Source organism: Providencia sp. UF-224 (assembly GCF_058245955.1).
Window position 1 is genome coordinate 1 of record NZ_JBSICC010000025.1, and the last position, 57,671, is coordinate 57,671.

Annotated in this window: 54 protein-coding genes and 1 tRNA gene; 13 read left to right on the plus strand and 42 right to left on the minus strand. The window is 42.8% G+C overall.

Annotated elements, in window-relative coordinates; translation table 11 throughout:
* Positions 1-129: 129 nt before the first annotated feature.
* Positions 130-206 (plus strand) — tRNA-Asp (locus tag AC4IFO_RS18110).
* A gap of 478 nt (positions 207-684) precedes the next feature.
* On the opposite strand, the gene AC4IFO_RS18115 is transcribed toward AC4IFO_RS18110, so the two are convergent.
* The 7 genes from AC4IFO_RS18115 to AC4IFO_RS18145 form a co-directional block, all read right to left on the minus strand.
* A complete protein-coding gene (locus AC4IFO_RS18115; protein ID WP_490736495.1) occupies positions 685-1,395 on the minus strand; it encodes an ArsR/SmtB family transcription factor in 711 nt (236 codons plus the stop codon).
* Positions 1,376-1,780 (minus strand): amino acid-binding protein, encoded by a 405-nt coding sequence (locus AC4IFO_RS18120; protein ID WP_490736497.1) that lies wholly within the window; start codon positions 1,778-1,780, stop codon positions 1,376-1,378. The genes AC4IFO_RS18115 and AC4IFO_RS18120 overlap by 20 nt, the downstream gene beginning before the upstream one ends.
* Positions 1,773-2,096 (minus strand): antibiotic biosynthesis monooxygenase family protein, encoded by a 324-nt coding sequence (locus tag AC4IFO_RS18125; RefSeq protein WP_273804633.1) that lies wholly within the window; start codon positions 2,094-2,096, stop codon positions 1,773-1,775. The genes AC4IFO_RS18120 and AC4IFO_RS18125 overlap by 8 nt, the downstream gene beginning before the upstream one ends.
* Positions 2,097-2,199: 103 nt before the next feature.
* Entirely contained in the window at positions 2,200-2,544 is a 345-nt protein-coding gene (locus tag AC4IFO_RS18130) for a YfiM family lipoprotein (RefSeq protein ID WP_490736560.1), read from the minus strand.
* Between the two features lie 55 nt (positions 2,545-2,599).
* Positions 2,600-3,955 (minus strand): CDP-diacylglycerol--serine O-phosphatidyltransferase, encoded by a 1,356-nt coding sequence (gene pssA, locus AC4IFO_RS18135; RefSeq protein ID WP_490736562.1) that lies wholly within the window; start codon positions 3,953-3,955, stop codon positions 2,600-2,602.
* A gap of 159 nt (positions 3,956-4,114) precedes the next feature.
* Entirely contained in the window at positions 4,115-6,760 is a 2,646-nt protein-coding gene (locus AC4IFO_RS18140) for a bifunctional acetate--CoA ligase family protein/GNAT family N-acetyltransferase (protein WP_490736499.1), read from the minus strand.
* A 226-nt stretch (positions 6,761-6,986) separates the two neighbouring features.
* Entirely contained in the window at positions 6,987-7,688 is a 702-nt protein-coding gene (locus AC4IFO_RS18145; protein ID WP_490736501.1) for a tRNA-uridine aminocarboxypropyltransferase, read from the minus strand.
* Between the two features lie 170 nt (positions 7,689-7,858).
* Between AC4IFO_RS18145 and AC4IFO_RS18150 the strand changes: the two genes are divergently transcribed.
* Positions 7,859-8,965 carry a tRNA/rRNA methyltransferase gene (locus AC4IFO_RS18150; protein WP_490736503.1) on the plus strand — a complete coding sequence of 369 codons (1,107 nt, stop codon included), beginning with the start codon at positions 7,859-7,861 and terminating at the stop codon, positions 8,963-8,965.
* 68 nt (positions 8,966-9,033) lie between these two features.
* Here the strand turns inward: AC4IFO_RS18150 and AC4IFO_RS18155 are convergent, their stop codons facing one another.
* From AC4IFO_RS18155 to nrdH, 12 genes are all read right to left on the minus strand, one after another.
* Positions 9,034-9,456 carry a hypothetical protein gene (locus AC4IFO_RS18155; RefSeq protein ID WP_490736505.1) on the minus strand — a complete coding sequence of 141 codons (423 nt, stop codon included), beginning with the start codon at positions 9,454-9,456 and terminating at the stop codon, positions 9,034-9,036.
* A gap of 100 nt (positions 9,457-9,556) precedes the next feature.
* Positions 9,557-11,092 (minus strand): multidrug efflux MFS transporter permease subunit EmrB, encoded by a 1,536-nt coding sequence (emrB, locus tag AC4IFO_RS18160; RefSeq protein WP_273827655.1) that lies wholly within the window; start codon positions 11,090-11,092, stop codon positions 9,557-9,559.
* A gap of 17 nt (positions 11,093-11,109) precedes the next feature.
* Positions 11,110-12,291 carry a multidrug efflux MFS transporter periplasmic adaptor subunit EmrA gene (gene emrA, locus AC4IFO_RS18165; RefSeq protein ID WP_490736508.1) on the minus strand — a complete coding sequence of 394 codons (1,182 nt, stop codon included), beginning with the start codon at positions 12,289-12,291 and terminating at the stop codon, positions 11,110-11,112.
* Positions 12,292-12,508: 217 nt separating this feature from the next.
* Positions 12,509-13,024 carry a transcriptional repressor MprA gene (mprA, locus tag AC4IFO_RS18170; RefSeq protein WP_273804625.1) on the minus strand — a complete coding sequence of 172 codons (516 nt, stop codon included), beginning with the start codon at positions 13,022-13,024 and terminating at the stop codon, positions 12,509-12,511.
* Between the two features lie 662 nt (positions 13,025-13,686).
* Positions 13,687-14,886: an MFS transporter gene (locus tag AC4IFO_RS18175; RefSeq protein ID WP_490736510.1), complete on the minus strand. Its 1,200-nt coding sequence runs from the start codon at positions 14,884-14,886 to the stop codon at positions 13,687-13,689.
* A 134-nt stretch (positions 14,887-15,020) separates the two neighbouring features.
* Complete coding sequence (proX, locus tag AC4IFO_RS18180) at positions 15,021-16,016, minus strand: glycine betaine/L-proline ABC transporter substrate-binding protein ProX (protein WP_490736512.1); 996 nt, start codon at positions 16,014-16,016, stop codon at positions 15,021-15,023.
* A 104-nt stretch (positions 16,017-16,120) separates the two neighbouring features.
* Complete coding sequence (gene proW, locus AC4IFO_RS18185; RefSeq protein WP_490736514.1) at positions 16,121-17,293, minus strand: glycine betaine/L-proline ABC transporter permease ProW; 1,173 nt, start codon at positions 17,291-17,293, stop codon at positions 16,121-16,123.
* Positions 17,286-18,485, minus strand: coding sequence for a glycine betaine/L-proline ABC transporter ATP-binding protein ProV (proV, locus tag AC4IFO_RS18190; protein ID WP_490736516.1), 1,200 nt, complete (start codon positions 18,483-18,485; stop codon positions 17,286-17,288). The genes proW and proV overlap by 8 nt, the downstream gene beginning before the upstream one ends.
* A gap of 729 nt (positions 18,486-19,214) precedes the next feature.
* Complete coding sequence (nrdF, locus tag AC4IFO_RS18195; RefSeq protein ID WP_490736517.1) at positions 19,215-20,186, minus strand: class 1b ribonucleoside-diphosphate reductase subunit beta; 972 nt, start codon at positions 20,184-20,186, stop codon at positions 19,215-19,217.
* Between the two features lie 13 nt (positions 20,187-20,199).
* The gene (nrdE, locus tag AC4IFO_RS18200) at positions 20,200-22,332 is read right to left on the minus strand and encodes a class 1b ribonucleoside-diphosphate reductase subunit alpha (RefSeq protein ID WP_490736519.1); all 2,133 of its coding nucleotides are present in this window, start codon (positions 22,330-22,332) and stop codon (positions 20,200-20,202) included.
* Positions 22,332-22,757: a class Ib ribonucleoside-diphosphate reductase assembly flavoprotein NrdI gene (nrdI, locus tag AC4IFO_RS18205; protein WP_490736521.1), complete on the minus strand. Its 426-nt coding sequence runs from the start codon at positions 22,755-22,757 to the stop codon at positions 22,332-22,334. Before nrdI ends, nrdE begins: the two co-directional genes overlap by 1 nt.
* A gap of 8 nt (positions 22,758-22,765) precedes the next feature.
* The gene (nrdH, locus tag AC4IFO_RS18210) at positions 22,766-22,993 is read right to left on the minus strand and encodes a glutaredoxin-like protein NrdH (protein WP_490736523.1); all 228 of its coding nucleotides are present in this window, start codon (positions 22,991-22,993) and stop codon (positions 22,766-22,768) included.
* A gap of 287 nt (positions 22,994-23,280) precedes the next feature.
* On the opposite strand from nrdH, the gene AC4IFO_RS18215 reads away from it, so the two are divergent.
* On the plus strand, positions 23,281-23,739 hold the full coding sequence (locus tag AC4IFO_RS18215; protein ID WP_490736525.1) for a methylated-DNA--[protein]-cysteine S-methyltransferase: 459 nt from the start codon (positions 23,281-23,283) through the stop codon (positions 23,737-23,739).
* Between the two features lie 217 nt (positions 23,740-23,956).
* The gene (gene cspE, locus AC4IFO_RS18220; protein ID WP_014657708.1) at positions 23,957-24,166 is read left to right on the plus strand and encodes a transcription antiterminator/RNA stability regulator CspE; all 210 of its coding nucleotides are present in this window, start codon (positions 23,957-23,959) and stop codon (positions 24,164-24,166) included.
* Between the two features lie 159 nt (positions 24,167-24,325).
* Here the strand turns inward: cspE and lipA are convergent, their stop codons facing one another.
* The 9 genes from lipA to rsfS all read right to left on the minus strand — a co-directional run bounded on the left by lipA (position 24,326) and on the right by rsfS (position 32,840).
* Positions 24,326-25,291, minus strand: coding sequence for a lipoyl synthase (lipA, locus tag AC4IFO_RS18225; protein WP_206085254.1), 966 nt, complete (start codon positions 25,289-25,291; stop codon positions 24,326-24,328).
* A gap of 123 nt (positions 25,292-25,414) precedes the next feature.
* The gene (gene lipB, locus AC4IFO_RS18230) at positions 25,415-25,978 is read right to left on the minus strand and encodes a lipoyl(octanoyl) transferase LipB (protein WP_490736564.1); all 564 of its coding nucleotides are present in this window, start codon (positions 25,976-25,978) and stop codon (positions 25,415-25,417) included.
* Positions 25,979-26,196: 218 nt separating this feature from the next.
* Positions 26,197-26,460 (minus strand): DUF493 family protein YbeD, encoded by a 264-nt coding sequence (gene ybeD, locus AC4IFO_RS18235; protein ID WP_047756149.1) that lies wholly within the window; start codon positions 26,458-26,460, stop codon positions 26,197-26,199.
* A gap of 136 nt (positions 26,461-26,596) precedes the next feature.
* Positions 26,597-27,808, minus strand: coding sequence for a D-alanyl-D-alanine carboxypeptidase DacA (dacA, locus tag AC4IFO_RS18240; RefSeq protein WP_206085256.1), 1,212 nt, complete (start codon positions 27,806-27,808; stop codon positions 26,597-26,599).
* Positions 27,809-27,975: 167 nt separating this feature from the next.
* Positions 27,976-28,953 carry an endolytic peptidoglycan transglycosylase RlpA gene (gene rlpA / locus AC4IFO_RS18245; RefSeq protein ID WP_490736527.1) on the minus strand — a complete coding sequence of 326 codons (978 nt, stop codon included), beginning with the start codon at positions 28,951-28,953 and terminating at the stop codon, positions 27,976-27,978.
* A gap of 13 nt (positions 28,954-28,966) precedes the next feature.
* Entirely contained in the window at positions 28,967-30,079 is a 1,113-nt protein-coding gene (mrdB, locus tag AC4IFO_RS18250; protein ID WP_490736528.1) for a peptidoglycan glycosyltransferase MrdB, read from the minus strand.
* A 39-nt stretch (positions 30,080-30,118) separates the two neighbouring features.
* A complete protein-coding gene (gene mrdA, locus AC4IFO_RS18255) occupies positions 30,119-32,008 on the minus strand; it encodes a peptidoglycan DD-transpeptidase MrdA (protein ID WP_490736529.1) in 1,890 nt (629 codons plus the stop codon).
* Between the two features lie 32 nt (positions 32,009-32,040).
* Complete coding sequence (gene rlmH / locus AC4IFO_RS18260) at positions 32,041-32,511, minus strand: 23S rRNA (pseudouridine(1915)-N(3))-methyltransferase RlmH (protein WP_206085260.1); 471 nt, start codon at positions 32,509-32,511, stop codon at positions 32,041-32,043.
* A gap of 2 nt (positions 32,512-32,513) precedes the next feature.
* On the minus strand, positions 32,514-32,840 hold the full coding sequence (gene rsfS / locus AC4IFO_RS18265; RefSeq protein ID WP_490736530.1) for a ribosome silencing factor: 327 nt from the start codon (positions 32,838-32,840) through the stop codon (positions 32,514-32,516).
* A gap of 267 nt (positions 32,841-33,107) precedes the next feature.
* Between rsfS and AC4IFO_RS18270 the strand changes: the two genes are divergently transcribed.
* Positions 33,108-33,833 (plus strand): DUF1722 domain-containing protein, encoded by a 726-nt coding sequence (locus tag AC4IFO_RS18270; RefSeq protein ID WP_490736531.1) that lies wholly within the window; start codon positions 33,108-33,110, stop codon positions 33,831-33,833.
* On the opposite strand, the gene nadD is transcribed toward AC4IFO_RS18270, so the two are convergent.
* From nadD to AC4IFO_RS18310, 8 genes are all read right to left on the minus strand, one after another.
* Positions 33,821-34,495 (minus strand): nicotinate-nucleotide adenylyltransferase, encoded by a 675-nt coding sequence (nadD, locus tag AC4IFO_RS18275; RefSeq protein ID WP_490736532.1) that lies wholly within the window; start codon positions 34,493-34,495, stop codon positions 33,821-33,823. The two genes, AC4IFO_RS18270 and nadD, sit on opposite strands and share 13 nt — an antisense overlap.
* Positions 34,488-35,519 (minus strand): DNA polymerase III subunit delta, encoded by a 1,032-nt coding sequence (gene holA, locus AC4IFO_RS18280; protein ID WP_490736533.1) that lies wholly within the window; start codon positions 35,517-35,519, stop codon positions 34,488-34,490. Before holA ends, nadD begins: the two co-directional genes overlap by 8 nt.
* Positions 35,519-36,058: an LPS assembly lipoprotein LptE gene (lptE, locus tag AC4IFO_RS18285; protein WP_490736534.1), complete on the minus strand. Its 540-nt coding sequence runs from the start codon at positions 36,056-36,058 to the stop codon at positions 35,519-35,521. The genes holA and lptE overlap by 1 nt, the downstream gene beginning before the upstream one ends.
* Positions 36,059-36,088: 30 nt before the next feature.
* Positions 36,089-38,671 (minus strand): leucine--tRNA ligase, encoded by a 2,583-nt coding sequence (gene leuS, locus AC4IFO_RS18290; protein ID WP_490736566.1) that lies wholly within the window; start codon positions 38,669-38,671, stop codon positions 36,089-36,091.
* A 348-nt stretch (positions 38,672-39,019) separates the two neighbouring features.
* Complete coding sequence (locus AC4IFO_RS18295) at positions 39,020-39,745, minus strand: amino acid ABC transporter ATP-binding protein (RefSeq protein ID WP_490736535.1); 726 nt, start codon at positions 39,743-39,745, stop codon at positions 39,020-39,022.
* On the minus strand, positions 39,742-40,419 hold the full coding sequence (gene gltK / locus AC4IFO_RS18300; protein WP_206085472.1) for a glutamate/aspartate ABC transporter permease GltK: 678 nt from the start codon (positions 40,417-40,419) through the stop codon (positions 39,742-39,744). The genes AC4IFO_RS18295 and gltK overlap by 4 nt, the downstream gene beginning before the upstream one ends.
* A 4-nt stretch (positions 40,420-40,423) precedes the next feature.
* Positions 40,424-41,164 carry an amino acid ABC transporter permease gene (locus tag AC4IFO_RS18305; protein ID WP_219244330.1) on the minus strand — a complete coding sequence of 247 codons (741 nt, stop codon included), beginning with the start codon at positions 41,162-41,164 and terminating at the stop codon, positions 40,424-40,426.
* 115 nt (positions 41,165-41,279) lie between these two features.
* Positions 41,280-42,173 carry an amino acid ABC transporter substrate-binding protein gene (locus tag AC4IFO_RS18310; RefSeq protein WP_353243848.1) on the minus strand — a complete coding sequence of 298 codons (894 nt, stop codon included), beginning with the start codon at positions 42,171-42,173 and terminating at the stop codon, positions 41,280-41,282.
* 654 nt (positions 42,174-42,827) lie between these two features.
* Between AC4IFO_RS18310 and AC4IFO_RS18315 the strand changes: the two genes are divergently transcribed.
* From AC4IFO_RS18315 to AC4IFO_RS18335, 5 genes are all read left to right on the plus strand, one after another.
* Positions 42,828-43,169 (plus strand): metal resistance protein, encoded by a 342-nt coding sequence (locus AC4IFO_RS18315; RefSeq protein ID WP_490736537.1) that lies wholly within the window; start codon positions 42,828-42,830, stop codon positions 43,167-43,169.
* 48 nt (positions 43,170-43,217) lie between these two features.
* Positions 43,218-45,299 (plus strand): protein-disulfide reductase DsbD family protein, encoded by a 2,082-nt coding sequence (locus AC4IFO_RS18320; protein ID WP_490736539.1) that lies wholly within the window; start codon positions 43,218-43,220, stop codon positions 45,297-45,299.
* Positions 45,296-46,027 carry a DsbA family protein gene (locus AC4IFO_RS18325; RefSeq protein ID WP_490736541.1) on the plus strand — a complete coding sequence of 244 codons (732 nt, stop codon included), beginning with the start codon at positions 45,296-45,298 and terminating at the stop codon, positions 46,025-46,027. Before AC4IFO_RS18320 ends, AC4IFO_RS18325 begins: the two co-directional genes overlap by 4 nt.
* A gap of 265 nt (positions 46,028-46,292) precedes the next feature.
* A complete protein-coding gene (locus AC4IFO_RS18330) occupies positions 46,293-46,793 on the plus strand; it encodes a protein disulfide oxidoreductase (protein WP_490736543.1) in 501 nt (166 codons plus the stop codon).
* A 111-nt stretch (positions 46,794-46,904) separates the two neighbouring features.
* Entirely contained in the window at positions 46,905-47,435 is a 531-nt protein-coding gene (locus AC4IFO_RS18335) for a protein K (protein WP_490736545.1), read from the plus strand.
* A gap of 46 nt (positions 47,436-47,481) precedes the next feature.
* Here the strand turns inward: AC4IFO_RS18335 and AC4IFO_RS18340 are convergent, their stop codons facing one another.
* Entirely contained in the window at positions 47,482-48,195 is a 714-nt protein-coding gene (locus AC4IFO_RS18340) for an NUDIX hydrolase (protein WP_490736547.1), read from the minus strand.
* Positions 48,196-48,346: 151 nt separating this feature from the next.
* Here AC4IFO_RS18340 and AC4IFO_RS18345 point away from each other — a divergent pair, with 151 nt between their 5' ends.
* Together AC4IFO_RS18345 and AC4IFO_RS18350 are read left to right on the plus strand one after the other, a co-directional pair.
* Complete coding sequence (locus tag AC4IFO_RS18345; RefSeq protein WP_273827577.1) at positions 48,347-49,366, plus strand: SPFH domain-containing protein; 1,020 nt, start codon at positions 48,347-48,349, stop codon at positions 49,364-49,366.
* Entirely contained in the window at positions 49,366-50,289 is a 924-nt protein-coding gene (locus AC4IFO_RS18350) for a diacylglycerol kinase catalytic domain-containing protein (protein ID WP_490736568.1), read from the plus strand. Before AC4IFO_RS18345 ends, AC4IFO_RS18350 begins: the two co-directional genes overlap by 1 nt.
* A 55-nt stretch (positions 50,290-50,344) precedes the next feature.
* Here the strand turns inward: AC4IFO_RS18350 and lnt are convergent, their stop codons facing one another.
* The 5 genes from lnt to miaB form a co-directional block, all read right to left on the minus strand.
* Positions 50,345-51,877 carry an apolipoprotein N-acyltransferase gene (lnt, locus tag AC4IFO_RS18355; RefSeq protein ID WP_490736550.1) on the minus strand — a complete coding sequence of 511 codons (1,533 nt, stop codon included), beginning with the start codon at positions 51,875-51,877 and terminating at the stop codon, positions 50,345-50,347.
* Positions 51,877-52,761, minus strand: a complete 885-nt coding sequence (corC, locus tag AC4IFO_RS18360; protein WP_219249496.1) for a CNNM family magnesium/cobalt transport protein CorC — start codon at positions 52,759-52,761, stop codon at positions 51,877-51,879. Before corC ends, lnt begins: the two co-directional genes overlap by 1 nt.
* Before the next feature lie 383 nt (positions 52,762-53,144).
* Positions 53,145-53,612, minus strand: a complete 468-nt coding sequence (ybeY, locus tag AC4IFO_RS18365; RefSeq protein WP_490736552.1) for an rRNA maturation RNase YbeY — start codon at positions 53,610-53,612, stop codon at positions 53,145-53,147.
* Entirely contained in the window at positions 53,613-54,611 is a 999-nt protein-coding gene (locus AC4IFO_RS18370; RefSeq protein ID WP_490736570.1) for a PhoH family protein, read from the minus strand.
* A gap of 93 nt (positions 54,612-54,704) precedes the next feature.
* Positions 54,705-56,135 (minus strand): tRNA (N6-isopentenyl adenosine(37)-C2)-methylthiotransferase MiaB, encoded by a 1,431-nt coding sequence (gene miaB, locus AC4IFO_RS18375; RefSeq protein ID WP_490736554.1) that lies wholly within the window; start codon positions 56,133-56,135, stop codon positions 54,705-54,707.
* 322 nt (positions 56,136-56,457) lie between these two features.
* Here miaB and ubiF point away from each other — a divergent pair, with 322 nt between their 5' ends.
* Positions 56,458-57,645, plus strand: a complete 1,188-nt coding sequence (ubiF, locus tag AC4IFO_RS18380; protein ID WP_490736556.1) for a 3-demethoxyubiquinol 3-hydroxylase — start codon at positions 56,458-56,460, stop codon at positions 57,643-57,645.
* The last annotated feature ends 26 nt before the right edge of the window (positions 57,646-57,671 follow it).

The window sequence follows — 57,671 nt, forward strand, 5'->3', positions numbered from 1 at the left end:
GCAGTGAAACGCCGTAGCGCCGATGGTAGTGTGGGGTCTCCCCATGTGAGAGTAGGGAACTGCCAGACATTAAATTAAAGTCTTATTGTGAGCTTTCATGATAAGCAGCCGAAAGGCGAAAGAATAAGTGGAGCGGTAGTTCAGTTGGTTAGAATACCTGCCTGTCACGCAGGGGGTCGCGGGTTCGAGTCCCGTCCGTTCCGCCACTTATCGAAGCCCCGTGATGAAAATCACGGGGTTTTTGTTTTTATGCCTATCTAAAAACCCACTCTTAAATAGTTTTATGTTAGTCATCCTATATTACCTATCGGGCTTTTTTCAACGGACTAGTTGAATATATAAATATTCACTACTAATTTGAAATAATGAGAATAGCTCACGCATTTAACTATTTAAACGCTTTATTTGATCTCCATGACTATCGAAGTTATTACTTTGGTGAATGTAATTGTGAGGTATAAAATAAAGAGTGGAAGCTTGAGTGTTTATTGAATAGATGTCATGAGAATTTGTTTGCTAAGAATGGCTTATTAACTTTTAAGTGAATGAGGTTGTAGTGAGTATCGTGTACAGAGTTATAGTATTTATCCACTGCGCATATGACTGCGAGTAATCACTCACTACTTGGCGTATTAGAGGGATATGGCAAAACGAAGAAAATTATACACGTCTCCAGTGATGAGTTTATGCGATATCAATGTTAAAAATTCGTTTTAGGGCTTTTTTGCCGTTAGTAGTAAATATAACTTCACGGTAGCCTGCTGTCTTTAGTATCCATTCATTTTGTTCAAAAGCGTGCAATAACGCAGCTCCAGCGCTTCCGCCTAAGTGCATACGCCTTTCGCTCCAATCTAAACAAGCACACGCCATTTTTCGTTTAGTGTGCATTGAAATATTGATATTGAGGCTGTTAAATTGCTCAATGCCAATAATGGATAATTTATTTTCTTTAGATGTAAACCAACCATTTTTATCCATAAACTCATAAATCTGAACTGCAATTTCTCCTGCTAAGTGATCATAGCAGGTGCGTGCTTTTCTCAGATGAACAGGGGTTGATACTGGAGCTTTATATTCCAATTTCATGGATACACTCATTAGTGTTTCCAACAATTCTGCAATGTCTGAGCCCGCGAGCCGGTAATAACGGTGCCGGCCTTGTGATAAGCAGCTAATTAGGTGGTTTTTTAACAATTTAGTTAAGTGAGCACTGGTTGTTGAAGGCGCAATATTTGCCGCAGCACTTAACTCTGTGGCTGTCCATGCCCTGCCATCCATTAGTGCGCAGAGAATACTGACCCTAGAGGGGTCAGCAATCGCAGAGGCAACCTTTGAAATAGATTTTTCTAAATGCTCATTTTCATCAATGGGTTGGCTAATTTTGTTTTTTATCATTAGGGGTATCCCATTTTTTAGTTACTTCTGAGGCGAGCTCATTGTTATCAGTTATGAGTATTAACCTATTATGATGATCACTATATTGAATCAGGATATTAATTTGGTGGTCTGCTAGGCACTGTGCTATAGCACCAAGTTCACCTGGTTGCTCTTGTTTTAATTTACGAATTACGGGCAGTGAAATGCTTTCCACTGGTATACCTGCTTTAGTCAGTGCCTTTTTAGCTTCTTCAGGCTGTGTGATTAAAAAGTGAGCATGGCTTTTTCCATCGATAGAAAAGACACCTCCACCTTCTAAGCCGACACCATGTTGGCCTAAAGTTGTCGCGAGTAATGCTAATGTACCTGCTTGGTTTTCAAGAATAACATGAATATCATACATTATGGTTATTCTCCTTATCGAAGGAATAATCCCTTATGGTTTCTGCAACTCGGATATGGTAATGAGAGAAAACGGAATTTTTCCCTTCACTTTGCGCACTTTGGTGCATAAAATGACGTTTCCACTCCATAATAGCGGCTTCATTTTCCCACCAAGAAAGCGATAAAATTTTTCCTTCGGTGGTGATACTTTGAAAACGCTCAACCGAAATAAAACCCTCAATATTCATTAGTTCAGATTTCAGCTTTGCGGCAAGTTCAAAATAACGCGCTTTTTGTTCGGGAATTGGAATAGCTTCAAAGATCACGGCAATCATAGAATTCTCCTTAATGTAGAAAGCACAACTATAAGCTTTTCATTAAGCAATACTTCGATGATGGGCGAAGTATTAAGGAAGATAATAATAGAGTAGGGAAGGGTTACTTAAGAGATTGGTATAAACTGTAGCCAGCAGCGGCACCTGCAACGTCGTAAGCAAAGTCGTGCCAGCTCCAGCCTGTTCCTTCAGGGCGACTATCATAAAGCTCTTTCGCAGCACCAAGCGAAATAGAAAATAATAGGCCAAATTGAGCTGCATGACGATGGGACATATTCTGCCTGTCCGCATAAGCATTGCCTGCTGCTGCCATGGCAGCGGAAAATGCAAAGTGCTGTGCTTTGTCTTTTCCTTTCCAATTGTCATTCGACCAATGAAAACCAGCACACCCTGTTGTTAATAACATCAATGAGCTAATAATTACTATTTTTACCGTATTGGCCTTCATTAATTGGTTACCAAAATTGAAAAGCGCCACTTTAAAGTGACGCTTTTGTGTAAACTTATAAGATCCGACTGATCAGCCGATCAACACGTATGCGTCTCAGCCTACGAATTAACTTTTTCACTTTAACAGGGTAAGTTTGAATGCTGTCTAACTCCCTGTAGTGATTAACGACTTTAGTATGAGTGCGAATGCATTCCAATTCATGATGACGTTGGTCTTGAAGCTGTTGTTTAGGATCATGAATTAAAACTGCGTTTTCCAGATCTAAGCCCCATGCGCGTGGATTTAAGTTATTACCCGTGATCAGTTGCCACTGGTTATCGACCCACATACCTTTCAAGTGATAAGTATTATCACCATCTTTCCAAAGCCTAACCGTCAACTGTTTACTGTCGATAAAGCGCTGTAAGCGACTAACAAATCGGCGTAAGTTGATTTCATATAGATAAGGAAGTGCGCCAATAATTTTGAAAGGCTCTTCTGGTGGAATATAAAAATCGTTAGCGGTTTTATCACCAATAATAATTTCAACCTGTTTGCCATCACGTAGTAATCGGCTGATGATCCGCACTAATACCGCTGGAAGGTTAAAGTATGGCGTACAAATAGTTAGTTTATCACTGGTTGAACCCATTAAATGGGTGATCACTCGGTTAAGATCGTTTTTCTTACCTAAGCCAACAAAGGGTGTTACCGATAATTCATCATTAGATGCATTACCAGTAAACTGGTAAGAAGACCCTCTAAGTCCTAAACGGAACTGTTTTATTAGGTGCTTAAATTCAGCCGTTTTAGGGCGCGTTTCTGTATTTAGACGATGAATAGCATCAGTAGGTAATAGTGAATCATCAATGAATTTTCGCATTGATGCTGCTAGCTGGCTATTTTTAATAAGGTGATATCGGTCATAACGATATTTTTCATGTCGTTGTAAATACACATCATTGATGCTTGCTCCGCTATACAGCAGGGTATCATCAAACAGAAAGCCTTTTAGATGTAAGACACCTAAAGCTTCCCGAGTATTGACGGGAATACCATAGATTGGAATGTCAACATCTGGATACTGTTGCGAGACATCGTAATACCAATCCGCGTTGGTGGCATTTGCAGCAGCACCAATACGCCCTCGTTGAGCCCGATGCCAGTCGACGAGAATTTTGATATCTAATGATGTATTAGCTTGTTTTGCCGCATACAGCGCATGAAGAATGTCTTTACCTGCGTCATCTTTCTCTAAATACAAGGCCGTAATGTAGATAGTATTTTGAGCGAGAGATATTTGCTTAAGCAGTTCATCACGAAAATCTTCTGTCTTATATAGCGTTTTGACATCAGCAACATCTTGAGACAGTTTAGGTAAACTTACCAAATATTGTTGATGTTTTGCTTGTTTTAGTTTTGACAACATCACAGTGCGAATTTTCTCTTATTAGTCTAATAGCAAATCGCTTTGCACACATTTTTAAGCGAATGATCAGTGAATGATAGCATATTTAGTCAAAGCATTTAGAATAAATTGCATATCTGTTTAATTCCCATACAGGTTATGCCACGCTCCATCATGTTTTTAAAGGTGAAGAGTGAGGTTCACAACACCATCTTCAAATTGCACTTCAACCTCAAACCCTAATTTTTTCGCTAAGCTGATCATGTTGCGGTTTTCAGGCATGGTGATAGCAGTTAATTTTTTGATGCCATGGCCGCGAGTATAGTTAAGCAATTTTTGCATAAGCTGATAACCCAGTGTTTGCCCTTTCATATCAGAACGAACTAAAACAGCAAATTCAGCCTCTTGATTATCTGGGTCTGCCATTGCACGAACAACACCGATGATTTCAGGGCTTGTACTTTGATTTTTTACTGCCACAAAGGCCATTTCACGGTCGTAATCTATTTGCGTCATATTAGCGAGGTCGTCATGGGTAAACTCACTAATCTCACTAAAATACCGATAATAGAGATCTTCTTTTGTGACCTGCTCGATAAAAGACTTCAATAGTGGTTCATCTTCGGGAAGTATTGGGCGTAATAAGCAGTTTAAATCTTCTTTTAAATGAATTGTTTCTTCTAACTCGCTTGGATAAGGGCGAATAGCAAGCCTTGAGCTTGCCACACCATCATTAGGGCTGAGTGTCATAGAAACATCTAACAAGGTAAATTCATCGCCAGAGGCTAATAGTGGGTGTATATCTAAGCGTGTAATATTTGGGCAATCGATGATTAGGTTTGAAACTCTCACTAATAAACTGGAGAGGCCTAAGATATTCAGTGGTTCTAATGCACTACGCGACTTAATTTTATAGCCTTTGATGGCGTTAATGACGAGGTAACGCGCGAGCGCCATATTTAATGGCGGTAAGGCAACAGCAGCTTGGCTTTCTTGCTGCCATTCAATTCCCCCTTCACCTAACATTATTAGCAGGCCAAATACTGGGTCGAGTTCTACCGCAATACGCAATTCTTGTGCGCCTGCACGGTTTGCCATGCTTTGCACTAATAAACCTTCAATGCGAGCGTTCGGGAAATTGGTGGAAACACGTTCAATAATTGCTTTGGCGGCATCTTCAACCTCTTTTGCATTTCTCAGATACAGCATGACACCTTGAACTTCTGATTTATGCACAATATCGGGTGAACGTAGCTTTAAAGCAACGGGATAACCAATTTTTTCAGCAATTTCAATTGCTTCCTCACTTGAATGAGCAATCCAAGTTGGCAAACTATGCAGCCCATAGGCTTTTAAAATAGGCTGCACTTCATGCGTATCTAAATGCAAGTTATTGTTTTTCAATGCTTGCTGAATATATTCATGTGCTTGCTGTGTATTGGCAGTAATCCCCACAGGAAGTGCTGGCGTCTCTTTTAACTGTTTTTGGTTACGGCGGTATTCCACCATGTGCATATAGGCTGTAATTGCTCCTTCAGGGGTTCGATAAGTCGGGATCCCAGCTTCACTAAACAAACGCCGTGATTCTTGAGAAGAATATTCACCACACCAGTTGGTTAAAATAGTGAGCCATTTTCCACGAGGGTGCTGCTTGATGGTTTTGATAATTTTTTCTGCCATGGATTTGCTTTCAGTGATCGCACTGGGGGTATGGATCAACAAAAGTGCATCATGATCATGGCTATCGAGCATCTTGTTTAATACGTTAATATAGCGCTCTACCGTGGAATCATCACCCAAATCAATCGGATTTTGTGTGGAGAGATCAAGTGGAAGCAGGGCACTGAGTTCATTTTCGGTTTCAATACTGAGTGTAGCCAGCTTGCCATTACGCAGAAGAAGTTCATCCAAAGCCATGGCGGCGGGGGCAGCACCATTGCTCATAATTGATAAACGTTCACCCCGTAATGGAGTCATATAGCTTAATGTTTCAACAGCAGAAAACATTTCATGGGTGTCTTGCACCCGCAAAAGGCCTGCCCGTTGAATTGCAGCATCATAAGCGGCATCCAAACTGGGTTTTTCCCCTAAAAGTTCTTGGGCTTTGCGTGTTCGACCACTTTTTATGACGAGAATAGGCTTGTTGCGTGATGCACTGCGTGATGACGATAAAAAGCGCCGCGCATCACTGATGTTTTCAAGGTAAAGCAAAATTGCACTGGTTTTGCTATCGCGGGCTAAGTAATCCAGTAAGTCATCAATATCAATATCGATACTATCACCCAGGGCGATAAAGTAGGAGAAACCGATATCACGATGCCTTGCCCAATCAAGCACGGTATTAGAAACTGCGGCAGATTGTGAAATAAAAGCCAGTTTGCCTTTGAGTATTGGGATAGGTGAAAAGCTGGCATTTAAACCTTGCCATGGTGCTAAAAACCCTAAACTATTAGGACCCAAAAGGCGAATTTGATATTGCTGAGCCACCTTTTTTAATTCATTAAATTGAATCGAAGGGGATGATAAGATAATCACAACTTTGCAGCCTGCTTCACCAAGTTGCAGTAAACAGCTAATATTTCGTGAATGATGTGTACAAATTACTGCAAGGTCAGGTTTGAGTGGAAGCTTATCAATAGAAGGGTAGGCCAGTACGCCCAAGACGGAGCTACGATTTGGATTGACTGGGAGAATCGGCCCTTTAAAGCCGCTGGTGAGAAGGTTTTTCATCATAACCGAACCTGCACGGCTCGGATTTTCAGAGGCGCCAATGACCACGATTGATTTTGGCCTGAATAAAGATTCTAACTGACTCACTAAACCCATAGAGATAACCCTTCGCTTGGTGAACGGCATAATCGTTCAAGAGATAAAAAGAGGCTAAGTAATACTTATGAATACTATGCCCTATCTTTTATATTGCGCTAGTTTATCCTGCGGATTTAATTAATTTATACAAGCACCTTCACGTTTTAGGATGACGATTATCCGAAAGTGACTATTTCTTGGAACTATTTACGAAAAAAAGCGTGAAAACAGTCCCTAAAAATAGTTAGGAAGCCGTTGCGTTTAACACCATTTGGGCTACTGGGTGATGGGGTTTCCCCTCAAGGTATTTTTGGCGAAATAGACTAAAATGACTAAATAACTGCTGTGAGGCTTGGATATCACCAGCAAGCTCTAGCACTGTAGCGGCAACCTCTGCGGTGCAATGTTGTTCTTCACGGGATGGTGTGCGTAACAGGTAGTCCGTCCGCGCTTTTGTGTTGATGGATAGCATTGGAATGTTATTGAGATACGGGCTCTTACGGAACATTTTGCGTGCTTCAGGCCAGGTTCCATCCAATAAAATAAATAAAGCAGGTTTATCAGAGATGCTAGGTTCATTCACAACAACACGATTTTCTTGCGCATAGCTTTCAGGGAAAATCAGGTAAGGCTGGCGAGTATCATCCTGTAAGGCTGCTAAAAGCTGTGCATCTGGATCGGTCCTTGACCACTGAAAAGCGAGTGTCTCAGGGAGGACATCAGCAATCAGTTTTCCTGTATTGCTGGGTTTAAACACTTCACCATCAAACATGATCAAGCAAAATTGACTTTTTGCTTGGGTTGATACCGTTTCTTGGCACAGGCATTGTGGAACAGGTAACAAGCAATATTGGCAGCGTTTTACACGACAGCCCCTTGCTTTAAAAGGTTTTGTCGATAAAGCGAGGCGTTGCTGGCGGAGGTGATAAACGGCATTAGGTGTCATGTTTGATTACTGTTTTGCAGGCCATAAAATAAGCCGCATATTGTACGCAAAACGATTTCTGTGCGATAGAGGTATATTCAATAACTTTTCGGTGAGATAATAGTGCGAATCGGTAGCGTAGCCTTGCAACATCATGTAATCTTCGCGCCATAGCTTAGTAGGGGATAGTGATGAACGACTCGAATGATTTTAGTGGTAAAAACGGCAAAGTAAAAGTGATGTATGTCCGCAGCGAAGAGCAGGACAGCATCAAAGGTAACGATAAACGCCGTGGCGGTCGTGACGGTGGTCGCGATGATAGACGTGGCGGAAATGATAAGCGCGGTGGTGACCGACGTGATGGTGGCCGCCAAGAAAGAGGGGGTCGTTCAAATCGCCCTGAAGGTGGTCGTCAGGAACGCCGCTCTGATAACCGTGATAGCGCACCACGTGAGCGTTCCCCGTGGCGTACGGTTTCTAAACCGAATAGCGAAGAATTTGAAAATGATCATGGTGGGATTGTTGGTAAAAGCCAAATCGACCCTGAGCAACTGCGTAAACAACGCCAAGAAGAGACCCGTATTTACGGCGAAAATGCGTGCCAAGCGATGTTTAAAAACCGCCCAGACGCCATTGTTCGCGCATGGTTTTTACAATCTGTCACGCCTCGTTTTCGTGATGCCCTGAAATGGATGGCGGCAAACCGCAAAGCCTATCATGTTGTTGATGATGAAGAGTTATCGAAAGCCTCTGGAACAGAACACCATGGTGGTGTGTGTTTTATCATCAAAAAGCGTGGTGGCATGAGCGCAGACGCGTATTTAGAGCAAGCCACAGAAAAAGATTGTGTATTAGCGCTGGAAGATGTTGGTAACCCACATAACTTAGGCGGGATCATGCGCAGCTGCGCTCACTTTGGTGTGCAAGGCGTGATTTTGCAAGATGCAGGCATGTTGGAATCCGGCGCGGCAATTCGTACCGCAGAAGGTGGTGCTGAGCACATTAAAGCTATCGATGCTGATGGCTTAACGTCCACGTTAGATAAATTCCGCAAAGCGGGTTACACCATTGTAACTACATCGAGCCATAAAGGCAGCCAAGATTTAGCGAAAGCGAAATTACCAGCCAAAATGGTACTTGTTTTAGGCCAAGAAAGTGATGGCTTAAGCGATAGCACGTGGGATCAAGGGGATATGAGCCTATTTATCGGCGGAACGGGCAAAGTTGAAAGCCTGAATGTCTCTGTTGCTACAGGGGTGATGTTGGCACAATGGTGGCAGCAAAACCAAGCTAACTAATCGGTTTATCAATACGATTTCTAAGGCCATACGTTTTCACGTATGGCTTTTTTCTATCTAAAATTTGGCTAGTGAGTCAATAAATCTGCAAACTCAGCAAGTTTCGGCACGAGAAATTCATCTTCTGGATAATTACATGAATAAGCTTCTAATAAGTGATTAGTGAACTGAATAAGATCTAAACGCGTTAATGGCGTGGGTTGAGTTACTATCATATATGCCGCAGATATTTCGTTTAAACTGATGCAGTATTCATAATAACCTTCAGTAAGAGCCTGCTTAATTTCATCGGGAATTGTATTAAAATCCAGATCATCAGCATCAAGTTTTAGCTGCATATAAGCTTGAACGTCATCCAAAATATCAAATGGATAATCTTCTTGGTACTGATTAATGTAGCGAATGAGTTTTCCGCGGCATTGCTCTGTCTGGGCTTCATCCATGGTATTAATCAAAGTAAGTGCCTGACTGTTTTCAATCCATGATTTCATGATTGTTTACCTGAGCGGGTTAATGATTGAACAAGTGTATTTGATAGGAAGGAATGAAGCAAAAAATAACCCCACACCGAAATGTAGGGTTAAATTGAGATTAGTGAGCGCCGCCACCGTCTTTCGACCCCGCACCAAATGGCGGTTTAGCAAACCAGACGATCACCATCAGTAAAATAAAGATCCCCGCGGAGAGCCAGAAAATTTCATTTGCCGATAAGATCAGCCCTTGATCTGTAATGGTTTTCGCTAAGTAAGCCGCACTTTGCTGCTCATTCATGCCAATCTGTGCCAATTCACTGTACATATGCTGCGCATTTGGATTGTACGGATTGACAAATTCGGCAAGATTTTCATGGTGCATGGATTCTCTTTGTGTCCACATTGTTGTGGTAATCGAGGTACCAATTGCCCCAGCCAGCGTTCGGGTAAAGTTAGATAAGCTGGATGCCGATGCCATTTTTTCAGGGGGTAACCCCGACAAGGTAATGGTGGTTAATGGCATAAAGAAGCAGGCAATCGCGAGGCCTTGAACAAATTGCGGCCAAGCTGCTGCTGCAAAGCCCATACCCGGTTCAAAGGTATAAGCACGCCAGTAGTAACAGACAGCATAGATAATAAAGCTGAATGTCACTAAATAACGCATATCAATGCGGTTACCAAATTTACCGATAATGGGGGTAATGAGTAGTGGCAATAACCCAACGGGCGCAGAGGCTAATCCCGCCCATGTTGCAGTATATCCATAAACCTCTTGCAATAGCTGCGGGAGCAAGACGATGGTACCAAAGTACAACATATAGGCGAGGCTGAGGGATAAGCAGCCAATGGTAAAATTGCGTTCCTTAAAGAGAGAGAGGTCAATGACGGGGTGATCGTCGGTTAACTCCCAGACAATTAAGAAGGCAATCGCTACAACGGCAATTACTGTCAAGACAATGATTTCGGTTGAGTTAAACCAATCCAGCTCTTTCCCTTGGTCGAGCATGATTTGCAGTGCGCCAATCCCAACAACTAATAAAACTAAACCAACAGTATCAATGCGTTGAATAGAAATTTTTGTCTCACGGCCTTTTAAGGTACGCATGATGGCAAAAATAATTGCAATACTGAATGGAACGTTGATGAAGAATATCCATCCCCAATGGTAGTTATCACTGATATAGCCACCAAGAATAGGCCCGCAAATTGGTGCGACCACAATGGTCATCGACCAAAGCGCCAGCGCCATACTGCGTTTGGCGGGGGGGTAGTTATTAAGCAGTAAGCTTTGGGATAGAGGGATCAGTGGACCCGCGACTAAACCTTGCAACACACGGAATAAAATCAGCATTTCTAAGCTGCCAGAAATACCGCATAACCAAGATGTTAAGGCAAAAAGACCCGTTGACCATAAAAATAGTCGAACCTCACCAATACGCCGTGCTAGCCAGCCGGTGACAGGAATGGAGATTGCATTTGCCACGCCGAACGAGGTGATCACCCACGTTCCTTGGGAGTTAGATGCGCCAAGGTTACCCGCAATCGTTGGGATTGCGACGTTAGCAATGGTTGAGTCAAGGACTTGCATGAACGTCGCCAGTGAGAGGGCGATGGTCATCCAAGCCAGTTTTGAACCTGTAAGTGGTGCGGTCATGAGTGTTGCGCCCCCACTTATTTGTTCCCAGCGTTATTATTAATTATCTCAGTAACTATCTTGTCGGCAGGAGACATATCCACCGCTAATGCAGATGTATGGTAAGCTGGTGCATCACGCATGCCTTTTGACAGCACTTTGCCATCTTTATTTAAGGTATCAATCGTCACTTCCGTGGATAAACCGATACGTAATGGGCGTTCTTCAAGTTGTGCAGGGTCTAACGCAATACGTACGGGGAGGCGCTGTACAACTTTAATCCAGTTTCCACTCGCATTTTGCGCGGGTAATAATGAAAACGCACTACCTGTCCCCATATCTAGACCAACAACCGTCCCGTTAAAGACCACGTCTTTGCCGTAGAAGTCGGCTGTGACTTTCGCAGGCTGGCCAATACGCATATCTGCCAGTTGTGTTTCTTTAAAGTTGGCATCAATCCACATACCACTCGATGGCACAATGGCCATTAATGGGGTTGATGGCGTGATTTGTGAGCCAATTTGCACGCTACGGCGAGAAACATAACCGTCCACTGGGCTCACAATTTTGGTGCGCTGTAAGGTTAACCATGCATTACGAACTTGAGTCGCAGCTTGCTCAACCGCAGGTTGTTTTTCAATGGAGGTATTGAGGACGATTGCTTGGTTGGCATTATATTGCTCAACGGCCATATCTAATGCAGCTTTTGCACTGACAACGGACTCGCGTGCGTGTTGCAACTCTTCTTTACCGATTAAATTGCTGTTGCCTAACACTTCGCGACGTTTTAGGTCATTTTGTAAACGGCTCAATTCTGAGCGTTTCACATCAATATTCGCTTGTAGCTGGCGGCTGTTAATGATGTGCTGGCGAGTTTGACGCACACTATTTGCCAGTTCGGTTTTGGCTTTATCCAATGCCAATTCAGCGTCCCGTGGGTCAAGTTCAACGAGTACCGTGCCGCTTTGTACGAAGTCGGTATTATCAACGTTAACGGTCATCACGCTCCCAGATACTTGGGATTGGATTTGTACTTGATTACCTGCAACGTAAGCGTTATCCGTTGATTCATAATGGCGAAGTACCAGATACCAATAAACTGCCCAGCCCACGCCAATAGCAATAAAAATTAACGTTAAAAAGACCAAAGCATTTCTGCGTTGTCTTTTTTTATTTCGTTGGGGAGCTTGCGTTTGTTGCATTTCCTCAGGGGAACTCATACTGGTATTACTCCATTTTCGATGGATAAGGATCACGGTTGTTTCCAGTAGTTAGTAGTTAACCACTGGAAACTGAGACTACAAATGATTTTGCTGCTTGATGGGAATATCGTAAAGCATAAGGTAAAAGGATAATGAAATATTACAGGCTGAAAAGTTTTTTTTCGCCTTTGAGTATCAGAATGCCTCAAATACATTAACCTTACAAAATAAATGGTTAATCTTTTATAGTATCCAGTTTTGTCAGTAATTTACGCATGAGTTTATCAAGCTGCTGTTTTTCATCAGCATCTAAAGCCGACCAGATATCGATTAACGCGCTGTGCTGCGGTGGCAATAAGCTACTTAAAAACTCTGAACCTTTTTCGGTAAGGTGTAAATGTAGACAACGTCTGTCATTGTGGCTTTCTTTACGTTCAATCCAGCCATTTTTTTCCAGTTCATCTGCAATACGAGTTGCATTGGTACGAGATGAGCCCAGTGCGGCACTGAGTTCTGACGGTTGGATACTGCGTGAATCTTTCGTATCTAAAATCATTAATGCCATAAAGAGAGTTTCATTGATCCCTTGAGCTCGTAGCATACTATTGCGAGATTCAAGTAATTTTCCATGAACATGCATACATAAGCGAGTCAAAAGTATCTCTTGATACGGGATTGGTTTTTCATGTGTATCTTGTTGCGCGACGCGAGCATTTAATAGTGCTTCTGTCGGTGTAAATGAACTTTCCATTATTTGGATACCTTATTAGTTTCAGTTGGTAAGATTGCAACTGTCATCAACCATCTAAATGGTATATTAAAAGAGAGAATTAGCAATTATACTTAATTAATATCGATGATTTTATTTTGATAATGATACATGATTCATAAATTTTATGAATGTAATTTATGGGTTTCAGTATAGCTTAATGTATATTTTTAGCCTACCTAAGTATATTTGGATATAAATTAGCCAAAAAAATACAATTTACACATCAAACAAAATCATATAAAACAATATATAATCACATCGCATTAACTCAATACCATTTTTTTTGTTACCCAATAATTACAAGTTAGATAGATATTGCTATTGATTAGGTGAAAATACCTATTTTTTGTTTTTGGATTATTATTTCTGCTAATAATTATTGCCCTAATTAACAATAATTATACCGTCCAAATGAGATATAGTATTTGTTTAACTGTGTCATTTGCTAACTTTCGCTGTGGTAACTATAACAATATATTATTATTATCTCGAATTATTGATATTAATTTATGGGTTATATGCTTAAATAAAGAAAAAAAGTGACAGTTCTACTTTGAATATATTATGTTTTTTTATGTGTTAATGTGCAGCTGATAACATTTAAGAAAAAACATTATCAGCTGTAGAAAGGGGGAGAGTGATTACTCTTCTAACGTCGAGATAGTGGGATCGAATCGGATACCAATGGCCCAGATAACTAAGCTTAGAGCCGTTAAACAAACGCCTGCAATCGCTACTCCTTCCCAGCCAGCACGTTCATAGGCATAGCCTGATAATAATGAGCCGAGTGCCCCACCAATAAAATAACTGGTCATATACCCTGCGGTGAGACGGTTACGCGCTTCAGGCATAATGCGGTATAAGGTACTTTGGCTGGTAACATGGACGGCTTGAACTGCGAGGTCAAGTACCAGAATGCCAATAACAAAGGCGACTAAGGAGTGTTTTGCTAAACCTATGGGCAACCAAGATAACAGCAATAAAACCAGTCCAACGGTCGTGATTATTTTACCTTTGCCTTTATCCACAAGGTGGCCCGCTTGTGATGCCATTAATGCGCCCGCAGCACCAACAAGGCCAAATAAACCGATAGTCCCCTCAGAATAGTTAAATGGCGGGCTCGCCAATAAAAATGCCATTGCTGTCCACAATAGCCCAAAATTAGCAAAAGAGAGTGCGCCAAGTGACGCTCTAACCGCCAAAACAGGCGTACTAAAAAATAATCGGCCAATAGAGCAAAGTAACTGAAAGTAGTTAAGATTCGCTTTTTGGTGATAGCGAGGTAATTTAATCGCTAATACAATTAATAAGATAATTAATAAAACAAAGGCGACCCAATAAATTGCACGCCAGCCGCCGACCATTGCTACAGCACCAGATACCGTTCTTGCCAGTAAAATTCCCAGTAATAATCCGCTCATGATGATACCAACCGCTTTACCTCGCTTATTCGGATGCGCGATAGAGGCAGCCATCGGGATCAGCACTTGAGCAACAACAGAAAACAGCCCGGTCAGTGCAGTACCTAATAGGATCTGCCAAATGTTGGTTGAAAGCGCGGTAATGAGTAAGCCTGAAGCAGAAAGAAACGTCATGAATAAAATTAAGCGTTTACGTTCAAATAAGTCTCCAAGAGGAACTAAAAACAGTAAACCGACTGCGTAGCCAAGTTGTGCGGCGGTGACAATAAAGCCTGCCATGTTGGTGGTCAGATTAAATTGCGCTGCAATGGTGTCTAACAGAGGCTGGGCATAGTAATTGCTGGCCACGACAAGGCCTGTTGCAATGGCCATCAAAATAGTGAGGCCCGTTGTTAGCTCCGCAGTTTGGGTCTGTTTCATGTAGGTTACCTATTATTTGCTAGGCGACTACTATAAACAAAATTCATTACCTTGGTTTATTTCTTTTTGTCATTGATGTAAAAAGCCACCCAGATTAGCGGGTGGCTTTAGTTATTTTATTGTGTGATTTAAGCTTACTTAGCGGCTTCTTGCGCTGCTTTCACCCAGCCATCAAACGTGGATTGGTGCGCTTTTATCCAAGCATTGGTGTGGCGTTGGATATCCGCTTGTGACGCTTCACCATTATGCATTCTTAAGTTTTGCGCATTGATATCGGCAATAGGCAGTTTCATCACTTCAAATAATTTTGCCGCAGATGGGTTATCCGCTGCCCATTTTTTGTTAGCGACGATATGCATGGTATTTGGTGGGAAACCATAGTTTTTCCCGTTAGGTAACTTCGTGTCTGTTTTTTCACCGTTTGGCATTGAAGAGAAAGGTACTTCTAACCAGACCACATCACGACCTGGTTTGAGCACATCACTGATCCAATAAGGTGTCCACGTATAATATAAAATAGGTTTACCTTCTTTATATCGGGTAATGGTATCAGCCATCATCGCCGCATAGTTCCCTTGATTATGATCGACTGTTTTTTCAAGGTCATAGGCTTTTAAATGATTATTGATGGCGGCTTCACAACCCCAGCCTGGATTACATCCAGTTAAATCCGCTTTACCATTGCCATTTGAATCAAAGAGTTTGGCAATTTTAGGGTCTTTAAGTTGCTCAACATTAGTAATGTTGTATTTTTCTGCGGTCTTTTTGTCAATGAGGTAGCCTTGAGCTGCATTAACGACGTAATTACCTTGGCGATAGAATACTTTATCACCGCCAGCAGCGTCATATTGCGCATTATGCAAAGGAACCCAGCTGGTGGCTAAGTATGTCGCATCACCATTCGCTATGGATGCATAAGCCACGTTATAGTCGACCTCTTTGATAGGTTGAACATCATAGCCGAGCTCTTCAAGGGCTTTAGCGACGATCAGTGTTTGGAATGTTTCTTCGCTGATAGTACTTTGTACAGGGTTAATTTTTATCCCTTTACCCGGTAGGTCGTTAGCACCTGCCAATGGAATGGTAAATATGGCTGTCAGTGCAGATGCAAGAATGATTTTATGTTTCATTATATTGTTCCCTCTGTTTTATTTCGCAGCGAGCTTGGCCTTAATGGGAAGAGCCAAGTTAAGTGCCAAATGAATGGCACTCAGGTGAATGGAGGATGTATGGATTAATTGGCTTTTTTACAAAATGGGCGCAAAACCAGCCCAATAGGGCCTTTTTGATACCAACGAATCGGCGTTTTACCACGGGTATCTTGCCCCAAAGACTGGGTGAAGCGGTCTAAAATGATAGCGAGAATAACAATACCGACGCCCCCGACAGACGCGAGCCCCATATCAAGGCGGCCAATCCCCCTTAATACCATTTGACCTAAACCACCAACTGCAATCATCGACGCTATGACCACCATTGAAAGCGCTAACATAAGCGTTTGGTTAACACCCGCCATGATCGTTGGCATTGCGAGTGGTAATTGCACTTTGAATAACATTTGACGAGGACTTGCACCGAATGATTCAGCAGCTTCAATTAAGTCGGCAGGGACTTGCTTGATACCTAAAATGGTCAGACGAATGATAGGTGGCAAGGCAAATATAATGGTGACGACGACACCAGGCACATTACCGATACCAAATAACATGACAATCGGCACTAAGTAGACGAATGCCGGTGTGGTTTGCATCGCATCGAGTAATGGGCGGATGATTTTGGCTGCTCTTTCGCTACGAGCCAGCCAAATTCCCAGCGGTAGCCCTATCACAATACAAAATAGCAATGAGGTCAGTACCAGCGATAATGTCACCATCGCTTCCGACCAAGCACCAATTGCCCCGATGGCTATCATCGAAATAAAGGTTGCCACGCCCATTGCTCGCCCTGCTAATTGCCAAGCAAGTAGTGCAAAAATGATAATGGCTACGGGAGACGGCAGCGAGGTGAGAAATTGTTCAAACCCGCTGAGAATGAAATCGATAGGAGCTCGTATGCCTTGGAATACAGGGCGAAAGTTGAGAACAACCCAATCGATGGCATGCGCAACCCAAGAATCAAGCGGGATAAGCGTGTGCTGGAAGGGATCCATAATATTAAACTGATCTGGTGCGATGCTATCTGTTGGTGCAGCATCAAGCCAATCACTGGATCCTGCATCTGGTGCAGTCTCTGTTGCGGATGAGCCACCCCACGGATCATCTACAGCACTTTGATCTTGCACGGAACTTGCCGCCCATGGATCGTCAGATTGGGTTGTATTAGGCGTCTGCACTGGCGTTTGCTCAACTTGAGTATCGGCCCACGGATCTTGTTGGTCGATGGTATTGTCTTGATTTTGCTTACTCATTAGGCGTCTCCTTATCCAGTGCTTGTAGCAGCATGCCTTTCGAAATCACCCCTAGATAACGATTTTTTTCATTCACGACAGGTACTGCGCAAGGCGCTTGTGCAATCGTCGAGATAACTTCATTTAAGGAGGTATCACCTTGAATCGGCTCAATATCTGATAAAATTGCAGCTTCAATCCCGGCTTTGTCGTGCAACGCTTTTTCTAAAGACTCTACGGAGACGACACCTGCAAAGGTATGGCCTCGTGAAAGCAAATAGCCATGGTAACGGTCTTCATCATTCAGCACTTTTAGGGCGGAACGAGGACCAAAGCCGGGCGCGATATGTAGCAGGGCATCGGGGCGCCTTCGTGCAATATCTTTGGCACTGAACACTTGGCTAATATCAACTCCACGGAAGAAGGTTCTGACATAGTCATTAGCTGGGTTATTCAGTATTTCATCAGGGGTGCCGACCTGAACGACAACACCGCCTTGCATAATGGCGATGCGGTCACCAATTCGCATGGCTTCATCGAGGTCATGGGAGATAAAAACGATGGTGCGTTGTTTATCCCCTTGTAAAGACAGCAATTCATCTTGCATTTCTGTTCGAATAAGTGGGTCAAGCGCAGAAAAGGCTTCATCCATTAACAGGATATCAGGGTCATTGGCGAGTGCTCTTGCTAAGCCAATGCGTTGGCGCATCCCACCAGAAAGCTCGTCGGGATAGGAATTGGCCCACTTTTCGAGGTTCACTTGATTCAGGGCATCCATCGCTTTTTTATGGCGGTCTGGTTTCGATATGCCCGAAAGCTCCATGCCAAATGCGGTATTATCAATCACATTCATGTGAGGCATTAAGGCAAAGGATTGAAACACCATGCTGATTTTTGTTCGGCGCACGTCACGCAGGGCTTTGTCGGAAATATCAGAGATATCTTCTCCATCAATCAGCACTTGGCCGCTGGTGGGTTCAATCAGGCGATTGAGGAGGCGCACCAAAGTGGACTTCCCTGAACCCGAAAGCCCCATTACAACGAAGATTTCGCCTTCTTCAATCGCCAGATTCACATCTTGAACACCGACCGTGAGGCCTGTTTTTTCAAAGATAGCGTCTTTGTCCATTCCTGATTCTAAAAGCTTAAATGCGGAGTCAGGATTTTCCCCAAATATTTTATATAAATTTTTAACTTCTAATTTTATTGCCATATATTATTTACCCAATTTTCAATCAACAAAAAGAGTTGGAGCCCAAAATGAATTGTGTCGATTCAATAATGATAGTCTTGCCTATTTAGACCTAAACCATGGCTATCGTTTGAAAATTATTAGGGCAGAAATTCCTATTTTAATTTAATGGGTTTATTCATTATGGTTTAAATTCAAATGCTCCTGATTAGATTATTAGTAAAAATTGCAAGCAATAAACCCTAGCATAATAAAAATGGCTGACAACCCTTGGTTAAGTAGAATTAATCAAAAAAATCCCCGTAAAAAATGTAAAATATGATTTAAATAAGAAAACGAAAATAGCGAATATGAGTAAGAATATAAAACCTATCTAGAGTAGTTAACTTACTGGTGAGGCTGTATTTATTTTGTCAGAGTTGAAAATAAAGAAATGACTTAAGATGGATTAGTGATAACAATTTTTTATCGATAATTTGGCCGTAAATAATGAATGAAAATAAATAAGGCAAAGCGCCAAAAACATTAATTTTATTAATTTATTTTAGGATTTTAAAATGAGCGATTGGAAGTTAATGCCAGATTGATTCATTAAAAATGAATAATTGAACAGATATCCCTATAAAAAACGAACTGATTTGGGTGTTTTTCAGCCTAAAAAATACCCTGAAAAATAAAAATGTTATTATTCATCAGGGTATGTAAATCGGTGACAGCTTAAGTCAAATGTGAATTAAACTAATCAATTGATTAAAAGTTCCAGTCATCATCCTCGGTACTGACCGCTTTGCCAATAATATAAGAAGAACCTGATCCTGAGAAGAAATCATGATTTTCATTCGCATCGGGGGATAACGCAGATAATATTGCCGCGCTTACATCGGTGACGGTATCGGGGAATAAGGCTTCATAACCTAAATTCATTAAGGCTTTATTGGCATTATAATGTAAGAACTTTTTGACATCTTCTGTCCAGCCAACCGAGTCATATAACTCTTGGGTATATTTCACTTCATTTTCATATAAGTCGAATAATAATGAGAAGGTGAAATCTTTTATTTCTGCCTGCGTTTTTTCATCATAATTCAATAATGATTTTTGGAATTTATAACCAATATAATAGCCATGAATCGCTTCATCTCGAATAATCAATCGAATTAAGTCAGCAGTATTAGTGAGCTTACCGCGACTTGACCAATACATAGGTAAATAAAACCCGGAATAAAATAGAAATGATTCCAAAAAGACACTTGCCACTTTTTTCTTTAAGGGATGTGAATCACAGTAATAAGAAAGAATGATTTTAGCTTTATTTTGTAATGCATTATTTTCTTCACTCCAACGAAAGGCTTCATCGACGTCGCTGGTGGAACATAAGGTGGAGAAAATCGAGCTATAAGAGCGTGCATGTACCGCTTCCATAAAGCTCACATTGGATAAAACAGCTTCTTCATGGGGGGTTTGCGCATCAGGCATTAAACAGGGGGCACCCACCGTGTTTTGGATAGTGTCGAGCAGTGTTAGTCCAGTAAAGACACGTATAGTCAGCTTTTTTTCTGCTTCAGTGAGGGTATTCCACGATGGAATATCATTGGATAAAGGCACTTTTTCGGGTAACCAAAAGTTAGACGTGAGGCGATTCCAAACCTCAAGATCTTTATCATCTTGAATACGGTTCCAGTTGATAGCCTTCACAGGGGCCGCGGATGTATTGGTGGTCATAATCTTATTCCTATCACAAAGTGCAAGATACGCAGCCGTCAACTTCGGTGCCTTCTAACGCAGTTTGACGTAATCGTATGTAGTACAACGTTTTTATGCCTTTTTTCCACGCGTAAATTTGCGCTCGGTTAATATCTCGCGTGGTGGCATCATCTTTGAAAAATAACGTTAACGATAAGCCTTGGTCGACGTGTTGAGTGGCCATGGCATAGGTATCAATAATTTTTTCAGGGCCGATTTGATAGGCGTCTTGGTAAAACTCAAGATTTTCGTTATCCATAAATGGTGCAGGATAATAGACTCGACCAATCTTTCCTTCTTTACGGATCTCAATACGAGAAACAATAGGGTGAATGCTCGATGTGGAATTATTGATATAGGAAATAGACCCCGTTGGTGGAATGGCTTGCAAGTTTTGATTGTAAATACCATAGGTGATCACCGACTGTTTTAAGGCTAGCCAGTCTTCCCGAGTGGGAATTTCGATGCCCGAACGTCGGAATAATTCCTGCACGGTTTGTGTTTTTGGTAACCAAATATCGTTGATATATTTATCAAAATAGTCACCTGAGCCATAAGTGGAGTGCTCAAAACCAACAAAAGCGGTTTTGCGTTCAATGGCTAATTGGTTCGAGGTTTTGAGGGCATAATAAGTGACGGTATAAAAATAGATATTGGTAAAATCAAGCGCTTCTTCACTGCCATAATGAATACGCTCACGAGCTAAATAGCCATGCAGGTTCATCTGCCCAAGGCCAATGGCGTGGGACTGACGGTTTCCTTGAGCAATTGAGGGGACGGAACGAATATCGCTCATATCGGAGACGGCGCTAAGTGCTCTGACTGCGGCTTCAATAGATTGTGCAAAGTTCGGTGAATCCATGGTTTTGGCAATATTCATCGACCCTAAATTGCAGCTGATATCTTTACCAATTTCTTGGTAGCTTAAATCCTCTTCATACAGGCTGGGGCGATTAACTTGCAGAATTTCTGAGCACAGGTTGCTCATATTAATCCGCCCTGCAATTGGGTTGGCCCTATTAGCAGTATCTTCAAATAAAATATATGGGTAGCCCGATTCAAATTGAATTTCAGCTAAAGTCTGGAAAAATTCCCGCGCATTAATTTTGTATTTTTTAATCGTCTTGTTATCCACCATTTCCGCGTACTTTTCAGAGACGCTGATTTCAGACATGGGAACACCGTACACACGCTGAACGTCATAGGGGGAAAACAAGTACATATCTTCGTTATTTTTCGCTAACTGGAAGGTGATGTCTGGGATCACCACGCCAAGGGATAAGGTCTTTATGCGTATTTTTTCATCCGCATTTTCCCGTTTTGTATCGAGAAAACGCATAATATCAGGGTGATGAGCATGTAAATACACGGCACCGGCACCTTGGCGAGCACCTAATTGATTTGCATAGGAAAAGGCATCTTCCAGCATTTTCATTACGGGAACAACACCCGAGGATTGGTTTTCAATCAGTTTGATGGGGGCGCCTTGTTCACGCAAGTTGGTCATCATAAAGGCGACCCCACCCCCCCGTTTGGATAGCTGGAGAGCAGAATTAACAGAGCGCCCGATGGATTCCATATTATCTTCAATACGCAATAGGAAGCAGGAAATTAATTCGCCCCGTTGTTTTTTCCCACAATTAAGGAATGTCGGTGTCGCGGGCTGGAAGCGCCCTGTAATGATTTCATCAACATACAGCTTGGCGAGAGGCTCTGAACCTTGTGCGAGTGTCAGTGCCACCATACAAACGCGATCCTCATAGCGCTCCAAATAGCGTTTGCCATCAAAGGTTTTTAGCGTGTAGCTGGTGTAGTATTTGAATGCGCCAAGAAAGGTTTGGAAGCGAAATTTGTGGGCGTAGGCTTGCTGAAACAGTGCTTTAATAAATTCAAAGCTGTATTGCTGTAATACGTCGTTTTCGTAGTAATTTTCTTGAATAAGAAAAACCAATTTTTCTTTTAAGTCATGGAAAAATACAGTGTTTTGATTAACATGCTGGCGAAAATAATGGTGTGCAGCTTCTTTATCTTTATCAAACTGAATATGACCTTTGCTATCATATAAATTCAGCATGGCATTTAGCGCATGGTAATCAATTTCGGTATTCTTTTGTATTGTATCCATTATGAAAAGCTCTCGTTGTGGGCACGTTTCCAGAACGTTTGTAGACCATCTTTAACCGATTGAACATCTCTTGCAGTGCCTAAGAGCTCAAAGCGGTAGAGGTAAGGAACATGGCACTTTTGTGCGACGATATCCCCCGCAATTGCGTAAGCATCGCCAAAATTGGTATTCCCCGCAGCAATAACACCGCGAATGAATAAACGGTTTTTCTCGATATTTAAAAACTGAATCACTTCTTTTGGCACTGCGCCCTTTGTTCCACCGCCGCCGTAGGTCGGAAGTAGCAGAACATAAGGCTTTGTGGCGATCAGGCTAGCTTCTTGTTGCCCGATTGGGAGGCGAGTTGCAGGCAATCCCAGTTTTTCAACAAACCGATGGCAATTCCCTGAACGGCTTGAAAAATAGATCAATGATTCAGTTTCCATGGGATTTCCTATGCCGCAAGAAGGCTTATCATATCCGGGCGAAAACCAGACCAATGCCTGTCACCCGCAATGACGACAGGCACTTGTTGATAGCCTAATTTTTTAACCAATTCAAGTGCTTGGCTATCCTTTGTGAGGTCAATTATCTGATAGGCAATTTTTTTGCGATCTAAGGCTTGATAGGTGGCATTACATTGAACACAGTTGGGCTTACTATAAATGGTAATCTCATTCATCTTATTCACCTTTTGGATTACTGAGAGTATCTTGATGGGGTATTTAATATCTAAAGACTATATATAGATTTAAAATTTATCAACCACACAATATATAGTGAATAAAGAATATTGAATGATAATTATTCTAATTATCAGCTAGGTTGTTATTTATATTGAAAATAAAAAAATAGGGCATTCAATGATTCCGTTAGCCACACTAAGAAAAAATAGCATTGCAAAGTAGAAATAATTTACTCTATAACTGTATATACAATCAGGTAAATGAATCCTTTTAAGGAGATACTATGTATCATCAATATTTAGCGACCCCCGATAAATTTCCTAAGCCGTGGGTTCATATTACGGCGGATGATGACGGGATCACGAGCATCTATTTTGTTGAAGAAAAAACGGAAAAAGAAAGCAAAAATGATCACTCCAAGCTATGTGCTAAAGAATTAAAAGAATATTTTAATCACAAAAGAAAAACGTTTACGGTGGCATTAAACCCAAAGGGGACGGAGTTTCAGAAGAAGGTTTGGCAGCATCTATGCGGGATCCCGTATGGAGAACGTTGGAGTTATAAGGACTTGGCGTTAAAGTTAGGCTCAGTTAATTATTGTCGTGCAGTGGGAATGGCGAATTCGCGTAATCCAATCTCACTCATTGTGCCTTGTCACCGAGTATTAGGTCACGATGGTAAGCTGGTAGGATACACGGGAGGCTTAGATATCAAGGATTGGTTATTACTGCATGAGAAGTAATAACTGAATAATTCACTATGGCTGATACAATTGGTTGCATTAATTGCTATTGATAAGAATAATTGTCGAAATTAGAGTGAGACCGACCAATAAATAATATATTTTTATCATTTTAGTCAATTTTCGTGATCTAGGTTGTAGACAAGTAAGTCAGATATCTGGTGTACTGGACTCGATACAGATGGTGTGTCTATTTTATTTTAAAGGTAATAATTTGATGTCTAAAGTTAAAGGTAACGTTAAGTGGTTCAACGAATCTAAAGGTTTTGGTTTTATCACTCCAGAAGATGGTAGCAAAGATGTATTTGTTCACTTTTCTGCGATTGCTAGCGAAGGTTTCAAAACCTTAGCGGAAGGCCAGAAAGTTGAATTTGAAATCACTGAAGGTGCTAAAGGCCCATCTGCTGTTAACGTTGTCTCTCTGTAATTTAAACAATTAACAATCAGAAACGAACAGCTGTAAACTCGCTCTAGTTAACTAGAGCGAGTTTTTTTATGGAAAAATTGAGAATTTATTGACAATAAAAAACCCGACTCAGTTGCCCAAATCAGGTTTCTAACGTTGTTAAGTGAATAAATTAAGTGCTTATTTCACTTCTTCGCCTTTGGCTTGCAAGTCAGCATGGTAAGAAGAGCGCACAAAAGGCCCACAAGCGGCATGGGTAAAGCCCATTGCCATTGCTTCCTCTTTCATCTCATCAAACTCAGCAGGGCTTACGTAGCGTTTTACGGGTAAATGGTGACGGCTTGGCTGTAAGTATTGCCCAAGGGTTAACATCGTCACGCCATGACGGCGTAAATCACGCATCACTTCGATGATTTCAGCATTGGTTTCACCAAGGCCAACCATCAAACCCGATTTCGTTGGGATATCAGGGTGCGCTTCTTTAAATTTTTCGAGTAATTTCAGTGACCACTCATAGTTTGCGCCTGGGCGGACTTGGCGATAAACACGTGGCACGTTTTCGAGGTTGTGGTTAAATACATCAGGTGGGGTTGCGGTTAAGATCTCTAATGCGCGATCCATACGGCCGCGAAAATCGGGTACTAAAGTTTCAATTTTGATCGATGGGCTTTTTTCGCGGATTGCACTGATGCAGTCAGCAAAATGTTGTGCGCCACCATCACGAAGATCGTCACGGTCAACGGAAGTGATCACCACGTAACGTAATGCCATATCTTTGATCGTTTGCGCTAATTTTTCTGGCTCATTGGCGTCAGGAGCATTAGGACGGCCGTGGGCGACATCACAGAACGGGCAACGGCGTGTACAAATAGCCCCTAAGATCATAAAGGTAGCCGTACCATGGTTAAAGCATTCAGATAGGTTTGGGCAAGAGGCTTCCTCACATACGGAGTGAAGGCCATTTTTACGCATTGCCGCTTTAATGCCTTGAATACGCGTTGAGTCAGCGGGAAGTCGAATTTTCATCCAGTCAGGTTTGCGTAGAATTTCCTCGCGTTCAGTCACCACATTTTTGACAGGGATCAGCGCCATTTTGTCGGCGTCACGATATTTAATTCCGCGTTCTATCTGAATTGGTTTACTCATAATATGACGGTTCCAGTTATCTTTTATGCTGATGGATAAGTTCTAATTCTAAATAAAATGTCGGGAGCGTTGTAACTCACCCATTAAAATATTTTTTAAAAATGTTAAAAAATTATAGCATTATTATTGAACAATATGAAATCCCAGTGTGTCACAGAATTGGCTAATTAGCACAGGCTGAACATCAGATAATGACACTTTGGGGGCGAGGTCACAGACTTGAGTCATTTTTAATTCACTGTAACCACAAGGGTTTATGCGGTTAAATGGTTCCAGATCCATATCAATATTCAATGCTAACCCGTGGAATGAGCAACCTTGGCGAATACGTAATCCTAGAGAACAAATTTTGTCCCCATTAACATAAACACCGGGGGCATCAGGGCGCGGGTAAGCTTCAATATTAAAATGGGCGAGGGTATTGACCACGGTGTTTTCCAATGCAGTGACGAGTTCACGTACGCCAATTTTATTGCGTTTTAAATCAATCATGACGTACATGACTTGCTGGCCAGGGCCATGATAGGTGACTTGACCACCTCTATCACTTTGAATAACAGGAATATCACCGGGGGCTAAAACATGTTCAGCTTTCCCAGCTTGCCCTTGGGTGAAAACACGCGGGTGCTCGACGAGCCAGATTTCATCAAGAGTTTCAGCGGTGCGACACTCAGTAAATTGGTGCATCGCATCAGAAACCGTTTGATAAGGCGCATGGCCAAGTTGGCGAATAATGATGCTTTTATCTGACAAAATATAGTGTCCAACGGTTCAAATGAGGGCAGTATAACTCCGCAAAAAGCATATCTCCAGTTCGCTTTGTTATTAATTTGTTATTTATCTAATGCATAAAACAAAAAAAACCGAACAGCCGTGACGCTATTCGGTTTTTTGTTAAGCGTTCATTAAAGAACAACTTTCACTAATTCTAATGCACCTAATTCACTATACAAGGTTTCAACTTGTTCGATATGGGTGGCATTAATGGTAATGGACACTGAGTGATAGTTACCTTTGCTGCTTGGTTTGACATCAGGGGCATAATCACCCGGTGCGTGGCGCTGTACCACTTCAATCACTTGATCAACCAGTTCAGGCTGTGCCAAGCCCATTACTTTGTAAGTTAATGGACATGGGAACTCAAGCAGTTCACCTAATTTCGTTTTCATGGGCACTCCTAATTTTTTAAAATTGTGTCGCTGGTTGAAAAAGATTGGCTGGTATCAAACCAGCCAATGAGTTGTCTTCATCCAACAAACATATTGATACTTACTATATGGGGATGACTTATTTTCGTTTCAAGGGCTAGCCGAACCAGCGATGGAATAACAGTTTAATGTAGTCGATTAAACGGCTGAAAAAGCCACCTTCTTCAACGTCTTTCAGTACTGCTAGAGGGTGTTGCTCGATTGTTTTACCATCTAATTGGAAGCTAATTGTACCCACTTGCTGGCCTTTCGTTAATGGGGCTTGCAACTCAGTTGTGGATAATTCATAGCTGGCTTTTAAGTCTTTTAAACGGCCGCGTGGGATAGTCAGGTAGAGGTCTTCCACAACACCGAGTTTGACCTCATTTTCATCACCAAACCAGACAGGCGCACTGGCAAAATCAACACCTGCTTGTAACGGTTTGACTGTTTCATAGAAACGAAAACCGTAAGTTAATAATTTTTTACTTTCTGCGTCACGGCCTTTACTGCTTTTACCGCCCATAACAACAGAAATTAAACGCATGTCACCTTCAGTCGCTGAAGCGACAAGGTTATAACCTGCGGCATTGGTGTGGCCTGTTTTGATCCCATCAACCGCGAGGCTCTTATCCCACAACAGACCATTACGGTTTGTTTGGCGGATATTGTTGAAGGTAAATTCTTTTTCTTTGTAAATGGCATATTCTTCAGGGACATCACGCACCAGCGCTTGGCCAATCAGTGCCATATCACGCGCTGAACTGTATTGACCATCGGCATCTAAGCCATGAACGGTTTGGAAATGGGTGTTTTTCAAGCCCAGTTTATTCACATAACCATTCATCAGCTGGACGAAATTGGTTTGATCCCCAGCGATATGATCCGCCATTGCAACACAGGCATCGTTACCGGATTGCAGGTTGATACCGCGAGTTAGCTGAGAAACACTGACGCGATCACCTGGTTTTAAAAACATCAATGAGGAGCCTTTAAACACAGGGTTTCCGGTTGCCCAAGCATCTTCACCTACTGTGACCATGTCATTTGCACCGATTTTACCTGATTTAATCGCTTGACCAATCACGTAGCTCGTCATCATTTTGGTTAAACTAGCAGGATCGCGGCGCTGATCTGCATTACTTTCAGCGAGGACTTTTCCTGAATTATAATCAATCAGAATGTAAGCTTCAGCATCGATAGGTGGTGCCGCAGGAATTGAGGTGTTTGGAAAAGTTTCATTAGCAGTTGCAATATTGGCAGTCAAAAGCAGCAGTGCGGAACCCAGCACAGTATGACGCACGATGCGTGATGGAGCGACATTATTCATGGTTGTACCATTACATCCGAAATTCGGTTAACACAAGGAGGCGCAGTGTAGCAAAAGAGTGAGTGAACAAAAAAGCCCCTTTTACATTGCGCCAATCATTTTATTGCATTTTATCTTTTTCATACCCGAAGTGGCGTTATTTCACACCACTTCACGTATTTGAAGTCTTAAGGTGCGACAACCATCGACGCTTGGTTTCGTTCGGACTGTAAACGCCCTTGAACCTCGACAGCTTGTTGTCTGGTGCTAAATGGCCCTAATTGTACGCGATAAATACCATTGTAAGGCTGTAGGCGACCGGGCACATTAAACTGAGTTTTTAACTCATTCAGCATCGATTGTGCATTGGTTTGGCTACTAATTGCCCCTGCTTGAACTAAAAAGCCTCGTTCAGGTACTGCTTCTTCATTAGCGGCTTGAGGCGCTGGTGTCGGTGCAGGTGTTTGCAAGTTCATGTCAGGCATAGTTGGCTGCATTGGCTCTTTAGGCTGTTGAACAGGCAATGCATTTTCTGGCGTTGGTAAGTTTTCCATTACAGGCGTGCCCATTGGACCTGAGCCTAATTGAGGGCGACCCGGTAGGGCGTAGCTTTGTTTGACAAAGTTGGAGCCGATGGTGCCTACGCCTGATAAACTGCCATCTTGCGCGACCGAAATTGCATCAATTTTAATTTTTGTCGTCGGCATTAAATTTAAGCGATCTGCCGTTGCACGGGAAACTGCAATGCTTTTACCCGGAACGTAGGGGCCGCGGTCATTAACACGAACCACCATCATACGGCCATTCATCATATTGGTAATGCGAACGTAGCTTGGGATGGGTAAAGTCGGGTGTGCCGCGGTTAATTCTACAGGGTTTATGCGTTCGCCAATTGCGGTCATGTTACCCGTAGATTCAGCGCCGTAAATTGACGCATAACCGACTTGTGAAAATTGAGCAGGGTCTCGAACAATTTGATATTGCTGACCATTACGGGAATAATCGTTATTTGCCGTTGGGTGATATGGCTCATAATGAGGCTCTGCACCTAGCACATCTTGTGTTGGCACATTTGTGGGCACTTGCGGTGCCTGCTTAACTTCTTCTGTCACACAGCCACTGAGTAGCGCGGCAGTCATGCCAAGCATTATCCATTGTAAACGCATACTAAGCCTCATTTTATAAACTTTTGGATAGAAATTTTCGGTGTGTATGTATCGACATGATAATACCGAACCCAGCCATTAAGACAATTAATGCAGACCCTCCGTAACTCACTAAGGGGAGAGGGACGCCAACTACCGGTAATATACCACTTACCATGCCAATATTAACAAATACATAAACAAAAAGGATCAATATCAACCCGCCAACCATGACTCGGCCAAATGTATTCTGTGCACTTGCTGCGATATACAGGCCGCGGATGATCAGCAGGATATACAGCCCCAGAAGGATAAGAACCCCCACTAAACCAAGTTCTTCTGCCAGCACAGCAAAAATAAAGTCGGTGTGCCTTTCTGGTAGGAACTCAAGTTGAGATTGCGTACCGTGCAACCAACCTTTGCCCATAAGCCCGCCGGAGCCAATGGCGATTTTAGATTGAATGATATGGTAGCCTGCACCCAATGGGTCAGTTTCAGGGTCGAGTAGCATCATTACACGGGCTCTTTGATAATCATGCATCAAGAAGAACCATAACAGCGGGATAAAGGCGGCTAGTGCGATGGCTGCGACAGCTATAAGCCGCCAGCTCATACCCGCAAGGAATAGAACGAACAGCCCTGAGGCGGCAACTAAAATAGAGGTTCCAAGGTCAGGCTGTGCGGCAACTAACAGTGTTGGAACAAAAATAAGTACCAAGGCTACCAGCGTATTTTTAAATGAAGGCGGGCATGAGTCGCGGTTCATAAAGCGCGCCACCATCAATGGCACGGCTATTTTGGCGATTTCGGAAGGCTGAAAACGCACAAAGCCTAAATCTAACCAGCGTTGAGCCCCTTTACTGATTTGGCCAAATACGTCCACGAAAATCAGTAAAATGACACAAAAAATAAATAAATGTGGTGCCCAGCTTTCATACATTCGTGGAGGGATCTGCGCCATTACAATCATGACAATAAAGCCAGTAGCGATTTGCCCAAGCTTTCTTTCCATCATTTCAGGGTCTTGCCCACTAGCGCTCCACATAATAAATGCACTGTAAGCAAGTAAGGCAATAATGATCAATAACATAGGCACATCTATGTGTAGACGTGTTGATAATGAATTTTTTCTCTTATCGTCAGTCATAATCTTTATTGCTCACAAAAAAGGTTCTTAAAATACGCATTAGCGATCTTCCCCAGCTCCCGCTGTCGATGAGACCACTTCAGTTCGGTTATCACCGAGCAGAACATGGTCAAATATTTGGCGAACAATATCACCGACTGCAGGGCCTGCACCGCCGTTTTCTAAAATAATCGCGACAGCAATGGTAGGTTTATCATAAGGCGCATAGGCAATCATTAATTTGTGGTCACGTAAATGTTCCGCCAGCTTACTTGCATTATACGTTTCGTAACTGAATACCTGCGCAGTCCCTGATTTTGCCGCCACTTTATAAGGGGTGCCAATAAAACTGCGTCGGCCTGTACCGTTAGGCGCATTGGCAACGCCATACATACCGTGTTTGGCAAGTTCCCAATACCCTGAGTGGATATCACCAATTTGCTTGGTTTCTTTGTCTTCGTACGGCACCATCGCGTTACCTAACTTTGTACCATACAGCAAGTGAGGGGTTTTCACTTGCCCATCATTGATTAGCGTCATCAATGCTTTAGACATCTGGATTGGTGTTGCAGTCCAATAACCTTGCCCGATACCAACAGGGATTGTATCTCCTTGGTACCATGGCTTTTTATAGCGCTTTTGTTTCCATTCGCGGGTTGGCATGATGCCCGAACGTTCTTCGGCAAGGTCAATCCCCGTATATTCCCCAAAACCAAAACGGGTCATCCACGCAGAAAGACGGTCTATCCCCATATCGTAAGCAACTTGGTAGAAGAAAGTATCCGCTGATTCAATAATGGATTTGACGACATTCAATTTGCCGTGTCCCCAACGTTTCCAGTCACGATAACGTTTTTCAGAGCCAGGAAGTTGCCACCAGCCAGGGTCAAAAATAGTGGTATTTGGTGTGATTACTTTTTCACTTAAAGCCGCGACCGAAATAAATGGTTTTACCGTTGATGCAGGTGGATAGAGACCCTGAGTGGTACGGTTAATCAGCGGTCTATCTGGGTTATTTAGCAGCGCCTGATAATCTTTGCTCGAGATACCATTAACAAATAAGTTTGAGTCATAGCTTGGGTTTGACACCAATGCCAGTATTTCACCGTTGCGTGGATCCGTGACGACGACAGCAGCACGGCTGGTGGTTAACAGTTTTTCAATATAAGTTTGCAGTTCTAGGTCGATAGTCAGGTAGATATCGCGACCAGCTTGAGGCGGTTGCTCATGTAACTGGCGGATCACGCGGCCGCGGCTATTGACTTCGACCTCTTCATAACCTGTTTTACCGTGCAAAATATCTTCATAATACCGTTCTATGCCTAACTTACCGATATCATGGCTAGCTGCATAGTTTGGTAATAACCCTTCTTTATCAAGGCGTTCAACGTCTTTATCATTAATTTTTGCGACGTAGCCAATGACGTGAGTTAATGCAGAACCGTAAGGATAAGAGCGGCGCTGATAGCTCTTAACCTCTAGACCCGGAAAACGGTACTGGTTAACGGCAAAACGTGCAACTTGCACTTCATTAAGCTGAGTTTTCAGTGCGATAGAGGTAAAACGGCGCGAGCGTTTACGCTCTTTTTCAAAATTAGTAATGTCTTCATCAGTTAAATCGACGACACCACGCAGTTTTTCAAGCGTTTCTTTTAAGTCGCCAACTTTTTCAGGGACGATCTCAAGCTGGTAAAAGGTACTGTTAAGTGCAAGCTGCGTACCACGTCGGTCATAAATAATCCCGCGGCTTGGTGCAATAGGCACTAATTTGATTCGGTTATCATTTGAGCGAGTTTGGTAGTCTTCATGACGAACAATTTGCAGGTGATGTAAATTGGTGACAAGAATAGCGGTCAAAATAACAATCACGCCGAAGGCAATCAGCGCTCGGCGAATAAATAAGACAGACTCAGCGGTATGATCGCGAAAAGGGGTGCGTTGTGTTTTCATCCCATTGCCATTTTGAACATATTCAAACCTGACTATTCCCGGTGGTAAGGGTGATTAGTCGTAATACTCCATGCCCGATAAAGACTTTCGGCAACAAGGACTCGAACCAGAGGGTGTGGTAGTGTTAGTGGTGATAATGACCAACTTTGCTCAGCCGCTTCTTTACAGGCAGGCGCAAGACCTTCTGGGCCACCAATCAACAAACTCACATTGCGACCATCTTGTTTCCATTTATCAAGCTGGACAGCCAGTTTTGGGGTATCCCAGCGATCACCTGGAATATCCAGTGTGACAATGCGATTGCCTTTTCCCACAGCGGCAAGCATTAACTCACCTTCTTTTTCCAATATGCGCTTGATATCTGCATTTTTCCCCCGTTTTCCTGCTGGAATTTCCGTTAGTTCAAACGGCATATCTTTAGGAAAGCGGTGGAGATAATCCATAAAGCCGGTCTGAACCCAGTCCGGCATTTTTGTTCCAACGGCGATGAGCTGTAATTTCAACCTCAGCTCCAGAGTTTTTCTAATTCATACATACGGCGACTTTCATCTTGCATGATGTGAACAATGGCATCGCCAAGATCAACAACAATCCAATCAGAAATACCTTGCCCTTCAACACCTAACGGCATTAACCCATTTTTACGGCAAGCGTCAATCAACCTGTCAGCAACGGACATCAAATGGCGGCTTGAAGTCCCTGTGCAGATGATCATCTGGTCGGTAATACTTGATTTCCCTTGGACATCGATAGTGATGATGTCTTCAGCTTTCGCATCATCAAGACTTTCGATAATAAATTTTTGAAGTTCAATTCCTTGCAAAAGGTTCACCTTTTATTCAAACAAACAGAATAGAATGTTAAATACTGTTTGTAGTTTATAGACAAATAGTTTGCTGCCAATAAACGAATTAGACTCATTTTCAGCAGAGTCATTTTACCCTAGATTTTAAGAAAAATCGGCTAAATTCTTTTTTATTCATTTTGAAGTGAAATTTATAGGGATATCTGCTCATTTGGGCAAGAAGTTTGTGTTAACTTTACAAAATAACAAAAGAAATTCTTACCCTAACAAATATTTTAGAATGGGATGGAGAGAGTGCAAATAATTAAGCCACAAGTTTTTATATTTGAAGGGATTAATCCCATCCCGGCAAAAATGCAGAATGACATCGCTTCTATTGTGGAATCCATAATCAATCTATCGAGTGTTTCTTGTACAGATACGGTGTTGGGGGTGATTTGTACACCACAGGGCTTTTCGCAATTAATCAGTTTATTCCCTGCCAATATACCCATTTTAGCAGGGGATAAATTGCAAGATATAGAACACTGGGATGCTTTTTTAACGCAGTTATATACTTTGCAGCGCCTTGAGTATTTACAACGAAATTTAACTCATCATGAAATAATCCAATTTCATAGTCGTCATAAATATTTGATTATGGCGTACTCCCCAGTAGGGTACCAATTAACAGGCCGCTTCGTGGCGAATATTCGCAAAGGCAGTGACCTGACGTTATTTTTTAATCAATATAAAGCGTGCTTGATGGAAATATTTGCGACCGTAGCGCCTAAAAATATTCAAGTAAATGCGCTTAGCCATATGCAAGGGTATTTTAAACACAAAGCTACGCAGGATGAAAAAAAGCGGTTGTTGTGGCTAATTAATGATTATCGAGAAGGGAATTTGCCTATTAATCGGCCATTAATGATGATGCAACAATTACTTCAGCAATATCCTGATGATTACCTTCAAAAACAATATTTTTTTGAGCCCTACCCTAATTGCGATGTATTAAGGGAAAGCTCTTATCGCTGGTAAAGGCCTTGTTGGTGAATATACTGCAAAACAGCTTCTGGAATTAAATCGCGACAGCTATCTCCAGCCATTAATCTTTGGCGGATATCTGTAGCAGAAATATTAATAAGCGGCGTATCCCCTAAAAAAATATAACCATGAGGGGTGCTGCGTAATTTTTCAGGCTGCGCTGTTTTATGTTGTGAAAGCCACGATTGCATTTGTGGGTCGGTAAATTGTGTTGCATACCCTGGACGTGAGCAAACCAATAAATGGCAGTTATCTAATATTTTATCCCACCCATGCCATGTATTAATGGAAAGCAACGAATCTTGCCCAATAATAAAAGCTAAAGGTTGGGTAGCTCCCATTTCTTGGCGTAATTCGGTTAGTGTTTCAATGGTATAAGAGGGCGAATTTTTTTCGAGTTCCCGTGTATCAATGGTAAATAACGGGTTGTCCTGAATGGCTAATTTTACCATCTCCAACCGTTGGGACGGGCTTGCTTCTGGTTGTGGGCGATGTGGCGGAACATGGTTCGGCAGCAAAAGAACCTTTTGCAATCCAACTTGCTCTGCGAGTGCTTGAACTGGGCGCAAATGACCATAATGGATTGGGTCGAATGTCCCGCCAAACAATGCTTGCAAGCCAAGCGTATTTTTTTTGGGGGGGTGATTATTAGCCATGAATAAAATTCTCTGCGAATGCTTTGCCACATAGCAACATAGACAGTGATTGAAGATCAGGCCATGCAGAATGGCTAAAATCTTGTTTAATATGAACTTCTGCTTGGGTAAGTAACATCAAAGCCGATTGTAATTGATGCAAGCTCAAACGTTGCAAGGCTTCAGTCATCACGCCACGGCGGTTTTGCCAGACTTTATGTTGGTCAAATAAGGTTTTTAATGGTGTAGTTGTTGATTGGCGTTTTAAGGTAATCAACAGCATTAACTCACGTTGGATTGAGCGGAGCAAAATAACAGGTTCAACGTCTTCGTGTTGAAGTTGCTCAAGAATATGCCATGAGCGGCGAGATTTGCCCGCTAAGAGGGCATCAACCCAATGAAACGGCGTGAAGTGAGCGGAATCATTCACGGCACTTTCGACTCGTGGGTAGGTCAATTTTCCGTCTGGATAGAGTAATGAAAGTCGCTCAAGGGCTTGTGCTAATCCTAATAAATTCCCTTCATAACAATAGCAAAGCAATTGGTTTGCTTCTGCTTCGAGGGATAACCGCATACTGTAAGCGCGTTTAGATACCCATTGAGGTAAGCGTTGGTATTCAGGTGTTAAACAACTGACATAAATCGCATCTTGGCTAATTGCTTTAAACCACGCGCTGTTTTCTTGGGCTTTGGTTAACTTGTGCCCACGCAATACCAACAGTAAATCAGCATGCAATAATTGGGAAAGCTGGTTTAATTTTTCTGCCATAGCCGCATTGGGGCCATTTTCAGGGAGCAGTAAGGTGAGCGTTTGACGGCTGGCGAATAAGCTTAGTGCTTGGCACAAGCTAAATATTTCATCCCAATCCGTGTTTTGCTCAAGAGCAAAAGTAAAATGCTCTTCGAAACCCTGCTCAATAGCGGCTTTGCGAATCGCATCCTGACTTTCTTGAAGAAGGAGGGGCTCATTGCCCCAAATTAAATAGCGGCCTCTTAGAGACTCTTGTAACGAAGAGGCCAGCTGTTCAGGGTAAATACGCGTCATTATGGTTGAGTGTTAGCTTCAGCGGCTTGAGTTTTTGCTTTTTCAAGTTCAGCTGAGTGAACCAACAGTAACTTACGGACGATGTTACGTGCCGCTTGCTCTTGCATTTCTTGCCTAACAATCTCTTTTTCTGCATCTTTTGCAAGCGCTTCTAACGGGTTGTCGAAGAAAGTGCGTTCTACGCGGCTTTGCAGCGGGTAAATCGCGCCATCTGGCATCAAAACTTGTGCATTCATAGTGAACGTTAATTGTTTCTCGGCAGCTTTACCATCTTGATAAATCGAGACCGTTTCAGTGTTTTCACTGGAACTGGTGATTTTCAAAATCGGGACGCTCGCGTTGCCTGTTTCGAGAATTGTCACGTTATTGAGACGCAATTGTTCCCGAAGCGCACGCGTAAGGTAGCCGTATGGGTCGTTTGAACTTAGTTGCAATGTTTTCAATTCTTCAGGAATTTGTGTTGTTCCTTGTAAACGAAACCCGCAACCTGCGGTGACTAGCACCGCAAGACTCAAAAATAAAGTTATCAGATAACGCACCTGGCCTCCTTATCAGCCAACAACCTAATATCAACCTACAACAAGGTTCAGCAATTTGCCTGGTACATAGATTACTTTGCGAATACTCACTTCTTCAAGGTATTTCGCGACGCTTGACTCTTTTTGAGCCATATCTAAAACAAATTCCTGATTTGCATCAGCTGGTACGGTAATACGCCCGCGGACTTTACCATTGACCTGAACGACAACCAGTTTGGTGTCATCAATCATGGCTTTTTCATCAGCGATAGGCCAGTTTGCAAAATCAACGTCTTCTTGGTGACCTAGCGCTTTCCACATCTCGAAGCAAACGTGTGGAATAATAGGGTTAAGCATCAAGGTAATCGCTTCAAGAGACTCTTGCACTAATGCGCGGTCTTGCTCGCTTTCTTGTGGTGCACGAACCAATTTGTTCATGAATTCCATGATAGCAGCGATAGCAGTGTTGAATGCATAACGGCGACCCACGTCATCGGTGACTTTTGCGATAGTTTTGTGTAAGTCACGGCGTAAATCTTTTTGTTCAGGGGTTAATGCATTGATATCTAAAGGTGAAACTGCACCTTTTTGTGTGTGTTCATGCACTAAACGCCAGACGCGGCGAACGAAGCGGTTAGCCCCTTCAACGCTCGACTCTTGCCACTCAAGGGTTAACTCAGGTGGTGCAGCGAACATCATGAACAGGCGAACAGTATCAGCACCGTATTTCTCGACCATTAATTGCGGGTCAATACCGTTGTTTTTCGACTTAGACATTTTGCTCATACCGGTATAAACCAGTTCATGGCCTTCGGCGTCTACGGCTTTAACAATACGGTTTTTATCATCACGCTCAACAATCGCTTCTGCCGGAGAAACCCAAACACGTTGGCCGTCACTTCCGGTGTAATAGAACGCATCAGCTAATACCATGCCTTGGCACAGTAGGCGTTTAGCGGGTTCATCGGAGTTTACTAAGCCTGCATCACGCATCAGTTTGTGGAAGAAGCGGAAATACATTAAGTGCATGATAGCGTGTTCGATACCACCGATATATTGGTCAACAGGTAACCAATAGTTTGCCGCGGTTGGGTCTAACATGCCTTCATCGTGTTGTGGGCAAGTATAACGTGCGTAGTACCAAGACGATTCCATAAAGGTATCGAAGGTATCAGTTTCACGCAGCGCTGGCTGGCCATCAATGGTGATTTTTGCCCACTCAGGATCCGCTTTAATCGGGCTGGTGATACCATTCATCACAACGTCTTCAGGTAAAATGACCGGCAGTTGATCTTCAGGAACAGGAACGACAGTGCCATCTTCCAATGTTGCCATTGGGATTGGTGCGCCCCAGTAACGTTGACGAGAAACGCCCCAGTCGCGTAAGCGATAATTCACTTTGCGTTGGCCAGCACCCAAAGCAACCAGTTTGTCAGAAATCGCATTAAAGCCAGCTTCGTGATCTAAGCCACTAAATTCACCTGAGTTAATCAGGGAATTTTTCTCTGTCATGGCTTCTTCAGATAAATCAGGTTCGTTACCTTCTGCATCCGCAATGACTGCTTTGATTGGCAGGTTGTATTTATGAGCAAATTCCCAGTCACGTTGATCGTGAGCAGGAACCGCCATGACCGCACCGGTGCCGTATTCCATTAACACGAAGTTAGCGACCCAAATCGATAATTTTTCTTGGGTTAATGGATGGATAACGTATAAACCTGTCGCCATGCCTTTTTTATCCATGGTCGCCATATCCGCTTCCGCGGTTTTGGTGTTACGGCATTCATCGATAAATTGCGTTAATTCAGCATTGTTTGCAGCCGCTTCTTTGGCTAATGGATGGCCAGCAGCAACAGCGACATAAGTCGCACCCATAAAGGTATCTGGACGGGTGGTGTAAACGGTTAAGGTTTCAGCACGATCCGCGACGTTAAAGGTAATTTCAGTTCCTTCAGAGCGGCCAATCCAGTTACGTTGCATGGTTTTAACTTGCTCAGGCCAATCTTCTAATTTATCCAGATCGTTGAGCAGCTCTTCTGCGTAATCGGTGATTTTAATAAACCACTGTGGGATTTCTTTACGTTCAACTGGGGTGTCGCAACGCCAGCAGCAGCCATCAACCACTTGCTCGTTCGCCAGAACGGTTAAGTCATGTGGGCACCAGTTAACCGCTGAAGTTTTTTTATACACTAAGCCTTTTTCATATAACTTAGTGAAGAACCATTGTTCCCAACGGTAATATTCAGGGGTACAAGTGGTAACTTCGCGATCCCAATCATAACCAAAGCCCAACATTTTCAGTTGGCCTTTCATGTAATCAATATTGGCGTATGTCCAAGGTGCAGGTGCAGTGTTGTTTTTAACCGCAGCGCCTTCAGCGGGCAGACCAAACGCATCCCAACCAATCGGCTGAAGAACGTTTTTCCCCAACATGCGTTGGTAACGGGAAATCACGTCACCTATGGTGTAGTTACGTACGTGGCCCATGTGTAGTCGACCAGAAGGGTAAGGTAGCATGGACAGGCAGTAGTATTTCTCTTTGCTGTTGTCTTCAGTCACTTTGAAAGTTGCTTTTTCATCCCAGTGACGCTGTACTTTAGGCTCTATATCTTCTGGACGATATTGTTCTTGCATGGCACCGATAATCCTATGGTGAATAAAGGCTACATCTGTAGCGTGAATGTCTTTCTTAATTAAGAGCCGCATAGCATAGCGGATCCTCACCGAAAACAACAATAGTTGATTAGCTGAACCTACGGGGGAAGCTGGATATTGCTTTTCGGGGAACGGAGTCAGAATATTTTACTCTGATAACCAAACAACTTAACTAAAAAGTCAGGCAAATGGTAGTGGTTTCTTGAACTATTTCAAATTCAGCGAGTTGTTGGGGATTTTTATTCGCGGGTAATCGCAATTTAGTGTGTGAATCGGCGTGAAATGGTAATCTGGAGAGGCGGGAGCCAAATGGCTCCCTATCAAAAATTAATGCAGAATTTTCGCTAAGAAATCTTTGGCGCGGTCAGATTGTGGGTTAGCAAAGAAATCTTCTTTCTTGCTGTCTTCAACAATCTTACCTTCATCCATAAAGATCACGCGGTTGGCCACTTTTTTGGCGAAGCCCATTTCGTGCGTAACCACCATCATGGTCATGCCCTCATTGGCGAGTTCCACCATAACATCAAGCACTTCGTTGATCATTTCAGGGTCAAGTGCAGATGTTGGTTCATCAAACAGCATCGCAATTGGGTCCATACAAAGCGCGCGAGCGATAGCGACACGTTGCTGCTGACCACCTGAAAGCTGTGCTGGGAACTTATTGGCATGGCTGGATAAGCCAACACGCTCCAACAGTTTCAATGCTTTTGCTTCCGCGGCTTTTTTATCACGGTTAAGCACTTTGACTTGCGCCAGTGTTAAGTTTTCAATAATGGATAAATGTGGGAATAATTCAAAGTGTTGGAATACCATTCCTACTTTAGAACGCAGTTTTGCAAGGTCTGTTTTTTTGCTATTGACCTGAATATCATTCACAAAAATCTCACCCTGCTGAATAGGTTCCAAACCATTCACTGTTTTTATTAATGTGGATTTACCCGAACCAGATGGCCCGCAAACTACCACAACTTCGCCTTTTTTAACTTCAGTTGTGCAGTCTGTCAGCACCTGAAATTGGCCATACCATTTAGAGACATTTTTCAGGGTAATCATGAAACAGTCCTTTTCTTAAGATAATTCACTAACATTGAAGCGCCAAAACTGATAATAAAGTACACCAGACCTGCAAACAGTACCATCTCTACCTGCGTGCCATCTCGCTCACCAATGTTGGTGGCGGTACGGAAGAAGTCGGTTAAACTCAGGACATACACAAGGGATGAATCCTGGAATAACACAATGCCTTGCGTTAATAACAGCGGCACCATCGCTTTAAACGCTTGTGGTAGCACGACGAGTCTCATGGTTTGCATTTGAGTCATGCCTAGCGCTAATGCGGCAGAGGCTTGACCTCGGGAAATACTTTGAATACCTGCCCGAATGATTTCAGAGTAATAAGCCGCTTCAAAAAGAGAGAAGGCTATCATTGCTGAAATCAAACGAATATCATTTTTTGGTGATAAGCCTAGAACATTTTGCAATAAGCTAGGAACGATTAAATAGAACCATAACAAGACCATAACCAGTGGAATCGAGCGGAATGTATTAACATACAGCGCAGCGAACCAGCTAATTGGCTTGAAAGTCGATAAACGCATGACAGCTAATACGGTTCCCCATAAAATCCCAACCACAATAGCGGTTAATGTGATTTTAGCTGTCACAATAAAGCCATCAATTAAGAAGGGCATGCTTGGGGCTATTGAGCTCCAATCAAAATCATAAATCATCTTATCGCCCTCCTAATGTGCCAGGTAAGCGAACTTTGCGCTCTAATAGCGTCATCAAAATCATAATGACGACGTTAATACCTACATAAGCTAATGTAATTGCAGTGAATGATTCCCATGCGTGAGCTGAATAATCGAGCAGCTTACCCGCTTGCGCCGCCATATCAACTAAGCCGATGGTGGAGGCAATGGCGGAGTTTTTCACCAAGTTCAACATTTCTGAGGTCATTGGTGGCAAAATCACGCGATACGCATTTGGCAATAGCACGTAGCGATAGGTTTGTGGCAAGGTTAGCCCCATGGCTAACGCCGCACTTTTTTGTCCTCTAGGCAGAGATTGGATTGCGGCGCGTACTTGCTCAGTCATACGTGCTGCTGTAAATAACCCAAGGCATAACATTGAGGAAATAAAGAATTGGTAGTTAGGATCTAACTCCATTTTAAACCAATCGCCAATTGAGCGCGGAAGCAGCTCAGGGATCACTAAATACCATGTGAAGAATTGCACGATGAGTGGTACGTTACGGAATAATTCCACGTAAGCGGTACCTAAAAAGGCTAAAAAGCGATTAGGAACTGTACGTAAAATACCGAAGAATGAACCAACTAAGAATGCGATAATCCATGCGCAAATAGAAAGTGTGACAGTGACTTCTAGGCCAGATATTAACCACCCTAAATAGGTGGTATTCCCAAACGGGGCTTCCTGAAGGAAAATCCCCCAATTCCAATTAATTGACATAATTTTGACTTCCTGTGGGCAATTAGATTGTCCCGAATACTGCGAAGAGTAAGCAAGGCGGGGAACGACCGCCTTGCAACCCTTACTTCCAGTAACACCCTGTTTGTCTTTTTTATTAGTTTAGTGCTTTGTCATTTGGCGCTTTAAACAGTGCTTTCATTTCATCGGACAAAGTAAATTTCAGATTCAGATTTTTTGGTGGGATAGGTTGGTTAAACCAACGGTCAAAGGATTTTTCAGCTTTGCCTGAGGTTTGTGCAGTTGCGATAGTTTCATCGACCAGCGCTTTGAATTGCGGGTCATCTTTGCGCAACATACAGCCATAGGCTTCTTCAGTTTGTGGCTTACCAACGATTTCCCAAATTTCAGGTTTTTTCGCTTTCGCACGTTCACCGGCTAACAATGCATCGTCCATCATAAAGGCAACGGCACGGCCTGACTCTAAAGTACGGAATGAATCACCATGGTCTTTGGCGCTGATAATGCGCATTTTCATGTTCTTTTCGTCATTTAATTGATTTAACAGGATTTCAGATGTTGTACCTGAGGTCACAACAACGTTTTTCCCTGCTAAGTCAGCAAAATCTTTGACGCCAGAATCGCCCTTAGTGAGTAAGCGCGTACCGACGACGAAAATCGTGTTGGAGAACGCTGCTTGTTTTTGTCTTTCGACGTTATTGGTGGTTGAACCACATTCGAAGTCAAAGGTGCCATTTTGCAGCAATGGAATACGGTTTTGCGAGGTAATTGGGATTAACTTCACTTGCAGATCAGGCATGTTCAATTTTTTCTTCACTGCATCAACGATTTCGTTTGAATAGTCCTGTGAGTAGCCAACGACTTTTTGGTTATTGTCATAATAAGAAAATGGCACGGAGGACTCACGGTGACCTACAACAATCACACCGTTGTCTTTGATTTTTTTCAGAGTACCGTTTAGCTCGTCTGCTTGAACTGCGCAGGTTGCACCTAAAATCATCATCGATAATACAAGCTTACTTATACGCATAATTACAGCTCCTTTAGAACATCGGTGTAAACCCGCCATATTTCAAAGGTTCCCTGTCATGGGACGAGGTCACACTTGAATGACGTTGGCTTTGTTGTGTTGTGTTTGCTGATGTATCGAGGATTTTGATAACACCACGATCATCGGCTGTATGTTTTATTATTGTTAAAAAGTAATTAAATTTGTTAATTAATGAAAATGGATTGTTTCAATTTCGGGAGCTATCTCGCATATTATTTGGTGCATTCTTGAATCAGCGCACTAATATGATGAATAACGACTAAAAATTGCTTAAAACTGATAGTCGTGCACTGTCTGGGTGCAAACTATCGCCACTTTCATTCCTGCATAAGATGTAGCAATTTCTGTGCCGAGTTTTAGAGATAGGTAAATTTTTGTTTATCAAAAAGGGAAATGTATTTGTAAAGTTAGATGATGCTACTTGTATGGAATGTTTTGCTGTGTAAGATGTAACCTCCATTTAACTTATAGATGGCATAGCGGTTTTAGTCAAAGTTCGATTTTTATCGATATTGTTGCTAAAGTTGTTTAATTGGTGTTATTTCAGGAAGATATACCGAGAAACGCATGAGCAGGCATTTAAAATTAGGTAAAGGATTAGTGATATTCGCCTGTCTGATGGTGTTGGTTTGCATGAACCAGCGAGCCGTTGGAGAGCGTTTATTTGCCAATTTTTTTGTGCCAAATGTTTTAGTACAAGCACAAAATAATGCGGGTTCTAACCTTTCTTATATAGATAAATCTCAATTAGAACAGAGTGATAACAGTGCGCATCTTTCCAGTTGCGAGCTTAGTGCAAAATCATTAATGACTATGCTACCTGCTGTTATTGAACCTTTTTTCTTTATGTTCCTTGCTTTAGCTGCATTAATGGTATTTTGCACTAATCTATTTATATCTAGAGCAAACAATGAAGAAAAACATGCCCCTCCAAGAGTCAGACGACACTTACAGTTTTGTAATCTTCGGAATTAGCGCACAACGAACTTCAATTCGTTTGTGTAATTTATTCTGGAGGAAACAATGCGTTTTTTAATTAATTCATTTTTGATTTTATTTGCTCTATTTTCCAGCAGCTTACAGGCTGCGGATACGGGGTGGCTGCAACCTGCAAAAACTGGGTGGATGAGTGATAACACCCCAATGCATGCACAAGTGCGTTTACTAAGCTCGACTCAACAGGACGATGGCAAAATTAATATTTTGCTGGATGTGAAACTTGATGAGGGTTGGAAAACATACTGGCGCTCGCCGGGAGAGGGGGGCGTTGCACCTGAGATTGTTTGGTCGAGTCCTGTTGAAACAACAGATTGGAAATGGCCTGCGCCGGGGCGTTTTGATGTGGCAGGGGTATCAACCCAAGGCTATATGGGGGATATTGTTTTCCCTATTACAGTCACTAGTTCAGACAAACTCGATAAACTATCGGGTGTGTTAACTTTGTCGACCTGTAGCAATGTCTGTATTTTAACGGATTACCCTTTCGAACTCGATTTAACCGAGCCAGCGCCTGCTGATTTTACGTGGGCCTTTAACCAAGCCAAAGGCGCCGTACCACCTACGAGTGGCTTAGTCGAGCAAGCCAAAGCGGGTTTTGCGGATGAAAAACTGGTTATTGAGCTGCAAAAAAATTCAGATAGTGCATGGATTAAACCCAATATTTTCACTGATGTAGTCGATGGCGCTGTTTTAGGTGTGCCAGTGATCAAAACATCAGGGAACAGTCTTACTGCAATTATAGATGTAAGTGATGACTGGGGGGATGCATCGCCTAACTTAACAGGCAAAACCGTATCATTTGTGGTCACCGACGGTGATATTTCCCAGCAAATAAGCAGTGAAGTAACACCATTTACTGGTTCAATTAGCCAAAATGGTGGGGGCAGTGCAATTTCGTTGTGGCAAGTGGTATTGTTTGCGGTGGTTGGCGGGTTAATTCTTAACTTAATGCCGTGTGTACTTCCTGTGCTGGCAATGAAGCTAGGCTCCGTGCTGATGGTGCCACAAGGTGAGCAAAAGACCATTCGCCGTCAGTTTTTACTTTCTTCTTCTGGGATCTTAGTCTCCTTCTGGTTACTCGCCCTGTTGATGACCCTGTTACGTGTTGGCCAGCAAGCCGTTGGCTGGGGAATTCAATTCCAAAATCCGTGGTTTATTGGCTTTATGGTGTTAGTTACCGCGTTGTTTACGGCGAATTTATTCGGTTTATTCGAAATCAACCTCGGCAGTAAAGCGAACACACGCCTTGCGACAGCAGGTGGCCATGGTAACAGTGGGCATTTCTGGCAAGGGGTATTTGCTACCTTATTAGCGACACCGTGTTCTGCACCATTTTTGGGCACCGCAGTGGCTTTTGCCCTTGCCGCACCAATGAGTGAATTATGGTTAATTTTCACTGCACTGGGCGTTGGGATGAGCTTACCTTGGTTGTTGATTGCCGCTTTCCCAGCTATTGCGAAATTACTTCCGAAACCTGGCACATGGATGCTGAAATTGCGCGCTGTGCTTGGTCTGATGATGTTGGTGTCTAGCCTTTGGTTAATTAGCTTATTAATTCCCCATTTTGGTGCAACATATTCTACCACGATTGCACTCGCATTCTTGGTTTTATTGGTGGTATTTATTGCTATCAAAAAAGGGATAAAAGCAGCTATTTTTCCTTTGGTGTTATTTGCACTGTTTGCGGGCGCTTTTGTTTGGATGACCCAAGGGCAGCAGGCTGGAAGCCGTTCATTAGTGAAAGATACAGTAAATTGGCAACCGTTGACTGAGCAGGCTATCACCGATGCCTTAGCGCAAAACAAGCGCGTCTTTATTGATGTCACTGCAGAGTGGTGCGTGACCTGTAAGGCGAACAAATATAATGTATTGTTAAGAGATGATATTCAGCAACTGTTAGGTGAGCCGGATGTTGTCGCATTGCGGGGAGATTGGACGAAACCGTCTCCTGAAATCACTGCATTCTTGCAAAAACGTGGGCAAGTCGCAGTTCCGTTTAATCAGATTTATGGCCCTAACTTGGCCGACGGCGAGGTGCTGTCAACAATACTTGACCGTGAATCGTTAATCTCAGTTATGAATCAGGCCAAAGGAGCCACAAAATGAAAAAAACAATTTTAGCCGTTCTGTTCTCATCACTTATGATGGGTGCAACAGCACAAGCCGCCCCATTAACGGCGGACCAAGAAGCGCAAGTGCGTAAGTTAGTGCGTGATACCTTAGTTGAAAACCCAGAAATTCTAGAAGAAGCTATTGTCGCACTGCAAGCGAAGCAAGGCGAGAAACAACAAGCACAGATGAAAGAAACGTTAAAAGCAGAGAAAGATGCCTTATTTAACGACCCAACAAGCCCGCGCATAGGTAAAAAAGATGCCAAATTGGTGTTAGTTAACTTTACTGATTTTAACTGCCCATATTGCAAACGTTTTGACCCGCAACTGATGGATATCGTGAAAAAATACCCAGATGACGTAGCGGTAGTGATCAAGTATTTACCATTTAAAGGCCAAACATCATTAGATTCAGCACAACTGACGATGACTCTCTGGCAAGAAGATCCGAAAGCATTCGAAGCGCTGCATCATAAATTTATGCAAAAGCAAGGCATGTTGTCAGATGCTAATATCAAAGATGCACTCAAAGCAACGGGTAACGATAAGCTCAAAGCGAGTGAGAAAAGCCGTGAAGGTATCCGCACAAACATGATGTTAGCGGAAAAGCTTGGAGTGAACGGAACGCCAGCAACGCTGGTGGGCGATGAAATGATCCCAGGGGCCATTGATGCTCAGCAGTTTGAGGCGGTGGTGAAGGAGCAGTTGGCCAAGCTCAAATAGTCCTCCTCGTTATCCTCGTCATAGTTCGCGCTGTGGCGTTGTTGGCTTCGTTTACTAACCCTAGTCACATACTTATGTATGCTCCTAGGGCTTAGTTTCACTTGCCGCCTAGCCACAACCCGAATTATTTAGAGGATAAGCTTGAGGGAAAAGCATTAGGAAACAATTATTTTTTCTAAATAGCAAAGCATTAATTTCGATTAAATGCTTCGGTTTCCTATACATTAAATTTGAGCTGTTTGAAAACTAAGTGGTTAATAACCTTATGAATAGACTGAAAAAGTGGTCTAAAGAAATTATTGTTTTGGCAATTATTTTATTTATTGCTTTTACAGTGATGGACTTGTGGCGCAAACCACAAACCCTTGCGCCCATATTATTAGAGCAACACACTTTAGTTAATGGTGAAACCGTTTCATTGGCAGAGCTAAGCAAGGAAAAACCGATATTGGTTTATTTCTGGGCAACATGGTGTGGGGTCTGCAATTTAACTTCGCCAACGGTATCCGATTTAAGTCAATCAGGCATGCCGATTATCTCGGTTGCAATACGTTCGGGGGAAACACCGCGTTTAATCAATGGAATGGCAAAGAAAGAACTCACCTTCCCTGTCATCAACGACATCAACGGACAGCTTTCTAATGCCGTGGGAGTCAGTGCAACGCCAACATTTATGGTGATTGATAACGGTGAATTAGTCAGCTTTACCTCGGGCTGGACGAGCTCTTATGGCTTAAAAATGCGCATGTGGTTGGCATCATTCTAATATTTTAATTGTCCCCTTTAGATTGAAAAAGGGGACTTTTCTGCCTATAAGCCATACATATCATTATGGTAGACTCATTCAGCTATATAAATAATAAAATAGGTGAATGGGATGGTTATGTTTAAAAAAGTGGTTGGATTACTGTTAGGGGCTGTATTAATCGCGGGATGTTCCCCTGATGTGGAAGAGAAAAAACCGGTTGAACAAACATCTGGAACGACTGCGAATTCAGAATTAAAACAACGCTATGATGAGATAAAAGCCAATTCAACGGAAGAGAAAATTAATGCATTTAACGCCAAAGGGGACGATGACCCAACGTTATTACGTGATGTTTTCTTGACTGAAATGGCAAAAGCATTGCCGATGTTGATTGACGACGTCACATTATTGACGGAAGTTACCGCTAACCAAAATGGTATGTTGTTTTACCAATACACCATCAAGGGCATTCCTGATGATGTTCTAGAAGGTAAGAGCTGGCAGCAAAATATGCGTGAAATCTTAAATAAAAACTATTGTGGTAAAGATGCAGGTATGAAAATGCTGCATGAAATGTTCCCTGAAGGGATCACGCACAATTACCATAAGTCAGATAAATTGGTTTTCACCTACATAGTGACCCCTGCTATTTGCCACTAATCTTTTTTATAGCGCCTGATAATGTTTTTATCAGGCGTATCAATAGCTAAAATTCTAAATTGCGAATAAACCGGTAATCAGCTGATTGAGACTTTAGACGATATAAATTAGCAGGACGACCCCGTTCATGGCGCTTTTCACCAGTATCAATCAATAAATCGGCTTGCTCTAAACGTCGTCTAAACGACTTGTTTTGCAAGGGCTTACCAATCAAAACCTCATGTACATGTTGCAGCTCCGCTAAGGTGAATACATCTGGCAGAGCAAAGCCTGGCACAATGGAGTACAGGGATTTTTGTGTTAAGCGTGCTCTGGCTTGTTGGTAAAGTTCAAGGTGATCGAATGCGAGGGGGCGCTGCTCAATCTCATCAATCGCCACCCATTTGACGGAATCTACCGTTTCAATATGCGCTTCACAGGCTTGGTAAGCGATCAATGCGGTATAACACACCGTCACAGACCAACCACGCGGATCGCGTTGGTGGTTGCCGACAGTACAAAGTTGTTCAATATAAGGGGGGATCACGCCTGTTTTTTCTTTTAGTTTGCGTAACACCGTCTCTTCTAAGGTTTGATCATTTTGCTCATCAATAAACCCTCCCGGTAAGCCCCATTTCCCTTTTTCGGGGAAACTTGCTCGTTCAACCAGTAATACCTTCAACGTGTTTTCATGGTAAGTAAACAAAACGGCATCGACAGTGAGTAAAGGCGATAAGTAATCTTTTCTGTCATAGCTAGCAAGAAACTCTTTTTCATTCATATTGTTACCACTCAACGTTAAAGATGAAGTATAGGGATAAATCATACACGCAAAAAAAGTTATTGTCATTAAGACATTTAATGCTTGACTTGTTTATGTCTATAAGACAATAATTAATTAAAGTCACAAAGACATTAATGAGGGTTCCACTATGATTAACTTTAAATATTTCAAAGCAGACTCATCCACTTTTGTTATTCAATCAGTGAATGGAAAGGTACGTAAGCAAGGCAAAGGGATCAGTTTTTGGTATAACGCAGACAAAACATCGATTGCCGCTTTGCCACTGAATGCACAAGAGGCACCGTTTATATTTAATCTGCAAACCGCTGATTTTCAAAGCTTACGAGTACAGGGGCAAATCTCATTTCAAGTCAAAGAGCCAGAGAAAACGGCTGATGTGTTAAATTTTAACTTAACCAAAGACGGGAAAGGTTATTCATCCGAAGACCCGTTAAAAATGAGTGACAGAGTGGTGCGAGCGGCGCAAACCGTGATCCAAGCGAAAATACAAAGCACATCATTACGTGATGCATTATTAATTAGTCGTTCATTAGTTACGTTGGTTTCCCAGCAGCTAGCAGAACAGTCGGTTATCAATTCATTAGGGATAGATATTCTTGAGGTCTCTATTGCGGCGATTACACCATCACCGGAAACCTTGAAAGCACTTGAAGCGCAGGCGAGGGAGTCCATTCTAAAAGAGGCGGATGATGCGATTTACGCAAGGCGCAAATTCTCTGTTGAGCAAGAAAGGACGATCAAAGAGGCCGAATTAGAAACTGATCTTTCCGTCCAAGCGAAAGAGCAGCAAATCGAAGAGGCGCGGTTAGACAATGAACGTCGATTATTACGTGAACGCGCTGAAATCGAACAAGAAGAGCTAACCGCGCAAGTGAATGCCGAAGAGAAACGCCAAGAATTGGTGGCGCTCAGTGTTGGGAATCAACGTATTCAATCCGATGCGGATGCATATGCCATTGAATCGAAAATGAAAGCCTACAGCCAGTTACCGGTGGAGAACTTAAAAGCGTTAGCGCTGGCCAAAATGGGACCAGAACAGTTAATGGCGATGGCGTTTGAATCACTAGCACAAAATGCAGGAAAAATTGGTGAGCTTAATATCTCCCCTGATTTATTCGGCCAATTAATGAAAAAAGGGGCTAAATGATGAAAGGAATTGATGATGCACGTTTTGTCTTGGTCATGCGTAAGACTCGTTTACAAGAGCTGATTGAACGTTTTAATACATGGCCGCAAGCCAAATTCTATTTAGAGCATAATCATGTCGAGGTTGATGATTACTTACAGGAACATGATTTATATCAACGGCAATTAGTTCAAGCGGAATCTGTATTGAAATCATTAGGTCGATTTCAATTATTAGAAAGAAAATTATTACCAAGTTACCAATTTTCTAAACAAGATATTGTGGTGGTTATCGGGCAAGATGGCTTGGTTGCGAACACATTGAAGTACTTGCAAGGCCAACCTGTGATTGCCATCAACCCAGACCCTACAAGGTGGGATGGTAAGTTGTTGCCCTTTGAAATCGGTCAATTAAGGGATGTGGTGACTCAGACATTAAAAGGGAAAATGGCACAAAAATCGGTGACTTTTGCTGAGGCGAAAACGAACGATGGGCAGTCTTTATTAGCGGTAAATGACTTATTTATTGGCCCGAAAAGCCATACATCAGCGCGGTATTTGCTTAACTGGCAAGGTGAGCAAGAGTTTCAGTCTTCGTCAGGGATCATTATTTCGACAGGTCTTGGGTCAACAGGGTGGTTTCAATCTATTTTAGCAGGCGCTCAAGCTATTACAGGCACAAAAAGTCACCCGCTTGGGAATGGGTTTGCATGGGGAGAGAGCAAGTTACAGTTTAGCGTGAGAGAGCCATTCTTAAGTAAAACAACGGGAACAAAGTGGGTGTTTGGGACGATAGAGCCTAATAGCCCATTATCGTTGGAGTCACTAATGCCTGATAACGGCGTGATTTTTTCAGATGGCATTGAAGAGGATTTTTTGCAATTTAACGCGGGATGTATTGTGACAGTGGGGATTGCGGATATACAAGGACAACTCATTGCTTAGTTTAATATCATCAGCCTCAATAGATGCTTATTGACTATTGAGGCTGATTAATAACTTAGTGCTTACGGCGTCGGTTCATCGCAAAACCAAGCACACCAAATATAACAACCGTTCCCCACATTGGGTAGTTACTCCAACGTGCATAAGGGGTTAACCCTGTCGTAGGCGTTACTTCTGTAGCAAGTGTGGCAGTTTTGAATTGAGGAAGCATATCCTGAATAGAACCATCCGCACTAATCACCGCAGTAATACCGTTATTGGTTGAGCGTAACAGTGGGCGACCCAATTCCAAAGAACGCATCCGTGCCATCTGGAAGTGCTGCCAAGGGCCAATAGATTTTCCAAACCATGCGTCATTTGAAACAGTAAGTAAGTAGTCGCTATCAGGTTTAAAGTTATCCCTGACCTGCGTACCTAAAATAATCTCATAACAAATAGCCGCCGTTAGATGAATATTACCTACTGCTAATTGCGCTTGTTCATAATCGCCACGACTAAAACCCGACATTGGCAAGTTAAAGAACGGGGCGATAGGGCGAAGTAAATCTTCTAAAGGCACATATTCACCAAATGGCACTAAATGGTGTTTATTATAACGGTTTTTAGACGGATATAAATACGGTTTTTTATCCCCTAATACAATGATTGTATTATAGAAAGTGTATTCACCGTCCATCGGACGTGCATCGACAATACCTGTGATTAACTGAGTGTTCGACTCTGCTAATAATTGGTCGAGGGATTTTAGCCATGTTTGGTTGTCGAGCTCAACGGAAGGCACTGCCGATTCAGGCCAAATAATCAAAGACGCTTTACCAATATAAGGGCGAGAAAGCTCCATATAGGTGTCTTTGGTTTTTTGTAAAAAGCTGGCTTCCCATTTCATCGATTGGGGAATATTGCCTTGAACCAGTGCCACTTCCATTTTTTTGTCTTCAAGGGGGGTAAACCATTGAACATTTTTGGCAATTAATGGAGCAAAAATTAAGACAGCAGCCACAGCGAGCGCGATAAAGCTGCGGCGCAGGATAGCGAGCACTAACAGACCACTGATGCTAAATAACAGCAATGTAATCATTTCTACCCCAAATACAGGGGCAAGAGCTTTCATCGGCCCATCAATTTGGCTATAACCAAATTGTAGCCATGGGAAGCCAGTTAATACCCAACCACGCAGAAATTCAGTGACTTGCCATAGAGCAGGGGCGACAAAAACTAAACGCCAAATATTGGCTTTAGGGGCAAGTTTGGCCAGTAAACTGCCAAATAGGCCAGTATAAAGGGAAAGGTAAGCTGCTAATAAAATAACAATAAAGACGTTGATAGGCCCCGGCATTCCACCAAAATCAGCGATGCTGACATAAACCCAATTGACGCCACTGCCAAACAGGCCAAGCCCCCACGCAAAACCAACAGCAAAAGATTGCTTTGCATTGCGCTCTAAGGTGAGTAGTTGGAGAAATAGAATTGAGAGAAGTGCGGCAGGCCAGATGTCAAAAGGCGAAAAAGCCAGTGTTCCACTGGCTCCGAATAATAAAGCCAGCAGTAACCGCAACCACTGACTTTGATACATAGACGTTGAGTTCATTAAGTCTGTTCTTCTTCCAAAGTAGGAACTGGCGCATCGTCTGGAATTTTCACGTGAAGCAGAAGAATTCGGCGACTGTCTGCCATAGCAACTTTAAACTGATAATTATCTATTGTGATGGTTTCTCCGCGGGAAGGCAAATGACCAAAGGCTTGCATGACCAACCCACCAACGGTATCCACTTCGTCATCACTAAAATGAGTATTGAAAGCGTCATTGAAATCTTCAATCTGCGTTAATGCACGGACAGAATAAGAATGACGGCTCAACTGGCGAACATCGACGTCGTCTTGATCGTCATATTCGTCTTCAATTTCACCCACAATCAACTCTAAAATATCTTCAATGGTCACAAGACCAGAAACACCACCAAACTCATCGATAACGATAGCCATATGGTAGCGTTGGGAACGGAACTCTTTGAGTAATCGGTCTACTCGTTTACTTTCAGGGACAACAACCGCTTGGCGCAAGACTTTGTCGATACTAAAAGGCTCAGCATCTGTACGCATAAATGGCAGTAAGTCTTTTGCCATTAATAGCCCTTCAATGTGGTCTTTGTCTTCGCTGATAACAGGGAAGCGCGAGTGAGCAGAGTCAATAATGACATCCAAGCACTCATCAAGCGTTTGGTTACGTTTTAAGGTAACAATTTGGGAACGCGGGATCATAATGTCGCGCACGCGCTGATCCGCGATATCCATAACCCCTTCAAGCATTTCACGGGTATCAGGATCGATTAAATCGTTTTGTTCTGAGTCGCGGATTAATTCGACTAAATCATCACGATTTTTAGGTTCACCATGGAAAAGGTGATTTAACAGTGCAAAGAACCCTTTCTTAGGACCGGGGTTATCGCTACTCGAAGAGTTATCGTCGCTCATGGCGGTTAATTTTTTTTTCCTCAAAAAATACTCGTCATACTTCGAACCGCAGCGTTGTTGGCTGCACTCGGCTACCCGAATCACATACTTATGTATGCTCATCGGGTATCCTCGCTGGCCGCCTAGCCGCAATCCGAATTATTTAGAGTATTAAATAGTCGTTACTCGTCATATATCGAACCGCAGCGTTGTTGGCTGGCTTGTGCTATTTTGTTAAACAAAAAGTGAGCACATAAAGTATTTAGAGTGTTGGTTAGTTAATAAAAACAGCTTACTTCATTCTTTTTTAGCATAAAACCGACGGTTTATCTGCAAAATTACCGTCAGTTTTTTGTAAAATAATGCTTTCTTCGTCAAAGACACCTGAAAAAATTATAGTTAGGTCACTCTTTTTCCGCAAGATAGGGGTCTTCATAACCCAATTCTGCCAAGATTTCCGTTTCTAAACCTTCCATTTCCTCGGCTTCATCATCTTCAATATGGTCATAACCTAATAAATGCAAGCAGCCGTGAACCACCATATGTGCCCAATGTTCTTCGGTACTTTTTTGCTGTTCAATGGCTTCTTGCTCAACCACTTGGCGGCAAATAATTAAATCGCCGAGCAGGGGAAGTTCAATTTCAGGTGGCGCTTCAAAAGGAAAAGATAACACGTTGGTTGGTTTATCTTTTCCGCGATAAGTCAGGTTTAAATGGTGGCTTTCCGCTTCATCCACAATACGAATTGTAACTTCACTTTGTGCTTGAAATTTAGGTAATACAGCGGCTAACCAGCGCTCAAAAAGTGCTTCAGAAGGCAAACCTTCAGGGTTTTCACACGCAATTTGTAAATCGAGAATGACGTCACTCATTTATTGGTTTTCCTGCTTTTCCAGCTCTTTTTGCTGTTCTTTTTCTTCACGTAATTGTTGGCGACGCTTGCTATCTTGCTCTTCCCACGCTTCGTAGGCCATAACAACTTTGGCAACGACAGGGTGGCGAACCACGTCTTCACTGTGGAAGAAATTAAAGCTTAAATCATCCACGCCAGACAGCACTTCAATGGCGTGACGCAGACCTGATTTACTGCCGCGCGGTAAGTCGACTTGGGTGATATCTCCAGTTACAACCGCTTTGGAGTTAAACCCAATTCGCGTCAAAAACATTTTCATCTGTTCGATGGTGGTGTTTTGGCTTTCATCTAAAATAATAAACGCATCATTTAATGTCCGACCGCGCATATACGCCAGTGGGGCCACTTCAATAACGTTGCGCTCAATCAGTTTTTCAACCTTTTCAAAGCCTAACATTTCAAACAGGGCATCATAAAGCGGGCGTAAATACGGGTCGACTTTCTGGCTTAAATCCCCGGGTAAGAAACCGAGCTTTTCACCCGCTTCAACCGCTGGGCGCGTAAGCAGAATGCGACGAACCTCTTGGCGTTCTAAGGCATCGACCGCGGCAGCGACCGCTAAATAGGTTTTCCCCGTTCCCGCAGGGCCAATACCAAAGGTAATATCATGATCCAAAATATTGGCAATGTATTGCGCTTGGTTTGGTGTGCGAGGTTTTATCACGCCACGTTTGGTTTTGATATTCACCGCCTTGCCGTAGTCTGGAACGCTTTCGGCGGATTGCTCTAAAACGCGACTATCCAAAATGGCTAAGTGAATATTTTCAGGGTCGATATCAGGAATAACACCGCGCACAGGCGCGGTATCGACATACAGTTGACGCAAAATTTTGCTTGCCGCTTGAACATTCAGCGGCTTACCCGATAACTTAAAGCGGTTATCACGGCGATTAATTTCGATAGCAAGGCGGCGTTCTAGCTGCTTGATATTATCGTCAAATGGCCCGCAGAGGCTCATTAAACGTTGGTTATCTGCGGGTTCTAGAAAGATTTCTTGTGTTGCGATTTGCAAATTTTTTGTCTCAGTCACTGAATATCCTATGGTTGTGGCTTAGGGTTGAAAACGACCAACACCTAGCTCATCTTCTTTACGGGTACGTGCAATAACAGACGCTGGCGATTCATGAACGCGAAGGCCCATTTGATCTTCTGTACGAATGACTTTACCGCGTAATGAGTTGGTATAGACATCCACAATTTCAACATCCACAAATTTACCGATCATATCCGGGGTACCTTCAAAATTTACCACGCGGTTATTTTCGGTACGACCAGAAAGCTCCATCACGTTTTTACGGGATGTTCCTTCAACTAAAATACGTTGAACGGTGCCCACCATTTGGCGGCTGAAGCTCAATGCCTGCTGATTAATACGTTGTTGCAGTAAGTATAGACGCTGTTTTTTCTCATCTTCAGTGACATCATCAGGTAAATCCGCCGCTGGCGTACCTGGGCGTGCTGAATAGACAAAGCTGTAGCTCATGTCAAAATTGACGTCTGCAATCAGTTTCATTGTTCTTTCAAAATCATCAGTCGTTTCACCCGGGAAACCAACAATAAAGTCAGAACTGATCAGGATACCTGGGCGCGCTTCGCGCAGTTTGCGAATAATGGCTTTATATTCGAGTGCAGTGTGAGCGCGTTTCATCATTGTCAGAACGCGGTCAGAACCACTTTGTACAGGCAGGTGCAAGAAGCTGACTAATTCAGGCGTATCACGGTAAACTTCGATGATATCGTCAGTAAATTCAATTGGGTGGCTAGTGGTAAAGCGAACACGGTCGATACCATCAATAGCGGCGACTAAACGCAGTAATTCTGCAAATGAGCAAATTTCGCCGTCAAAAGTTTCACCGCGATAAGCATTAACGTTCTGACCCAGCAAGTTAACTTCACGTACGCCTTGTGCGGCTAATTGCGCGATTTCAAATAAGATATCGTCACAAGGGCGGCTGACTTCTTCACCACGGGTGTAAGGCACCACACAGAAAGTGCAGTATTTATTACAGCCTTCCATAATAGAAACGAATGCGGTTGGGCCTTCAGCACGCGGTTCTGGTAGGCGATCAAACTTCTCAATTTCAGGGAAGCTGATATCAATAACTGGGCTGCGAGTACCTTGTACTTGGTTGATCATTTCAGGCAGGCGGTGCAATGTCTGTGGACCAAAAACAATGTCAACACTTGGCGCACGCTGGCGGATAAAATCCCCTTCTTGGGATGCCACGCAGCCACCGACACCAATAATGATGTCAGGGTTTTTATCTTTAAAAAACTTCCAACGACCAAGCTGGTGGAAGACTTTTTCTTGGGCTTTTTCCCGAATTGAGCAGGTGTTAAGCAGGAGTAAATCTGCTTCTTCAGCAACTTCAGTTAGCTGATAACCGTGGGTGCTTTCTAATAAAGAGACCATTTTGGATGAGTCATACTCATTCATTTGGCAGCCCCACGTTTTAATGTATAACTTTTTATTCGTCGACATGTCGTATATCCGGTGTTTTCGAAGCGGCTAGTGTAATGGACCCCGAAACGCGTTGTAAATCCAAAGTCCTACCCTCTTTTGGGAACTCGTTTGCATTTTGATTAAGGACATCATTGTATGATGGAATAAATGCAAAGATAGCGAGAAATAATATCACTTCACGAAATTTAAGGGCAGGCAATTTGCCTATTGTTTTAAAAATTAGGACGTATTGTATTCATTTGGGGCTTCAGTGACTAGAGTTCAAGTGGAGATATTGTCTGCGAGGGCAATAAATTTTCGATACAATACGGCAATCAATTCGTAAATAGTGGCCAATGTGATGAATAAACAAATCGAATCTTATGATGTTGTCGTAGTCGGCGCGGGAATGACAGGCGCAGCGGCGGCATTGGGCTTTGCCCAAGAAGGGATGAAGGTGGCTTTGCTTGAAAAGGCACAACCTGCACTATTTGAGCCACACAGTACCCCAGATGTTCGCATTTCGGCGATTAGCCGTGCATCCGTCGAATTATTAAAGCAACTCGGTGCATGGCAGCATGTTGAAGCCATGCGCAGTGTTCCTTATCGCCAGTTGGAAACATGGGAGGAGCCTGAAAGCAATGTGGTGTTTGACGCCCAAAGCTTAGGTTTACCTGAGCTCGGTTTTATGGTTGAAAACCGAGTGTTACAGCTCGCTTTGTGGCAGGAATGCGAAAAATATAGCAACTTAGAGTTAGTTTGCCCTGCAAAGTTGGTGAATTTATATCAACCTAAAAACCAAAAAGAGTGGCGATTAGCGCTTGATGATAACCGCCTGTTAGAGGCGAAATTGGTTGTGGGTGCAGATGGCGCAAACTCCCAAGTGCGCAAAATGGCAGGGATCGGTAGCCGCGGCTGGCAGTATCGCCAATCTTGTATGTTGATTACCATTCAAACCGAACAACCTCAGCAAGACAAAACATGGCAGCAGTTTTTTCCCTCAGGGCCGCGTGCATTTTTACCGTTATATGATAATTGGGCTTCATTGGTTTGGTATGACAGCCCTGCAAAGATCAGGCGCTTACAGAGTATGTCCATGGAACAACTCACTGGTGCGATTTCTGAAGCGTTTCCTGAGCGCTTGGGTAAGGTGACTGCGATTGCATCAGGGGCATTCCCCTTAACGCGCCACCATGCTAACCGCTATGTGATGGATGGCTTAGCGCTGATTGGTGATGCTGCGCATACGATCAACCCGTTAGCAGGGCAAGGGGTTAATTTAGGCTACCGTGATGTAGAGAGCTTGCTGAATGTGGTGAGCTATGCGCGTGAATATTTGCAGCCTTGGTATTCAGTGGATGTTTTAAAACGCTACCAGCGCCGTCGTTTGCCTGATAATTTGGTGATGCAAGCAGGGATGGATGTATTTTATATGGCATTTAGCGAGAATCTACCCGGCTTAAAAATGTTTAGAAACCTTGGGTTGATGGCGGCTCAAAGGGCCGGTGAAGCGAAAAAACTCGCGCTAAAATATGCGCTAGGGTTATAAATAACCACCAACAATAAAAATAGGCC

Bases quoted from the DNA above. Each gene is read 5' to 3' on its own strand.
- AC4IFO_RS18130 (WP_490736560.1), bottom strand. From the start codon at position 2,544: ATGAAGGCCAATACGGTAAAAATAGTAATTATTAGCTCATTGATGTTA.
- emrB (WP_273827655.1), bottom strand. From the start codon at position 11,092: ATGACCGCACCACTTACAGGTTCAAAACTGGCTTGGATGACCATCGCC.
- lipA (WP_206085254.1), bottom strand. From the start codon at position 25,291: ATGAGTAAACCAATTCAGATAGAACGCGGAATTAAATATCGTGACGCC.
- emrA (WP_490736508.1), bottom strand. From the start codon at position 12,291: ATGAGTTCCCCTGAGGAAATGCAACAAACGCAAGCTCCCCAACGAAAT.
- AC4IFO_RS18340 (WP_490736547.1), bottom strand. From the start codon at position 48,195: ATGAATGAAAAAGAGTTTCTTGCTAGCTATGACAGAAAAGATTACTTA.
- proW (WP_490736514.1), bottom strand. From the start codon at position 17,293: ATGAGTAAGCAAAATCAAGACAATACCATCGACCAACAAGATCCGTGG.
- AC4IFO_RS18145 (WP_490736501.1), bottom strand. From the start codon at position 7,688: ATGACACCTAATGCCGTTTATCACCTCCGCCAGCAACGCCTCGCTTTA.
- rlpA (WP_490736527.1), bottom strand. From the start codon at position 28,953: ATGCGTTTACAATGGATAATGCTTGGCATGACTGCCGCGCTACTCAGT.
- holA (WP_490736533.1), bottom strand. From the start codon at position 35,519: ATGACGCGTATTTACCCTGAACAGCTGGCCTCTTCGTTACAAGAGTCT.
- AC4IFO_RS18125 (WP_273804633.1), bottom strand. From the start codon at position 2,096: ATGATTGCCGTGATCTTTGAAGCTATTCCAATTCCCGAACAAAAAGCG.
- cspE (WP_014657708.1), top strand. From the start codon at position 23,957: ATGTCTAAAGTTAAAGGTAACGTTAAGTGGTTCAACGAATCTAAAGGT.
- AC4IFO_RS18330 (WP_490736543.1), top strand. From the start codon at position 46,293: ATGAATAGACTGAAAAAGTGGTCTAAAGAAATTATTGTTTTGGCAATT.
- AC4IFO_RS18370 (WP_490736570.1), bottom strand. From the start codon at position 54,611: ATGAGCCTCTGCGGGCCATTTGACGATAATATCAAGCAGCTAGAACGC.
- AC4IFO_RS18215 (WP_490736525.1), top strand. From the start codon at position 23,281: ATGTATCATCAATATTTAGCGACCCCCGATAAATTTCCTAAGCCGTGG.
- proX (WP_490736512.1), bottom strand. From the start codon at position 16,016: ATGAAACATAAAATCATTCTTGCATCTGCACTGACAGCCATATTTACC.
- corC (WP_219249496.1), bottom strand. From the start codon at position 52,761: ATGAGCGACGATAACTCTTCGAGTAGCGATAACCCCGGTCCTAAGAAA.
- AC4IFO_RS18155 (WP_490736505.1), bottom strand. From the start codon at position 9,456: ATGAAATCATGGATTGAAAACAGTCAGGCACTTACTTTGATTAATACC.
- mprA (WP_273804625.1), bottom strand. From the start codon at position 13,024: ATGGAAAGTTCATTTACACCGACAGAAGCACTATTAAATGCTCGCGTC.
- AC4IFO_RS18120 (WP_490736497.1), bottom strand. From the start codon at position 1,780: ATGTATGATATTCATGTTATTCTTGAAAACCAAGCAGGTACATTAGCA.
- AC4IFO_RS18115 (WP_490736495.1), bottom strand. From the start codon at position 1,395: ATGATAAAAAACAAAATTAGCCAACCCATTGATGAAAATGAGCATTTA.
- miaB (WP_490736554.1), bottom strand. From the start codon at position 56,135: ATGTCGACGAATAAAAAGTTATACATTAAAACGTGGGGCTGCCAAATG.
- lipB (WP_490736564.1), bottom strand. From the start codon at position 25,978: ATGCACCAATTTACTGAGTGTCGCACCGCTGAAACTCTTGATGAAATC.
- nrdI (WP_490736521.1), bottom strand. From the start codon at position 22,757: ATGGAAACTGAATCATTGATCTATTTTTCAAGCCGTTCAGGGAATTGC.
- lnt (WP_490736550.1), bottom strand. From the start codon at position 51,877: ATGAACTCAACGTCTATGTATCAAAGTCAGTGGTTGCGGTTACTGCTG.
- AC4IFO_RS18350 (WP_490736568.1), top strand. From the start codon at position 49,366: ATGAAAGGAATTGATGATGCACGTTTTGTCTTGGTCATGCGTAAGACT.
- mrdA (WP_490736529.1), bottom strand. From the start codon at position 32,008: ATGAAAACACAACGCACCCCTTTTCGCGATCATACCGCTGAGTCTGTC.
- AC4IFO_RS18345 (WP_273827577.1), top strand. From the start codon at position 48,347: ATGATTAACTTTAAATATTTCAAAGCAGACTCATCCACTTTTGTTATT.
- nrdF (WP_490736517.1), bottom strand. From the start codon at position 20,186: ATGACCACCAATACATCCGCGGCCCCTGTGAAGGCTATCAACTGGAAC.
- ybeY (WP_490736552.1), bottom strand. From the start codon at position 53,612: ATGAGTGACGTCATTCTCGATTTACAAATTGCGTGTGAAAACCCTGAA.
- AC4IFO_RS18295 (WP_490736535.1), bottom strand. From the start codon at position 39,745: ATGATTACCCTGAAAAATGTCTCTAAATGGTATGGCCAATTTCAGGTG.
- AC4IFO_RS18150 (WP_490736503.1), top strand. From the start codon at position 7,859: ATGAACGACTCGAATGATTTTAGTGGTAAAAACGGCAAAGTAAAAGTG.
- AC4IFO_RS18310 (WP_353243848.1), bottom strand. From the start codon at position 42,173: ATGCGTATAAGTAAGCTTGTATTATCGATGATGATTTTAGGTGCAACC.
- AC4IFO_RS18175 (WP_490736510.1), bottom strand. From the start codon at position 14,886: ATGAAACAGACCCAAACTGCGGAGCTAACAACGGGCCTCACTATTTTG.
- AC4IFO_RS18315 (WP_490736537.1), top strand. From the start codon at position 42,828: ATGAACCAGCGAGCCGTTGGAGAGCGTTTATTTGCCAATTTTTTTGTG.
- AC4IFO_RS18305 (WP_219244330.1), bottom strand. From the start codon at position 41,164: ATGTCAATTAATTGGAATTGGGGGATTTTCCTTCAGGAAGCCCCGTTT.
- ubiF (WP_490736556.1), top strand. From the start codon at position 56,458: ATGAATAAACAAATCGAATCTTATGATGTTGTCGTAGTCGGCGCGGGA.
- nrdE (WP_490736519.1), bottom strand. From the start codon at position 22,332: ATGGATACAATACAAAAGAATACCGAAATTGATTACCATGCGCTAAAT.
- AC4IFO_RS18320 (WP_490736539.1), top strand. From the start codon at position 43,218: ATGCGTTTTTTAATTAATTCATTTTTGATTTTATTTGCTCTATTTTCC.
- AC4IFO_RS18335 (WP_490736545.1), top strand. From the start codon at position 46,905: ATGGTTATGTTTAAAAAAGTGGTTGGATTACTGTTAGGGGCTGTATTA.
- AC4IFO_RS18325 (WP_490736541.1), top strand. From the start codon at position 45,296: ATGAAAAAAACAATTTTAGCCGTTCTGTTCTCATCACTTATGATGGGT.
- AC4IFO_RS18140 (WP_490736499.1), bottom strand. From the start codon at position 6,760: ATGGGTTTAGTGAGTCAGTTAGAATCTTTATTCAGGCCAAAATCAATC.
- mrdB (WP_490736528.1), bottom strand. From the start codon at position 30,079: ATGACTGACGATAAGAGAAAAAATTCATTATCAACACGTCTACACATA.
- nrdH (WP_490736523.1), bottom strand. From the start codon at position 22,993: ATGAATGAGATTACCATTTATAGTAAGCCCAACTGTGTTCAATGTAAT.
- nadD (WP_490736532.1), bottom strand. From the start codon at position 34,495: ATGGCTAATAATCACCCCCCCAAAAAAAATACGCTTGGCTTGCAAGCA.
- pssA (WP_490736562.1), bottom strand. From the start codon at position 3,955: ATGTTGTCAAAACTAAAACAAGCAAAACATCAACAATATTTGGTAAGT.
- proV (WP_490736516.1), bottom strand. From the start codon at position 18,485: ATGGCAATAAAATTAGAAGTTAAAAATTTATATAAAATATTTGGGGAA.
- dacA (WP_206085256.1), bottom strand. From the start codon at position 27,808: ATGAATAATGTCGCTCCATCACGCATCGTGCGTCATACTGTGCTGGGT.
- ybeD (WP_047756149.1), bottom strand. From the start codon at position 26,460: ATGAAAACGAAATTAGGTGAACTGCTTGAGTTCCCATGTCCATTAACT.
- leuS (WP_490736566.1), bottom strand. From the start codon at position 38,671: ATGCAAGAACAATATCGTCCAGAAGATATAGAGCCTAAAGTACAGCGT.